Source organism: Psychrobacter immobilis (assembly GCF_904846235.1).
In the GTDB taxonomy this organism is placed as follows: Bacteria; Pseudomonadota; Gammaproteobacteria; order Pseudomonadales; family Moraxellaceae; genus Psychrobacter; species Psychrobacter immobilis_C.
Genome location: NZ_CAJGZN010000001.1, coordinates 173,015 through 230,685 on the forward strand (window position 1 = coordinate 173,015; position 57,671 = coordinate 230,685).

37 protein-coding genes (1 of these 37 cut by a window edge) are annotated in these 57,671 nt (G+C 43.2%); 25 read left to right on the plus strand and 12 right to left on the minus strand.

Going from position 1 to position 57,671, the window contains the following annotated elements:
• The 9 genes from uppS to JMX07_RS00865 form a co-directional block, all read left to right on the plus strand.
• Positions 1 to 322, plus strand: partial view of a polyprenyl diphosphate synthase gene (gene uppS / locus JMX07_RS00825; protein ID WP_201605451.1) — the 3' portion only. It extends 437 nt beyond the left edge of the window; the window shows 322 of its 759 coding nt (coding positions 438–759); its start codon lies beyond the left edge, outside the window; it ends in the stop codon at positions 320 to 322.
• A 189-nt stretch (positions 323 to 511) separates the two neighbouring features.
• Positions 512 to 1,321 (plus strand): phosphatidate cytidylyltransferase, encoded by an 810-nt coding sequence (locus JMX07_RS00830; RefSeq protein WP_201605454.1) that lies wholly within the window; start codon positions 512 to 514, stop codon positions 1,319 to 1,321.
• A gap of 179 nt (positions 1,322 to 1,500) precedes the next feature.
• Entirely contained in the window at positions 1,501 to 2,709 is a 1,209-nt protein-coding gene (gene ispC / locus JMX07_RS00835) for a 1-deoxy-D-xylulose-5-phosphate reductoisomerase (RefSeq protein ID WP_201605456.1), read from the plus strand.
• A 96-nt stretch (positions 2,710 to 2,805) separates the two neighbouring features.
• A complete protein-coding gene (gene rseP / locus JMX07_RS00840; protein ID WP_201579405.1) occupies positions 2,806 to 4,182 on the plus strand; it encodes an RIP metalloprotease RseP in 1,377 nt (458 codons plus the stop codon).
• A gap of 262 nt (positions 4,183 to 4,444) precedes the next feature.
• Positions 4,445 to 6,844: an outer membrane protein assembly factor BamA gene (gene bamA, locus JMX07_RS00845; RefSeq protein WP_201605459.1), complete on the plus strand. Its 2,400-nt coding sequence runs from the start codon at positions 4,445 to 4,447 to the stop codon at positions 6,842 to 6,844.
• Positions 6,845 to 6,990: 146 nt separating this feature from the next.
• Positions 6,991 to 8,007 (plus strand): UDP-3-O-(3-hydroxymyristoyl)glucosamine N-acyltransferase, encoded by a 1,017-nt coding sequence (lpxD, locus tag JMX07_RS00850; RefSeq protein ID WP_201605462.1) that lies wholly within the window; start codon positions 6,991 to 6,993, stop codon positions 8,005 to 8,007.
• A gap of 52 nt (positions 8,008 to 8,059) precedes the next feature.
• A complete protein-coding gene (fabZ, locus tag JMX07_RS00855; protein ID WP_057759133.1) occupies positions 8,060 to 8,596 on the plus strand; it encodes a 3-hydroxyacyl-ACP dehydratase FabZ in 537 nt (178 codons plus the stop codon).
• A 172-nt stretch (positions 8,597 to 8,768) separates the two neighbouring features.
• Positions 8,769 to 9,548, plus strand: a complete 780-nt coding sequence (gene lpxA / locus JMX07_RS00860; protein WP_201605465.1) for an acyl-ACP--UDP-N-acetylglucosamine O-acyltransferase — start codon at positions 8,769 to 8,771, stop codon at positions 9,546 to 9,548.
• Positions 9,549 to 9,849: 301 nt separating this feature from the next.
• Positions 9,850 to 11,202, plus strand: a complete 1,353-nt coding sequence (locus JMX07_RS00865) for a sodium-dependent transporter (RefSeq protein WP_191114912.1) — start codon at positions 9,850 to 9,852, stop codon at positions 11,200 to 11,202.
• Between the two features lie 141 nt (positions 11,203 to 11,343).
• On the opposite strand, the gene tgt is transcribed toward JMX07_RS00865, so the two are convergent.
• Entirely contained in the window at positions 11,344 to 12,495 is a 1,152-nt protein-coding gene (gene tgt / locus JMX07_RS00870; protein ID WP_102078127.1) for a tRNA guanosine(34) transglycosylase Tgt, read from the minus strand.
• 321 nt (positions 12,496 to 12,816) lie between these two features.
• Between tgt and JMX07_RS00875 the strand changes: the two genes are divergently transcribed.
• Complete coding sequence (locus tag JMX07_RS00875) at positions 12,817 to 13,410, plus strand: SOUL family heme-binding protein (RefSeq protein ID WP_227684572.1); 594 nt, start codon at positions 12,817 to 12,819, stop codon at positions 13,408 to 13,410.
• 64 nt (positions 13,411 to 13,474) lie between these two features.
• Here the strand turns inward: JMX07_RS00875 and asd are convergent, their stop codons facing one another.
• A complete protein-coding gene (asd, locus tag JMX07_RS00880) occupies positions 13,475 to 14,608 on the minus strand; it encodes an aspartate-semialdehyde dehydrogenase (RefSeq protein ID WP_102078125.1) in 1,134 nt (377 codons plus the stop codon).
• 439 nt (positions 14,609 to 15,047) lie between these two features.
• Here asd and JMX07_RS00885 point away from each other — a divergent pair, with 439 nt between their 5' ends.
• Positions 15,048 to 16,178 carry an endonuclease/exonuclease/phosphatase family protein gene (locus JMX07_RS00885; protein ID WP_102078124.1) on the plus strand — a complete coding sequence of 377 codons (1,131 nt, stop codon included), beginning with the start codon at positions 15,048 to 15,050 and terminating at the stop codon, positions 16,176 to 16,178.
• Between the two features lie 474 nt (positions 16,179 to 16,652).
• On the opposite strand, the gene JMX07_RS00890 is transcribed toward JMX07_RS00885, so the two are convergent.
• On the minus strand, positions 16,653 to 18,044 hold the full coding sequence (locus JMX07_RS00890) for a peptidylprolyl isomerase (protein WP_201605468.1): 1,392 nt from the start codon (positions 18,042 to 18,044) through the stop codon (positions 16,653 to 16,655).
• A 156-nt stretch (positions 18,045 to 18,200) separates the two neighbouring features.
• Positions 18,201 to 21,284, minus strand: coding sequence for an LPS-assembly protein LptD (locus JMX07_RS00895; RefSeq protein ID WP_102078122.1), 3,084 nt, complete (start codon positions 21,282 to 21,284; stop codon positions 18,201 to 18,203).
• Between the two features lie 381 nt (positions 21,285 to 21,665).
• On the opposite strand from JMX07_RS00895, the gene JMX07_RS00900 reads away from it, so the two are divergent.
• Together JMX07_RS00900 and murU are read left to right on the plus strand one after the other, a co-directional pair.
• On the plus strand, positions 21,666 to 22,769 hold the full coding sequence (locus tag JMX07_RS00900; RefSeq protein WP_102078121.1) for an aminoglycoside phosphotransferase family protein: 1,104 nt from the start codon (positions 21,666 to 21,668) through the stop codon (positions 22,767 to 22,769).
• 46 nt (positions 22,770 to 22,815) lie between these two features.
• The gene (gene murU / locus JMX07_RS00905) at positions 22,816 to 23,553 is read left to right on the plus strand and encodes an N-acetylmuramate alpha-1-phosphate uridylyltransferase MurU (protein WP_201605471.1); all 738 of its coding nucleotides are present in this window, start codon (positions 22,816 to 22,818) and stop codon (positions 23,551 to 23,553) included.
• Positions 23,554 to 23,735: 182 nt separating this feature from the next.
• On the opposite strand, the gene JMX07_RS00910 is transcribed toward murU, so the two are convergent.
• The 7 genes from JMX07_RS00910 to JMX07_RS00940 all read right to left on the minus strand — a co-directional run bounded on the left by JMX07_RS00910 (position 23,736) and on the right by JMX07_RS00940 (position 33,259).
• The gene (locus JMX07_RS00910) at positions 23,736 to 23,852 is read right to left on the minus strand and encodes a DUF2474 domain-containing protein (RefSeq protein WP_101206161.1); all 117 of its coding nucleotides are present in this window, start codon (positions 23,850 to 23,852) and stop codon (positions 23,736 to 23,738) included.
• Between the two features lie 95 nt (positions 23,853 to 23,947).
• Positions 23,948 to 24,964 carry a cytochrome d ubiquinol oxidase subunit II gene (gene cydB, locus JMX07_RS00915; protein ID WP_201605484.1) on the minus strand — a complete coding sequence of 339 codons (1,017 nt, stop codon included), beginning with the start codon at positions 24,962 to 24,964 and terminating at the stop codon, positions 23,948 to 23,950.
• Positions 24,964 to 26,460: a cytochrome ubiquinol oxidase subunit I gene (locus tag JMX07_RS00920; RefSeq protein ID WP_101206159.1), complete on the minus strand. Its 1,497-nt coding sequence runs from the start codon at positions 26,458 to 26,460 to the stop codon at positions 24,964 to 24,966. The genes cydB and JMX07_RS00920 overlap by 1 nt, the downstream gene beginning before the upstream one ends.
• 451 nt (positions 26,461 to 26,911) lie before the next feature.
• Positions 26,912 to 29,389, minus strand: coding sequence for an esterase/lipase family protein (locus JMX07_RS00925; RefSeq protein ID WP_227684573.1), 2,478 nt, complete (start codon positions 29,387 to 29,389; stop codon positions 26,912 to 26,914).
• 304 nt (positions 29,390 to 29,693) lie between these two features.
• Positions 29,694 to 30,818 (minus strand): tetratricopeptide repeat protein, encoded by a 1,125-nt coding sequence (locus JMX07_RS00930; protein WP_201605486.1) that lies wholly within the window; start codon positions 30,816 to 30,818, stop codon positions 29,694 to 29,696.
• A gap of 236 nt (positions 30,819 to 31,054) precedes the next feature.
• Positions 31,055 to 31,699, minus strand: coding sequence for a 2-polyprenyl-3-methyl-6-methoxy-1,4-benzoquinone monooxygenase (gene coq7, locus JMX07_RS00935; protein ID WP_102094419.1), 645 nt, complete (start codon positions 31,697 to 31,699; stop codon positions 31,055 to 31,057).
• A gap of 228 nt (positions 31,700 to 31,927) precedes the next feature.
• Complete coding sequence (locus tag JMX07_RS00940; RefSeq protein WP_201579418.1) at positions 31,928 to 33,259, minus strand: MFS transporter; 1,332 nt, start codon at positions 33,257 to 33,259, stop codon at positions 31,928 to 31,930.
• Positions 33,260 to 33,742: 483 nt separating this feature from the next.
• Between JMX07_RS00940 and JMX07_RS00945 the strand changes: the two genes are divergently transcribed.
• Together JMX07_RS00945 and JMX07_RS00950 are read left to right on the plus strand one after the other, a co-directional pair.
• Entirely contained in the window at positions 33,743 to 37,333 is a 3,591-nt protein-coding gene (locus JMX07_RS00945) for an autotransporter assembly complex protein TamA (protein ID WP_201605497.1), read from the plus strand.
• 102 nt (positions 37,334 to 37,435) lie between these two features.
• Positions 37,436 to 42,430 (plus strand): translocation/assembly module TamB domain-containing protein, encoded by a 4,995-nt coding sequence (locus JMX07_RS00950; RefSeq protein WP_201605512.1) that lies wholly within the window; start codon positions 37,436 to 37,438, stop codon positions 42,428 to 42,430.
• Positions 42,431 to 42,581: 151 nt separating this feature from the next.
• On the opposite strand, the gene hemP is transcribed toward JMX07_RS00950, so the two are convergent.
• Positions 42,582 to 42,740 (minus strand): hemin uptake protein HemP, encoded by a 159-nt coding sequence (gene hemP / locus JMX07_RS00955; RefSeq protein ID WP_227672156.1) that lies wholly within the window; start codon positions 42,738 to 42,740, stop codon positions 42,582 to 42,584.
• 299 nt (positions 42,741 to 43,039) lie between these two features.
• Here hemP and JMX07_RS00960 point away from each other — a divergent pair, with 299 nt between their 5' ends.
• The 10 genes from JMX07_RS00960 to JMX07_RS01005 all read left to right on the plus strand — a co-directional run bounded on the left by JMX07_RS00960 (position 43,040) and on the right by JMX07_RS01005 (position 57,528).
• Positions 43,040 to 44,176, plus strand: a complete 1,137-nt coding sequence (locus tag JMX07_RS00960; RefSeq protein WP_201605516.1) for an NUDIX domain-containing protein — start codon at positions 43,040 to 43,042, stop codon at positions 44,174 to 44,176.
• A 449-nt stretch (positions 44,177 to 44,625) separates the two neighbouring features.
• A complete protein-coding gene (locus JMX07_RS00965; protein ID WP_201605518.1) occupies positions 44,626 to 45,843 on the plus strand; it encodes a lipocalin family protein in 1,218 nt (405 codons plus the stop codon).
• Positions 45,844 to 46,199: 356 nt separating this feature from the next.
• Positions 46,200 to 47,642 carry a glyceraldehyde-3-phosphate dehydrogenase gene (locus JMX07_RS00970; RefSeq protein WP_201605520.1) on the plus strand — a complete coding sequence of 481 codons (1,443 nt, stop codon included), beginning with the start codon at positions 46,200 to 46,202 and terminating at the stop codon, positions 47,640 to 47,642.
• A 289-nt stretch (positions 47,643 to 47,931) separates the two neighbouring features.
• A complete protein-coding gene (gene cgtA / locus JMX07_RS00975; protein ID WP_160022994.1) occupies positions 47,932 to 49,137 on the plus strand; it encodes an Obg family GTPase CgtA in 1,206 nt (401 codons plus the stop codon).
• A 78-nt stretch (positions 49,138 to 49,215) separates the two neighbouring features.
• On the plus strand, positions 49,216 to 50,388 hold the full coding sequence (proB, locus tag JMX07_RS00980) for a glutamate 5-kinase (protein WP_057759177.1): 1,173 nt from the start codon (positions 49,216 to 49,218) through the stop codon (positions 50,386 to 50,388).
• Between the two features lie 92 nt (positions 50,389 to 50,480).
• A complete protein-coding gene (hemE, locus tag JMX07_RS00985) occupies positions 50,481 to 51,617 on the plus strand; it encodes a uroporphyrinogen decarboxylase (protein ID WP_201605523.1) in 1,137 nt (378 codons plus the stop codon).
• 136 nt (positions 51,618 to 51,753) lie between these two features.
• The gene (gene argC, locus JMX07_RS00990) at positions 51,754 to 52,821 is read left to right on the plus strand and encodes an N-acetyl-gamma-glutamyl-phosphate reductase (RefSeq protein WP_201605526.1); all 1,068 of its coding nucleotides are present in this window, start codon (positions 51,754 to 51,756) and stop codon (positions 52,819 to 52,821) included.
• Between the two features lie 103 nt (positions 52,822 to 52,924).
• Positions 52,925 to 53,791 (plus strand): hypothetical protein, encoded by an 867-nt coding sequence (locus tag JMX07_RS00995; protein ID WP_201605529.1) that lies wholly within the window; start codon positions 52,925 to 52,927, stop codon positions 53,789 to 53,791.
• Positions 53,792 to 53,954: 163 nt separating this feature from the next.
• Positions 53,955 to 54,350 carry an ATP-dependent Clp protease adaptor ClpS gene (locus tag JMX07_RS01000; RefSeq protein ID WP_101206289.1) on the plus strand — a complete coding sequence of 132 codons (396 nt, stop codon included), beginning with the start codon at positions 53,955 to 53,957 and terminating at the stop codon, positions 54,348 to 54,350.
• 637 nt (positions 54,351 to 54,987) lie between these two features.
• Positions 54,988 to 57,528 (plus strand): AAA family ATPase, encoded by a 2,541-nt coding sequence (locus JMX07_RS01005; protein ID WP_201605544.1) that lies wholly within the window; start codon positions 54,988 to 54,990, stop codon positions 57,526 to 57,528.
• Positions 57,529 to 57,671: the final 143 nt, after the last annotated feature.

The following is a 57,671-nucleotide window of genomic DNA, read 5'->3' on the forward strand; positions in this document are numbered from 1 at the left end:
TGCAAATGCAGCAAAACAGCTGGCTCAACAAGTTCAAGCTGGCGAATTAAAAGCTGAAGATGTCAGCGAAGAGTTGTTAGGTAATTACGTACAGTTAGCCGATACGCCAGCAGTAGATATGCTAGTGCGTACGGGCGGCGAGTATCGTATTTCTAATTTCTTATTGTGGCAATCTGCTTATGCTGAGCTATTTTTTACTCCCACATTATGGCCAAATTTTACAGCAGAAGAGCTGGCTTTGATGATCGCAGATTTTGCTAAACGCCAACGCCGCTTTGGCAAAACCAGCGAGCAAGTAGTGATAGAGCAGCAAGGTCACTGAGCAGTGAGTTGATAGATAAGTTTAGTCGGTTCAGTTCAGTTAGTATTGTATAACTGGTCAATAGGGTTGGTTTATGCAATGATAAACGGCTTGGATTAGTATTAAATGCTATCACTAGGCCATCGTTAGTTAGCTGCTATAATGCATTTTTTGACCATCTGTTCTTCATTATTATAAGGCTCGATAAGTATGTGGCAACGAATTAAGACGGCAATTGTTCTCGTTATTATCGTTGGTATTGCAATGTTTGCGAGCCAAACGCCTATTTTATTTGCACCACTGTTGGCCATAGGGGTCATTATCGCCGCTCATGAGTGGGCTAAATTGATGCCTAAATGGCGCCAACCTGCGGTATTCGTTCTATTGATTTTAGCGCTCACTATATTATCACTAATGTTCAAAGTGACTTGGTTGTTTTGGTGGGTGGCGTCACTCGTTATATGGCTGATGGCGCTGTCTTGGGTTCGAGTCTTCCCAACACAAACAAGATGGTACGGCAACCAATTGGCAATGATGGGCGCAGTTATTTTAACGGCATCTATTACGGCGATGTTCTATCTCTGGCAACTGTCGGCATGGTGGCTGCTGTATGTGTTCTTATTAGTATGGTGTGCAGATAGTGGCGCATATTTCGTTGGACGCAAGTTTGGTCGCCGAAAAATGGCACCCAATGTATCGCCCAATAAGAGCATGGAAGGATTGGCTGGTGGCCTCGTCACAGGGCTATTAGTTGTGGTAGCCATTAGCGTCTTTAAATTACAGCTGACGGGTGTACCGCTAATCGCATTTGTAGCGTTATCGGCCATCACTATTCTTGCCTCTGTACTTGGAGACTTGTTTGAGTCAATGCTCAAGCGCCGTGCTGATGTAAAAGATTCAGGCACTATCTTGCCAGGTCACGGTGGTATCCTTGACCGTATCGATTCTCTGTTGTCTGCTACACCGATATTTGCCCTTGGTTTTTGGGCGATACAGCAGCTTGGCTTGATAGTGGTATAAGATTATATAGCAGCACTTTTCTATTTGAACCTGTTCTGTAGTCAGTTCACCATAATATTGGTATAAGTCAGCCGAGAGCGAGCAATGCATTGGTATGGCAAGCGTGGCTATTAGCATGACAATTTTATAGTTAACAGACGATATTCTATTTTTATTATTTTTAAGTATCATGGGCATTGATGGTTATGACGCAACGCATCGCCGTACTAGGCGCGACAGGCTCGATTGGCGATAGCACTCTAGCAATATTAGCGGCGCAACCGCACACCTATGAAGTCTATGCTTTATCAGGCTATCATCGCTTAGATAAGCTATTTGCACTTTGTCAGCAGTTTTTGCCGAAACGCGTCAGTGTGCCGACGTCAGCCGTAGATGATTTTGCTAACAGGCTTAAAGCAGCGGGAATTGATAGTGATGTCGTAGGGGGCGAGGCAGGATTGGTAGATATTGCCACTGACTCACAAACTGATACGGTTGTAGCGGCGATTGTAGGGGCGGCAGGGTTGCCGTCTACATTGGCAGCAGCCCGTGCAGGTAAGCGTATCTTATTGGCCAACAAAGAAGCCTTAGTCATGGCAGGTAAGGTCATGATTGATGCGGTCAAGAAGCATAAAGCCACTTTGCTACCGCTCGACTCTGAACACAATGCCATTTTTCAATGCTTGCCACTTGCTATTCAACAAGACAATACGCAAATCCATCAGTCAAATCATGGTGTTCGTAAACTATGGTTGACAGCCTCTGGCGGGCCATTTTTGCAGCAGTCGTTTGAGCAAATGCAGCAGGCAAGCGTCGCACAAGCAGTCAAACACCCGAATTGGTCAATGGGTCAAAAGATATCTGTCGATTCGGCGACGATGATGAATAAGGGGCTTGAGCTGATAGAAGCCTGTCACTTATTTGATTTGCCTGAAGATAAGATAAATGTGGTCATTCATCCACAAAGTATCATTCACTCAATGGTAGAATATAGCGATGGGAGTTTTTTGGCGCAGCTGGGCAGTCCAGACATGAAAACGCCCATTGCGCACGCGCTTAGCTACCCTGATCGGATTGATAGTGGCTCACAGCCGTTAGACTTATTTGCACTTAGTGGTTTGGAGTTTATTGAGCCAGATCTACAAAAATTTGCCTGTTTGCGTTTGGCCCGCCAAGCCATGCAAGCCGGAACGCAAGCCACAATTGTGCTTAATGCGGCAAATGAAATTGCAGTGGCGGCGTTCCTCGATGGGAAGATTCGTTTGACGGATATTGCTAATATTAACGAGCAGGCCTTAAATGACATACAGCTGCCACCATTGAACGAAACTGCTGACATAGAAGATATATTGGCAATCGATAAGATTGCACGCCATCTGACTGATAAGTTGGTAGCAAATCTGACATAATCGTAGCAAGCGTCTCTGAGCGGATATATGACATTAATAAACGATATTAGCGAAAATGTTAGTAAAAATGCTAAGAGACAATACTGAGAAAAAATCATGACGTTTTTACTAACACTTCTTGCCGCCATATTTGTCTTGGGCCCGCTTATTGCCTTACACGAGTGGGGACATTATATTGTGGCGCGGCTTTGCGGCGTCAAAGTGCTAACGTACTCTATCGGTTTTGGCCCTAAAGTTTTTGGTTGGACCAGCAAAAAAAGCGGTATCGACTATCGTATCTCAGCATTGCCACTCGGCGGTTATGTAAAAATGCTGGATGAACGTGAAGGTAATGTCGCAAAAGATGAGCAGCACCTTGCGTTTAATCGGCAGCATCCGCTCAAGAAAATTGCTATCGTTGCAGCTGGCCCTATCATGAATTTTGTCATCGCTATCGCGCTATTTTGGGTACTATTTATGACCCCATCTGAGCAGTTGGCGACTAAGATTGGACAGGTACTACCAGATACGCCTGCTGCAATGGCACAGCTGCCAGTCGGCGATAAGATCGTGGCGATTGATGGACATGATGTGCAGACATGGGAAGGTATTAACTATCGCCTTGCAGGACGTATGGGTGAGACGGATAATGTCAGCATTACCTTGCAGTCAGATGCCCAAACCGATCAGTCGACTAAGACATATAAAGCACCAGTTACGCAGTTTATGCAAGGCGAGGCTCAAGGCAAAGACGCATTGACCAGCTTTGGTATGTTGCCGTGGCAGCCGCAGATTGCGCCGATTGTAGGCGGTTTGGCTCCCGATGGTGCCGCTAGCCGCCAAGGTCTAAAGGTTGGCGACCGCATTACTGCTATTAATAATGAGTCAATCGAAGATTGGATTACTGCCACGCGTATCATCCGTGATAATCCTGAAACGCTATTGAACTTTACGGTGTTGCGTGATGATAAGTCTGTACAGTTGCAGATTATGCCTCAAGGTAAAAAAGACAACTTGGGTAATGATTACGGACAGATTGGTGCGATGGTTGATCAGACTGAGATTGTGATTCCTGACGATTACAAGACTACCGTGGTCTACGGTCCTAGTGAGTCGTTAGTTAAGTCGTTTGAAAAGACTGAGCAGCTCGCGGTAATGACTGTAAGCTCGATGGGGAAAATGCTGTCAGGTATGATTGGTTTAGACAATTTATCAGGGCCAATTACCATTGCCAAAGTCGCCAAGCAAAGCTTTGATATCAGTTGGCAAATGGTATTATCGACAGCGGCGCTGATTAGCTTGAGTCTTGCTGTATTAAACCTTTTGCCAATTCCGGTATTGGATGGTGGACATATTGTTTATCATTTTATCGAGCTGATCCGTGGTAAGCCATTATCTGAAGGTGTGCAAATGGTCGGTCTAAATATCGGTTTACTCTTGCTGGCAGGTTTCATGGTGTTAGCAATTGGTAATGACATCAGTCGGCTATTTTGATCAACTGATGGGTAGTATGGCTTATAAAGCACGATATACTAATGGTTTTACGCCTATTATAGGCTGATTATTGTTATGATATACATGCTACTCTGTGTCGCAGCCTCTGTACTAATCGTAATTTTTAGTTTATTTTGTGATGCAATTTATATAAAGTGTTCTGAGTTACCCTTGCATAGGTTTATAACCTTATGCGCACGGGTTAGACAATACGTGCCTTTTAACTTAACTTAAGCAATTTTTTTATTGACGGATAGTGTTTATGCGTACGCCTTTAATTATGAGCGCGGCTGGGTTGCCGTTAGTTGTAGCGATGATGAGTATGCCAGTACAGGCTGCAGAATTTGTAGTAACTGACATCGGTTTTAATGGCTTACAACGTCTAACCCCTGATAGCCTCTATCCGGTCTTGCCTGTTACGGTAGGAGATACGGTGAATGATAGTAGCTTAGCTGCCAGTATTAAGGCGCTATATGCAACTGAGAACTTTGCTGATATTCAAAGCCGTGTTGAAGGTGGCAAGCTAAGGTTTGACGTCATTGAGCGTCCAACGATCGCTGAAGTTACCTTTGAGGGTAACAAGCTTATTCCAAAAGAAGGGCTTGAGCAGGGACTGAAGAATGCTGGCCTTTCTGCTGGTGACGTGCTCAAGCAGTCTACTTTGCAAGGTGTGGCCAATGAGCTACAACAGCAATATATTAGCCAAGGCTACTACAATAGTAATATCGAAGTAGATCAAACGGTACTTGATGGTAACCGCGTGAAACTTGACGTGCGCTTTGTAGAAGGCAAGCCTGCTAAAGTTGTCGATATCAATATCATTGGTAATAAGCACTTTAGTGATGAAGAGATTAAAGACGTTTTCGCGGTAAAAGAATCTTCATGGACGCGTCTATTATCTAAATCTGATCGTTACGCTCAAGAGAAACTGGCCGCAAGTCTAGAGAGTTTAAAGGCGCTGTACCAGAACGATGGTTATGTGCGTTTTTCAGTTGATAATGCCGTATTGAACATCAGCGAAGATAAAAGTAGTGTGTTTATCGAAGTCAGCCTAAGCGAAGGCGAACAATACCAGTTTGGCGAAGTGAACTTTTTAGGTAAACCTACTTTTGAGAACAGTGAGCTAAAAGAGCTGGTGAGCTTTGCATCTAATGAAAAATACTCGCAAGCAAAACTAGACGAAACCACTGCTTCTCTTAAGAGACGCTATGGTAACGAAGGCTACTACTTAGCCCAAATCAGACCAGTACCACGTATCAATGACGATACGAAAATGGTCGATGTCGATTACTATATCGACCCTGCACGTCCTATCTACGTTCGCCGTATCAACTTTACGGGTAATATCAAAACGCAAGACGAAGTATTACGTCGTGAAATGCGTCAGTTAGAAGGTACGCTGTCTTCTAATGACAAAATTCAGCTGTCACGCACGCGTTTGATGCGTACTGGCTTCTTTAAAAATGTCACTGTCGACGTTAAGCCCGTACCTAACCAGCCAGACCAAGTTGATGTGAACTATGTGGTTGAAGAGCAGCCTTCTGGTAGCTCAACGATTGCAGCCGGTTACTCACAAAGTGGTGGTGTGACTTTCCAGTTGGATTTGACTCAAAACAACTTTATGGGTACCGGTAACCGTGTCAAGGCTGCGCTTTCTCGTTCAGAGACACGTGACTCTTATAGCCTAGGTTATACTGATCCGTACTTTACAGAAAACGGTGTTTCTCAAGGTATCAGCGGTTATTATCGCAAAACCAAATATGATGACGATAATGTTAGTAACTATGTGACCGATTCATATGGTGCGACGCTGAACTATAGTTATCCTATTGATGAAACCAAACGTCTTAGTGCTGGTCTAAATGTAGACAACACAAAGGTTCGTGGTGGTCGTTATCTGGGTATATCTAATGTTCAAGAGATTCTAGACGAGGGCGGCACACAAACATTTGACGATGATACTGATGGCGTTTCAACATTTAAAAACGACTATCAAACCTATAACTTGTTACTTGGCTGGGACTACAGCACGTTAGATCGCCCAGTATTCCCTACCAAAGGGATGAGCCATGCAATTGATGCAACCATCGGTCTTGGCGATGCCAACTACCAAAAGCTAACTTATAGCGGCAATGTATATTACCCTATTTATAAAGACGTGATCGCGCGTGGTTATACTAAGCTTGGTTATGGTAATGATTTACCGTTCTATGAAAACTTCTATGCTGGTGGTTATGGCTCAGTACGTGGCTATGAATCATCTACTCTGGGACCTAAATCACAAGTCTATTATGATGCGGTCAATGATCCAGACAACCAAACCTTTACCGCAGAAGAGGTTGGTGGTAATGCACTAGCAACGTTTGGTGCTGAACTAATTTTACCAATGCCGTTTAAAGGCGATTGGGCAGATCAGGTACGTCCAGTATTGTTTGCTGAAGGTGGTCAGGTCTTTGACACGTCTGATAAAGAAGATCGCACTTTTAATGACTCAGATGTTCCATTGCTGACTCAAGATAATGACTTCCGTTACAGTGCGGGTGCCGGTATCACTTGGTATACGCCAATTGGTCCAATCTCACTTAGCTACGCGGTACCATTTGGTGACAAAGAAGGCGATGAGACCGAAAAAGTCCAGTTCCAAATCGGTAATACATTCTAAATTAATGACATCATTCTCATCTATTTGAGCAGTTTCGAAGATTGTCTCAAATGGACGGAAATATCATTAGAGCTTAGTAGGTCGTCAAAACGCATTGTTATTTTGGCGACCGTTTCATTTATAACCATATTTTATTAATAGTCATTATGATAACGATTGAGCAACTCATTACTCGAATTGAGCAGCGTCAGCCTATTATTAATAAGGCTGAGATTGATACTGAGCAATTGTGTCAACCATTCAGTAGCGTCGGTAGTTTGACGACGGCCGATCAGCAGCAGTTAAGCTTTTTGGCAGATCCTCACTATATTTCTAGCTTGGCGAGCAGTGACGCAGGGGCAGTGTTGGTGACGGAAGCATATCGTGACCAAGTGCCTAATTCAGCGATAGCGTTAGTCGTCTCAAATCCATATTTGGCTTATGCCAGTGCCAGTCAGCTGTTTGCACGTCATTCTTTATCTAACGGGATTCATCCTAGTGCTGTGATTGCAGACAGTGCTGTTATTGGCGAGCAAGTCAATATCGGTCCTTTTTGCGTGATTGGTGACAATGTGCAAATAGGGGCGCGTAGCGCACTCGATGCTCATGTCGTGGTTGAGGCCAATACCAGTATCGGTAACGATTGTGTGATTAAGTCGCAAGTCGTTGTCGGGCCTGAGTGTGTCATTGGCAATCACGTTAGATTGCATGCAGGGGTAAGTATCGGATCTGAAGGGTTCGGGTTTGCCCCGACTAAAGATCCTAGTAACACAGGTTGGGAGCGCATTGCCCAGTTAGGCCGTGTCATTATTGGTGATTATGTGAGAGTTGGTAGCCAGACGTGTATCGATCGTGGTGCTATCGATGATACCGTTATTGGCAATCACGTTATTATTGATAACTTGGTACAAGTTGCGCATAACGTCCGTATTGGTGACGGCACTGCTATTGCTGCTCAAACGGGCATTGCGGGTAGTACTACGATAGGTAAGCGCTGTATAATAGGCGGCGCTGTCGGTATCACAGGACATATCAAGATTACAGACGATGTTGTTCTATCTGGTATGACCATGGTAACCAAATCCATTAAAACCGCTGGCTCATATTCATCTGGTACGGCTGCAATGCCAACTGCTAATTGGCGACGTGCTGCTGTACGTTTTCGTCAGCTGGGCAATAACTAATGCAAACACAAACAAATAATAGATATTCAAAACACAGCAAGGAAGCGTCATTATGAGCAATAACAATATAGATATCCCAACTGATGAAGACGTTAAAAGCTTGGCTGAGCAAGGTCTTACGCTACCATTGACGTATCATACGATTAAGCATTATTTACCGCATCGTTATCCTTTTATGCTGGTAGATCGTATTGTAGCTTGTACCCCAGGCGAGTGTATTACTGGTATCAAAAACGTGACTATTAATGAAGAGTTTTTTAACGGTCACTTTCCTGATGAGCCGATTATGCCAGGTGTATTGATGGTAGAGTCAATGGCGCAGGTGTCAGGGGTGCTTGGTTTTATCAGTGCAGGACTGACGGCAGAAGACGGTTACCTCTATCTATTTGCAGGTGTGGATAAAGTCCGTTTTAAACGTCGTGTAATTCCTGGTGATCAGCTTATCATTCGTGCAAAAACCGTGATGCAAAGACATGGTATCTATAAATTTGATTGTACTGTTCATGTCGAAGATGAACTGGCTGCTAGTGCGCAAATTATGATTGCACGTCAAGAGCAACAAAAACCTGCTAATACGAAGGGTGCTTAAGTTTTTAATAAGCCATACTGTACAAAGAGCGATATTAATTCGCTCAATATAATTGCAATAAACAGCTATATGTAAATTCAACAACACAACTGGTATTAGCTTCGTTAGTAACACTGAAATAGCGATACTTTCTTATTATTTACTCGCATCAAATGATACAAGGGCCCATCTTATGAGTCAGATTCATCCTACAGCACTCATCTCACTGTCCGCGCAGATTGACGAAACTGCTATCATCGGGCCCTATTGTATCGTTGGTGATGAAGTATCAATTGGTGCGCATACGGTTTTGCATAGACATGTAGTTGTGACTAAGCTGACTCGTATTGGTCAACACAATGAGTTTTATCAATTTTCTAGTATTGGTGAAGATCCTCAAGATTTGAAATATGCAGGTGAGCGTACTTGGCTTGAAATCGGCGATCATAATACGATTCGTGAAGCCTGTAGCTTACATCGCGGTACAGCGCAAGATGGCGAGCTGACTAAAATCGGTAGTCATAATCTACTGATGGTAAACACCCATGTCGCACACGATTGTGTCATTGGCGATCATAACGTACTGGCTAACAATGTTGGTGTGGCAGGGCATGTGACTATCGGCGACCATACCATCATCGGTGGCAACTCAGGCATACATCAGTTTTGTACAGTAGATGACTATAGCTTGATTGGCGGAGCCAGCCTCATTCTAAAAGATGTGGCTGCATTTACGATGGTGTCTGGCAATCCAGCAAAGGCTCATGGACTCAATATAGAGGGTATGCGCCGTAAAGGTTGGTCAAAAGAAACCATTAATGTATTACGTCAAGCGTATCGTACGATTTTCAGGTCAGGTTTGACTACTGCACAAGCGTTGGAAGTCTTACATAGTGAGCTATTGGCTAAAGAGCCAAAAATTCAGCTACTTATTGATTCCTTACAAAATAGCAGCCGCGGTGTTGTCCGCTAAAAAAACGTAACTCGATTAAAGATGAGTTTGACACTTTTAATCAGCTAAATTCTTATGGAATGAAGGCGAATTAGATAAAAGCCATAACTATTTGTTATGGCTTTTTATATTTATGAGCACTTGACTTTTTTGGTCGCTTAGCAGAAACTGAGCGTTTACGATATTGTAATCAATTCTTTCTTAATGTTGCTGGGCGTTTCACATCGATGCGTTTACTAAATAGTTCAACGGTAAGGCCGACTATTTATGTTGATCAAGGAAGATTATCAGTAACGTTAATTGAAGCACGAGGACGGAAAAAATGGCTATCAATAAACAAGAACATGCCCAATGGAGCTCAAGCTTTGGCTTCGTATTGGCAGCAGTAGGCTCAGCAGTTGGTTTAGGAAACATATGGAAATTTCCATACATGGTTGGCGAAAGCGGTGGTTCAGCTTTCGTTATTGCTTATTTGTTCTGTATCGCGCTGGTCGGTTTTCCAATATTAGTTGCTGAATGGTTAATTGGTCGACGTGGTCAAAAAAACCCAGTCAATACTTTTTCAGACGTAGCAGCGAATGAAGGTAAGTCACGTAGTTGGGGTATTATTGGTGCTACTGGTGTTTTGGGTGGCTTCTTAATTCTATCGTTCTATAGTGTGATCGGTGGTTGGGCGCTTAACTATATTACTAAAGTTGCAACAGGTAGCTTTGCTGGTCAAGACAGTGATTCTGTTGCTGCAACCTTTGATGCTATGCTTGCATCAGCTGGTACATTGACGATCTGGCATACGGTATTTATGATTTTAACCGCTGTCATCGTTGGTATTGGTGTGACAAGTGGTATCGAAAAAACAGCTAAGATTTTAATGCCATTATTGGGTGTAATTCTGTTCGTTATCGTCGGTTATAACGTGATGAACGGTGGATTTGGTGAAGCAGTTGCTTACCTATTTACACCAGATCTTAGCAAACTAACGGCTGATGTTATGCTTGCAGCATTAGGTCATGCATTCTTCACACTATCAATTGGTATGGGTATAATGGTTGCTTATGGTTCGTATTTGGGCCGTGAAGTAAACTTGCTAAAAACAGCACGTACCGTTGTTATTTTAGATACGGTTATTGCGTTGGCTGCTGGTCTTGCCATCTTCCCAATCATCTTTAGCAATGGTCTAGATCCTGCATCAGGTCCTGGTCTTATCTTTGTAAGTTTACCAATTGCTTTCGGTAGCATGGGTGCGGGCACTATCATTGGCGCATTGTTCTTCTTGCTTATTACCTTTGCAGCTATCACCTCATCTATCTCGTTACTTGAGCCAACCGTTGAGTTATTAGAAGAGCGTACGTCGATGAGTCGTACTGTATCGACTATCGTGGCAAGTACAGTAATCTGGTTGTTAGGTATTGCAGCACTGCTATCGTTCAACCTATGGTCTGACTTTACTATCATGGGTAATGGTATCTTTGATGCATTAGATAAGCTTACTAGTAAGTTCCTATTGCCTCTAACAGGTCTGGCTGCAATTGTATTTGTTGGTTGGAAAATGGATCAACGTAACATTCAGCAAGAGCTTGGTTTATCTAATGGTACATGGCAGCTGTGGCAAATCGTTGCGAAATTCATCGCGCCAATCGCTGTTATTGTAGTATTTGTGACGTCATTGATGGGATAGTAGTCAAAATAGACTCTACTTAAATCATTAAGTGATAATCATTGAGTGATAAAAGCAGCACAGAAAAAGGGCTTAAGATTATTCTTAAGCCCTTTTTTATTTCAACAGATATCGTTATACGGTCGTGAATATTAAATAGGATTAACGCAAGTTTAACTCAGGAACCGTTTGACCGCGTTTGGCATAAAACTCACTGACAAACTCATCAAATTTATCTTGCTCGATAGCATCTCTGATACCTTGCATCAAACGTTGGTAATAGCGTAAGTTATGAATGGTCGCTAACTGAGCACCTAGCATCTCTTTGCACTTATTAAGATGGTACAGATAAGCACGGCTAAAGTTTTGGCAAGTATAGCAGTCACACTCAGGATCTAATGAGCCTTCATCATTGCGATATTGGCTATTACGAATACGTACCACACCAGCATTGTCTGCATCGCCCGTCACAAAGTAATGGCCATTACGCGCGTTACGAGTTGGCATCACGCAGTCGAACATATCCACACCGCGACGTACGCCCTCAACTAAATCCTCAGGCTTACCAACACCCATAAGATAGCGTGGCTTATCTGCTGGCATATCATCAGGCAGGTAGTCTAGGACATCTATCATCTCTTCTTTAGGTTCGCCAACTGAAAGACCACCAATAGCATAACCATCAAAGCCAATCTCTAACAGGCCTTCAAGTGATTGCTGACGCAAATCAGGATACATACTGCCTTGTACAATACCGAATAATGCGTTGGTGCTGCCCAGTCTGTTGTGCTCATCGATACAGCGCTGTCCCCAACGTAGCGATAGCTCTAACGACTTTTTCGCTTCATCATGAGTGGCTGGATACGGCGTACACTCATCGAACTGCATGACGATGTCTGAGTTCAAGCTGTACTGAATCTGCATAGATTTTTCTGGTGAGAGAAATACCTTTGCGCCATCGATAGGAGATTTAAAATTTACGCCTTCTTCGGTAATTTTACGCATTGCGCCGAGGCTGAATACTTGGAAACCGCCCGAATCGGTCAAGATAGGCTTGTCCCAATGCATAAACTTATGTAAGCCACCGAATTTATCAATGACTTCAGTACCCGGACGTAACCAGAGATGGAAGGTATTGCCCAAAATAATATCAGCACCGATGGCTTCGATATCACGTGGCAGCATGCCTTTGACCGTACCATAAGTACCAACAGGCATAAAAGCAGGCGTTTGCACGTCGCCATGATTGAGATGAACCGTACCACGGCGTGCACGCGTTGCACCGCTGGCCGTTTTATGTAAGACAAATTGCATATGATAACCGCTATTTAAGCTATGAAAATGGCGCTAATTATAGCATTGTTAGCGGTTTTTTTGGACATGGATATTTAGTGGTATCGATACATAGTTAATATGTTCTTTAGGGATTTTATTTGACATCCCTTTTTCATAACCAAAAAATACAGATAGCACGCCAAAAGACACAGACAGTGCTAGAGGTCTATTGATACAGTAGAAGTTATACAGGTGAGGTAATAATCATTGCCACACCATGCTTTTAGATGCTGGAGACATGACATGAAAAAGACAGCTTACTTATTATTGAGTGGTTTATTATTGATATCAGGAGGGGCTATGGCTACTGAGGAGCCGAAATATACGGTGTTGACCCAAGTAGATGACTTTGAGCTGCGTCGTTATGATGAGCAGCTAGTAGCGCAAACGTGGGTGAGTGGTGACCAAGACTCAGCAAGTCGTGAAGGGTTTAAGATTTTAGCGGACTATATTTTTGGTAATAACACCGCACCAAGTGGCGACAGTAGTAAAATTAGTATGACGGTACCTGTCACGATGCAAGCTGATAACAAAGAAAGTGATAATGAGTCACAAAAAATTGCCATGACAGCACCAGTCAGTATGCAACAAGACAATGGTAAGTGGCGCGTACAATTTACGATGCCTAGTAAATATACGATGCAAACACTGCCAAAGCCAAACAATCCAAACGTTGAAATTATAGAAGTGCCTGCACAGACGTACGGTGTGATTAAGTTCTCTTGGCTCGCAGGAGAGGACAAAGTAGCGGAAAAAACCGAAGCGCTGCAAACATGGATGCAAAACCAGAATTTGACGCCTATAGGCGAGCCTGAATTAGCACGTTATAACCCACCTTGGACGCTACCATTCTTACGTCGTAATGAGGTGATGATTGCGTATCAATCTAAATAGTAGTCGATCCATAAAAAAAGACAGCAATCGCTGTCTTTTTTGTGCTTAATATAAGGTATCTAAGTTAGACGTTTTGCTCACGGATGATATTAAGCATACGACGTAATGGTTCTGCTGCGCCCCATAACAATTGATCACCAACAGTAAATGCGCCTAGATACTCAGGGCCCATATTAAGCTTACGTAAGCGACCTAGCGCAACGGTTAGGGTGCCAGTCACTGCTACTGGAGTTAGGCGATTCATAGTAGCTTCTTTGTCATCTTCGACTAAGTCCAACCACTCGTTGCCACTGTTTTTGAGTGCAGCTTCGATTTCTTCTAGTGGAATGTCTTTTTTCAGCTTTATCGTTAAACCTTGCGCATGACAACGCATAGCGCCGACGCGTACACACATACCGTCGATAGGAATCGTACTGGTATCATCGTTACCCAAGATCTTATTGGTCTCGACGCCGCCTTTCCATTCCTCTTTTGACTGTTTGTTTTCTAGCTGAGCATCGATATAAGGAATCAAGCTACCTGCCAGTGGTACACCGAAGTATTGTGTAGGGAAGTCTGCTGAGCGCTGAGTCTGAGCGATTTTTTTATCAATCTCAAGAATCGCACTAGCAGGGTCAGCCAATTCGTCTTTAACGGCATCGTGTAATACGCCCATGCCATTGATGAGCTCGCGCATGTTGTTTGCGCCAGAGCCACTAGCGGCTTGGTAAGTCATGGCGCTGACCCATTCGACCCAGCCTTTGTTAAACAGCTCGCCGATAGCCATCAGCATCAATGATACGGTACAGTTACCACCGATAAAGTCTTTTTTGCCGTTGGCTAGGGCACTATCAATAACGTTACGGTTGACTGGATCAAGAATGATAATGCTGTCATCTTTCATTCGCAGCGTACTCGCCGCATCAACCCAGTAGCCGTTCCAACCGCTATCACGCAATGGTTGATGGACTTTTGACGTATAGTCACCACCTTGGCAAGTAATAACGACATCACAAGCAGCAAGTGCTTCAATATCATGAGCGTCTTTTAGTTGGTCGGTTTCAATACCATCGAATTTTGGTGCATCACCACCAGCATTACTGGTTGAAAAAAACACGGGTTTGATCCCGTTAAAGTCATTTTCTTCCTGCATACGTTGTATCAATACTGACCCTACCATACCGCGCCAGCCTACCAAACCTACTGTTAAATCACTCATGAAGTTCAATCCTATTTACAATTATTTGTTGCATCGTCAACCGATAACAATGCCGTGAATGGCGCGAAAAAGCAAGGCGTTTTGGCTATTATTTGGTCGTTTTCTATACACTATTAACTATGTCGGCTATAACTTTAAGTTATTACTGTTGAATAGATACTTGGCTATCTGACGACCTCAAAAATATAATGTTTAATAAAGCACTCATTACATTGAGTGAGCCAATATTGTAACGTTTTATGATAGTTGTCGCATAATTGAGACTCACCAGTAGGCGAGAATCTTCTGAAATGCTAAAGTAAGTCTCAAACACAATTACTCGACGTTAGTTATTTGATGTCAGGTGAGTTACAACCACGATATTTCTTATCAAATAAAAGCTTAACCAATATACATCATTGGCTCTATCAATATTTCAATCAACGGTTAGTACCTACTTATGGATCTCTCACTATTATATTACGCCTTACAAGGTCTAGCAGGATTCATCGCCTTTGTCACAATCTGGGGCTGGTTACCGCTGGATAACTGGTGGGTGCGCGGTGTTGAGTTTCCACGCATCCAAATAATGGTGCTTGGTATTATCGCTTGGGTTGGCATGATAGTGTTTTTCTCAGAGTGGGAGTTAGGGCAGTGGATATTGTTTGTTGTATTGAGCGGTACGTTAGCATTTCAGCTGAGAATGGTACTGCCATATACTAAGCTGTGGAAAAAAGAAGTTCAAAAGGCAAAAGATAAGCCAGAAGGGCAAGCGCATCAAATAAAAATCATGGTATCAAACGTATTGACGCCCAATGATGAAACGCAGAAGCTGGTCGATTTGGTTAAGCAAAAGCAGCCTGATATCTTAATTACGTTAGAGAGTGATAAGAAATGGGAGCAAGCCCTACACCAAGTTGAGTCTGACTATCCCTATACCGTGAAAGTGCCACTAGATAATTTATATGGTATGCACTTGTATTCTAAGCTTGAGCTAATTGATCCTGAAGTTAAGTATTTGATGATAGATGATATACCGTCTATCCATACACAGTTGCGTTTGCAAGGAGGCCGCGTCGTTTGGTTATATTGCTTACATCCTATGCCGCCTAGCCCAACTGAAGCTGATAAGTCCACCACGCGTGATGCTGAGCTGCTCATGGTGGGTAAACATATAAAAGAAAACGATCAAACGGCGATACTGGCAGGTGATCTCAATGATGTCGCATGGTCAAAAACCACGCGTCGTTTCCAACGTATCTCTGGCCTGTTAGATCCTCGTATTGGTCGACATTTCATTAATACCTTTCATGTTAAATACCCATTTCTACGTTGGGCTCTAGACCATATCTTTCATAGTGCCTGTTTTACAGTAGTTGATATTCAGCGTATGCCATCCGTAGGATCTGATCACTTTCCTGTGATGACTACCTTACAATATGAGCCAGAAGAGGCAAGCAAGCAAGAAGGCAATGCGCCTACTGCACAAGCAGAAGATATCCAAGAAACTGACAACAAAATCGAAGAAGGCAAGAAAGAAGGCGAAAAAGTGTCAGAAGAACACAGACAAGAACAGCGCAGTTTTGGTTGATAAAAGAGGCCGTTTATTAACGGTAATGCATAAAAGTGATGTAAGCATATGCTTACGCAAAATAGAGTCTTTAGCTTCTATCGGCACCAAATTCATTGGCCTATAATACATCCATCAACACAAGGATACGCATGGATGTAGTGTTGAGACAGTACCAATAAAAGTACAGGTCAGCCCGCTGTCTTATATAATACTGTTAAATGACTTAGGATGAGTCAGCACGGAAGAGAGATAATAACAATAACACGAAGTATTGAAACCCTGAACCAATCGCCCTAGGTTCGGGGTTTTTCTTTGTGTGGATTTTGGTTTAATAAAGTTTAAAATGCTTAACTCCGATATTTTTTTAAAGCTTCCAGTTAAATATCTAACTGCGCAAAATAAAGAAGGGTATATGCAATAGCATATACCCTTCTTTGTTTAAATCGATTCAGTGCTTTCGCTAACTTAATACTACTAGCTTATTGCAACATATCAGCCAAGTATCTGAATATAAGCGCCAGCACGTAGCTCTTGTAACCAGTCTTCTTGAGCTTGTGGCGCTAAACGTTGATACAATGCTTGACGTGCCATATTGCGACGATATTGCTCGCTAATATCTTGATCGCGCTTACCGTCGACTTTTAGGATATGCCAACCAAATTTTGTCTTAAATGGTGCAGAGTAGTCACCAACCGCTGTATTTTTCATGGTGGCTTCAAATGAACCAACCATATCTTCTTCGCTAACCCAATCAAGATCACCGCCACGTCCCGCAGAACCTGGATCATCTGAATACGTTGAAGCTAAACTAGCAAAGTCAGCGCCGCCACGAAGTTGCTCGTATAGATCATTGATTTTTTGTTCAGCAAGCGCGTCAGTCTGTAGGTCATCGACTTTGACTAGAATATGGCGAGTATGCCATTGTGGTATCAGCATCGTATTGCTGGCTTTTTTATCAGCAAGCTTGATGATATCAATCCCTTCAGGAGTCAATAGTGGCTCGCTTACAGTACCAACGTCTAGCTTGGTAATTTTGCTAGACAGTTCTGTCGGTAAAGAAGCAGCCTTGTGAAAGCCCATATCTCCACCTTGCAATGGAATCGGATAGCTACCTTGGCTAGCAGCAACGGCTTCAGCGACGTTGACATTTGGCTCAAGCAAACGCGTACGTAATGCTTGCGCGACTTTTAATGCTTCTTCACGTTGAGCGGCTGATAGGCGACTATAGTCATCTATATAAGGCACACGTACGTGAATGGTTTGATATTCGCTTTGATTCAGACGTTTGGCTTCAGGTGAGGCCAAAAATGCATCAATATCTTGCTCGCTAATACGTACTCGGCGAGTAATTTGACGCTGCTGTAGCGCTTGGATAGAAGCCTCTTCGATCAGTTTGGCACGTAGATTGGCATAACTACCAGGTTGTGCGGCATCTAGACGTTGCTGCAATGCTGCAATGCTATTAAAGCCTTCAGCTTGAGCGATTTGACCAAGACGTTGATTGATTTCTGCTTCATCGGCAGACAGTCCCGCACGTTTGACCATAGACAGTTGTAGTTCACGCAAAATAAGCGCGTTTAATACTTCAGACTGTAGTTGTGCTGAGTTTGCGATAGGCTCACCAGCAGCTTTGGCACGTGCTTGGGTTTGCTCGATAGCATCAACCAGTTCGCTTTTTAAAATAGCATTTTCATTAACTAGGGCAATAATACCGTCTGTGCTATTGGCTGGCGTCAAGCGATCAACTGAGCTTTGCGTAGCAGAAGTAGAAGCTTGAGCCGCTGCAGGTTTGACAGTAGCAGCGTTGGCACTTAACGTAAGCGTAAGGCCTGCCATAGATAGCAATACTGCTCTGCTAGTCTGACGTAAAGAAAAAAATCTCATGATGCTCCTCATCAATGTCATTGCATCGGATGGTAGTTGGTCAACTCTATCCAATACTCTTAATAATAAAATATTCGACAGCGTTTCCCATAATAGGGGTTCAAATAGTGTCTTATAAATATTTACGTAAATAATTCTAATCTAGCAAAAAACTGGTTAGTCTTTCCATGCCGTCTGTACAGGTTCAAAGCCCAAGATTTTATCAGCAAGCAATCGTGTCAAGCGGCTACTACCGCTGCCAAGACCATTTAATCTAACTTCTGCCATAATAGCTTGTGTTGGCTCGTCTTTTACGTTTAGGTCATTGTAATAGCGGCGACCATAAACAGCAAAGCCAAAACAGCAATCTTCGTAATCAACGCCGATAAGTGAATCAAGCATCTTGTTACGATTATAATCGTACTGACCTTGAGCCAATATACGCCAGCTGTTATTAATAGGGAAAACAGCGGAAGCGGTAAACGCCGATAATGGCAACTGATCGGTATTGTCATCACGCTGACGCTTAACATAACCCACATTAAATAAGCTATTGTCTGATGGCTGATAACGAAGTTCAGTCGTAATGTAGTTCAAATCATAATTACTGGTTAAGGCACCGCTAACATCAACCCAAAAATTATTATAAGGCTGAGTGCTGGTATCCCATACCATACCTGAAGAAGACGAGGTAAATACTGGCTGATCGTCATCAAGTGTTACACGTCCATCATCTAGATAGAACTGTTCTGCAATGCTACCATCAAAACGTGTCACACCCGTTGCATCGATGTAACGATAATTGACGCCAGGCGTAATAGAGTGCAAATCCTGCAAGCGATCATGACCTAAGAACCAACTGTCTGAAAACAGCTGCTCATAGTTAATAGAGGCAATACGCGTATTAAAGTTAGGAATGTCGTTTTGGTTCTTATACGGTGAATACGTATATTTTACGCGTGGGCTAAGTAAACGATAGCCGCCCATCGTATCGTCAAACGCACCAAATGGTGAGCCCGCTTGATAGAAGTGTAGTCCTGCATCGATACTGGCTTGCGGAACAAAAACCGACTGACTGCCATCTTCTTCACTAAGCTGATTATCTTCTAAGCTATCTTCATCATATGACGTATATAGATGCTGCAAGCTAAGCTTAGGTTTGATATAACCCCAAGAGGTTTCCATCGGGTAGGCGGCGCTCAGTTTATTATAAATACGTGCGCCACTTTTTTCGTTTTCAGAACCATCATCAATGGATTTTTTGAAGTATGCAGAATCATGAATACCAGTGATATCGAAGCGCTCAGCCCAAGGCAGGCGATAATTTAATTTGAGCTGTGGCAAACGTGAGTACGGCTTGTCTTTGTCTTCTAACGCTTCACCACTATCAGTGAATGCATCTAGAGTCTGGAAAGTTTCTACTTTCAGTTCACCATCGACATAATCATTGTAATAATTGACACGAGCACGACGTGGCAAGTTTATCGTGCTGTCTGACAAGCCCAACGTATCAAAATCATTAAGGTAATCGGCATCTGATACATAGTTGTATTCAGCGTCGGCGCTTAAACGTGGAATGCTTTTCGACGACCAAGTATGGTCATAAAACAAGCTGGTACGATCTTCGTCGTCATATTCTTTATCGTTAGGTAAGTATGAACCGTTTAAAATACCTTCCCCATAGCTCTCAGTCAGATAACGGAACTCACCTGATAGCATCGGGTTACGGTCAGTATAAATATGCGTGTTAAGGGTGGCATCGTAGTTAGGTGCTAAGTTGAAATAATAAGGAATATCAACTTCAAGACCGCTTTCACTGCTGACACTGGCACTTGGCAATAAAAACCCACTACTACGGCGACTGTCTATCGGGAAGTTAAAGTAGGGGAGATAAAATACGGGTATGTCAGCAACACGGAAAGTGGTGTTATACGCTTCGCCGCGCCCTGTATCGGTATTTAGATCGATACTTTTGGCTTCAAACTGCCATTTGCGGTTGGTAGGTGGACAGGTACTAAACATCACCTGATCCAGCTCGTATTCACTCTCATTCGGTTTGTTTAAGCGTTTGGCATAGCCGTGCGCTTGTAGACCGACACTGGCAAACGCCACATCATTGGCCGTTGATTGACCAGTCTCAGTATTGTAATTCAAGCTATCTGCAACGCCAATTAGGCCGCCTTGTGCCGCTCTATCATTAAAGCTGGCTTGGCCGTTATTCGTAGCGGCATTGTTTGTAGAGACGTTGCTTGTACGCTGTCCAGTCGCATTATCTGTAAACATGACTTTGCCTTGAGCAGCTGCAACGCCATTGCTCAAGTCAATCATGACTTTTTCTGCTTCGATATGCTGAGTGCCTTGGTCAATTTTTACATTGCCTGAGAGCTCAGCGTAATTCACGTTATTGTAATAACCGTAATCAGACTCGGTAAATAAAGGGGCTTGATTGTTCGGAACGCTAGCCACATTTGGTGCTGGTTGTCCGTTTGCCGTACCAGCTTCGTTTACAGCGCGTTGATAATTGGGGTTACTCTGCGGATATACCCATTGACCTTCACAGCGCTGGGCACTGTCCACGGCATTTGGCAACAGACGCAAATCTCTACCGACCTTTGGAATCGTCTGTGCAGCAGGCATCGCATTATTATGAGTATTGTTCGCTTCAGTGCTGATAGCCTCATTGTTTAATGTTGACGCATCGGTATCTGGCGTTAGCTCATAAAACTCTGCTAAGCGCATTAGACTGGCTTGAATACTCTCATCATTAAGATCTAGCTTGCCATTGTCAGTTGTTATCGCTTTAGGAACAAAGGCACTGCTATCTGGTGTATCAATGCTTGCTTGGTTGTTAGTTTCTGTATTTAAATTAGCAGTATTAGAAACTTCGTTGCTAAAAGCTTCAGAGTCAGCAGCCTCATTAATATCTGTGATATCTAGGTCATTGTTCTCAGAGAATCTGCTATCTAACGCAGTATCATTTAATAAAGTAGCGTTGTTCGTATTAGCAGAATTAGCATCGTCTGGATAGCTATCATTTAGAATATCTGCTTCTTGATAGCCCTCATTACTTTGAGTACGACTAATACTATTGGCGTCAGTCGCCACACTATTAGACGCATAGCTGCCTGTACTGTCCGTAGTGAGTGGTTCAGTTTTTTGCGTATTGGCATCACCAATGGCAGCACTGACAGTTAGGCTAGATAAACCTAAGGCACCAAATAAGATCAAGCGGATGCTTTGGTAAAGCGGAGAATATAACAAGGGCACACCTATGATTGCAGAGCTTATTGGATTGCATGACTGAGTTTAGTAGCGGTATCACCGAACGACATAAAGCAGTGAACGAGCGACTAAAATATGACTAATGTATTCTCAAAAATTTGGATGTTTTACATATAATGACGACTAATCATAGTCAAAAAAAACCAAATCAGCTACACTATTTACCAAAATTTATAATATAGCCATGCTGATTTTTAAGTAGCGATAGCGATTCTATCCGACATCAAGTATTGAATGATATAGCAATACGTTTGTGGCAGCTTGTATAGCACCGCCGCATATCGCTATTTTAGCAAGTATTTGTCAGACTTATCACTACTTTAATTATTTATGACTTATATTTAACCAGCGATGCCTAATATGACTGACAAAATGACTTTAGAGACTGATATGATCGATGAAAATAACAACCGCCAACAGCAATTAGAACAATGGTTACAGCAAGTATTTTTAGATCAAACATTTAGTCTAGATAGCTTACCTGGTGACGCTAGTGCCCGCCGATATCATCGTATCGAACTATCAGAGACAGACAAAAGCGCCAACAAGCATTATATCGTCATGGACTCTGCTGACGAGCAAGATGCGATGCTGCAGTTTATCAATGTCGCTAAGCTGATGGCACCTGCTGTCAACGTGCCGACTCTGACTGCACAAAATGTAGAAAAAGGATTTTTGGTATTACAAGATTTTGGCACAGTAGAGTTTGCCCATTTGCTTGTCGATGCCACCGCAGACCAAATCAATGACTACTATCAGCTAGCAATGCAGACATTAGTTGCGCTACAAACGGTACCAGTAGAAACGGCAAAGTCGCAACACCAGCTACCAGATTATGACACAGCACTATTAGACCGCGAGATGGATTTATTTAGCGAATGGTTTATGCCTTATATTGGTATAGTGCTAAATGAGCAAGTCTGGGGAAAACTAAAAACAGCATTAATGAATGAGATTTTGCGACAGCCACAAGTAGTGGTCCATCGTGATTATCACAGCCGCAACCTTATGCAAGATCAAGCAGATAAATCAAAGCTGGGCGTGATTGATTTTCAAGATGCCGTCATTGGCTCGTATGCTTATGATTTAGTGTCGTTAGTACGCGATGCTTATGTTGAATGGCCAGAGAGCCAAATATCTGCATGGATTGAGGACTTTTGGCAGCTACAAAAACAAAAGTCACTAACCACTGCTGATAGCGCGGTGCAGTTTGAAAAAGATATGAATGTCATAGGCGTACAACGTCATCTAAAGGTATTAGGGATTTTTATTCGTTTATCTGAGCGTGATGGCAAAGACCGCTATTTGGCGGATATTCCTAAAGTCATGCGCGATTTGATTATTGAATTAAACTGGCTTGCCGAACATGGCAACGATGAACTAAAGCAATCAGTTATACCGTTTAATCAATGGCTACAAGAGGCAGTGCTACCTGCTTATAAAGAGAAGTTTGTTTCAGCGTAGATTACGCTCAGCTAAATTAATTTAAATAATAAAGATAGGAGCGCAGATGTCTACCTCTACGATTACACAAGCCATGATTTTAGCAGCGGGCAAGGGCACACGCCTACGTCCATTAACGCTTGAGACGCCCAAGCCTTTGGTTGAAGTCGCAGGTCAACCGCTTATTGTATGGCATATTAAAGCACTACAAGCAGCAGGCATCACCGATATCACGGTCAATGCCTCATGGTTAGCGGACAAGCTAATGAATACCTTAGGTGACGGTTCACAGTATGGCGTAAATCTGCATTGGTCAGTAGAAAACGATGAACCACTTGAGACCGCAGGTGGCATTTTTCAGGCATTACAATCAGGTAAACTAAAGGATGAACCGTTTATTCTGGTCAATTCTGACGTCTGGACTACCTATGATTTTTCTCAATTAACAGACTATACATTGGGAGCGGATCAGCGCGCACACTTATTATTGATTGATAATCCAGAGCACAATAATGGCGGCGATTTCGCGATTAATAATGGCCTAGCGAGTGAACAACCAGTGGGCGATGCAGATAAGTATACCTTTGCGGGTATTAGCGTAATGTCACCAAAGTTGGTAGAAGGTCTGGTATCAGGACAACCTGCTGCATTGGCACCACTACTGAAGCAAGCAATGATAAAGTTTCAGATTACCGCTGAAGTGACGACAGATAATTGGATAGATGTGGGGACACCAGAGCGTCTGACACAGGTTAATGAGTTTATCGAACAGAATGATATCGAGCATGCAGGTAAACCAAACTGATAAATTTCAGTTAAATAAAAAGCAGCGTCGATTATTCAACGCTACTTTTTTTATGCATATAGAATTATTTTTTACGACATGTCTAAAAGGTATATTGGTAAGACAAAAATGCAAGTTTAGCATCTAGCAAGCTATTTATTAGCTAACTAACTGGCACTCAATCGTATGATTAGGCAGTTATGCTAAACACCCATGGCCAGTTTAATTAGCTGAGCAATGGTAAACACCACTAAAAACCCTGCCAAATATAGACCCACAAACCATGCCCATTGCGATTGTTTTTTACTGAACTTTTTCATAGAGATCTCCTGATTAGCGTATGAAGTGTGACTACCATCTATAAACAATGATAGCCATCCTTTTTAGCTGATCCGTTGCCCGCCGCGATTAGCGACTAGTACATCGGATTGTGATCAGATTTACCTTTGAAGGTGTAGTAAGCAAATGCTGTATAGCTCAAGATAATCGGTAACATGATACAGGCGCCAATCAGCATGAATGATAATGAAGTATCGGCAGCAGCAGCCTCATAAATCGTCATTTGATACGGTACGATATAAGGGAATAGGGCGAAACAAACCCCGATATAACCCATTAAAAATAAGGCAACCGTTAGTAAAAATGGACGATACTCACGCTCTGTTTTTAAGTCTTTACGCATGATAAAGAATAAGAGCATGACAATGATAGGCATAGGAGCAAGATACAATAAATCTGGGAAATTAAACCATCCTTCTAATGCGTCAATGTCTGAGAAGTACATAAACGCTGTGACCACAACCATCGCTACTAGTAACGCAGTAAGCATCCATCTAGAAACTTGGCGCGCCCATACTTGTAACGTGTGTTCTGTTTTTATAATAAGCCACGTTGAACCAAGTAAGGCATAGCCGATAATCATAGCAAATCCGCACACAATCGAGAAGGGCGTGAGCCAATCAAATGGGCCACCAGTATATAGACGGTTACTGGCTTCCAGTCCTTGCACTAACGCCCCAAGCATAATGCCTTGAGAGAAAGTGGCAACGACTGAACCGACAAAGAAGAAGGTATCCCATACATGCCGACGTGAAGAGGATTTAAAGCGAAACTCAAACGCCACACCGCGCATGATAAGACCGAACAACATGGCAGTCACGGGTAAATAAAGACCTGTCATGATAATGCCATAAGCAACAGGGAATGCTGCGAATAGACCACCACCGCCTAGCACTAGCCACGTCTCGTTACCGTCCCAAAATGGCGCGATAGAGTTCATCATGCGGCTACGGTTTTTATCTGAGCCTGCAAATGGGAACAAGATACCGCAGCCTAAATCAAAGCCATCAAGCAGTACATAGACAAAGACAGACAAAGCAATCAAACCGCCCCAAATAAGAGGTAAATCTAATACATCACCGAAGTTAAACATTAGCGTAATCCTCCATCATCGACATCATTTGCAGGCTCATCTAAGCCTTCTTCAGTACCTTTGGCAGGATTACTATCACCACTTAACGCGCGGCCTTGGCTCTCGGTTACTGAGTGCTCGTAGAAATTATCTTCTGCAGGATCTGTATAAGGTTTCGGCCCTTGAGCAATCAAGCGCAAGATATAAAAACTGCCTGCACCAAAGACAAATATGTACAGCACGATAAAGCCAATCAATGTGGTCGCTACTTGCTGTGCTGCAAGCGGAGACATACTTTCAGCAGTGCGAATCACCCCATAAACTGTCCAAGGCTGACGTCCTGTCTCAGTTACGAACCAACCTGATAATAAGGCGATAAAACCAAGCGGAGTCATCATCATCCAAGCACGGTGGAACCACACACTGTCAGTATTGAACTGCTGTTTTTTGAAGTATTTGTAGAGACTGAATAGGCCGACCAGTACCATAAGCATGCCAATACCAACCATGATACGAAATGCCCAAAACACGATAATGACGGGTGGTTGATCTTCAGGTGCCCAGTTTTTGAGCCCTTTGACTTCACCATCTAACGAGTGGGTTAAGATTAAACCAGTCACATAAGGAATTTTTACTTCGTACTTATTGGTCTGATTTTCTTGGTCAGGAATCGCAAAGAGACGTAGTGCGGCACCGCGCTCATCTTCCCAAAGTCCTTCCATCGCAGCAACTTTAGCAGGTTGATGCTCAAGGGTATTCAGACCATGTTCATCACCAATCAATACTTGCGCCGGCGCAACAAAGATGGCCATAATCATTGCCATACCTAGCATTACACGACCATGCGCGCGATGCTCGACGTGCTTTTTGGATTGAATATAGTAAGCACCGATACCACCGATGACAAAGGCAGTGGTCAGAAATGCTGCGGTCATCATATGAGCATAACGGTAAGGGAATGAAGGGTTGAAGATGATTTCAAGCCAGTCAGTAGGGTAGAGCAGGCCATCTGCGCCCATCATAAAACCTTGAGGGGTCTGCATAAAGCTGTTGGCGGCCAATATCCAAAAACCTGAAATCAAGGTACCAATAGCAACGATAGCAGTTGAAGCGAAATGCATGCGTTTGCTCACGCGGCCCCACCCAAATAGCATAATACCTAAGAAGGACGCTTCTAAGAAGAACGCTGTCAGTACCTCATAGGCGAGTAATGGGCCTAAAACGTTACCGGCTTTATCAGAGAATACGGCCCAGTTGGTACCGAACTGGTAGGACATCACCACGCCGGATACCACGCCTAGACCAAAGACGACAGCAAATATTTTGACCCAATGCTTGTAGACTTCAGCATAGATAGGTTCACCAGTTCTTAACCAGCGGAACTCAAGCACCGCAAGCCAGCTGGCAAGACCGATAGAAAAGGCGGGAAAGACGATATGGAACGAGATAACAAAAGCGAATTGGATACGCGCAAGCATCAGCGCATCGAGCTGGTCAATCATAAATGTAGCGAACATAAACGGTTACTCTCATCTGTTAGCTGAATAGCGCTGACTTCCATACAACGCTCAAGTAACTGTCCGTAACTATCCATCGATCAAAGTGGCAAGCATTACGGGCAATAGCTCAGTGACGTGGGCTTAGCACCATTAGACATAAATTGTGGCTAAGTTTGCGACTCACTGTTTAGCTGAATTGAATAATTTATGTCCTTATAAATTTACATATTACTGTCATGTGCTATAGATATATTATGCGCTCACCTAGATATACACGCAAGCAACCCAATCTGTCAGTTGCAGACCTAAGAGTCATCAAAATAACATAATTCAAACATTGAAAAATAAAATTAATATTATTAAAAACAAAGCAGTATGCGCGAACATACTGCTTATCTGAAAGCTATGACTGATGTTTAAAGGTTACGATTTGCACATCAAAAACCTTGTGAAATAACAAAAATCTACATCATTCTTGTAGCTGCTTATGCAAAATTCTTCGCAACGTCAAAATGGTCTGCGGATTGGTCTGAATACTATGACCGCCATTAATAATGGTTTCAGACGCAGCGCCATCGAGATGGGCACTTTTATAAGGAACGATACCATCTGACAAACGCTCGGTCAGTGCTTGACTGATATCATCATTGACTGTCACAGCAGCAACAAGCGGCTCGGGGGGTAACTGTGATGTCTCAGTATTGTCGCTGACATCAACGCTTGCCGTTTCATTTCCAGCATTGTCTTCTACCGCTTGAGACAAATCAATCTTGGCACCGTTTGGTTGCGTTTGTGCCAGTCCTTTAGTGATATCGGCATCGTTATTGGCAATGATTGAATGGTAAGTGATACGCTCATTCATAGTGATGTCTTTGGTTAACTCTATAAAAGAAGACTTATCACTTAACTGGCTGGCACCGTTCTGCAAATATAATGCGCCCAGTGGGTTTTGTGCCAAGTCGCCTTGTGTGGCAATGGTCGCTAAGTTATCAGTGAATGTTTTGACCAGACCTACAGGTAAGTAAACGATGCGGCGTAGTGCACGGGTGAACCAACGATCTGCATAATCGGTACCACGGAAAGGTGCAGATAGAAAAACAGCAGTGTCTACTTGCGGCAACGCCTGTAGCTCAAAACGCTCCTTTAACTCATCTTCGCCAAAAGAAGTCTTAAGCGCGTTACGGATTTGCTGTTTCTCATTACTAGAGAGTATGTCTTTATCATTGAGCTTATCTAAATCATCGACTAAATTTTCATCAGACAGCATCATGCGAGCGATAATGGCACCCATACTGTGACTGATAATCACACTGTTTTGACTGGCACGATTTTGTCCATTGGGATCAGTCTGCTGGTAGGTGCTGTTAATTAACTGCTGAATCTGATAACGATTTTCTAAAATAGGCAGATTGGTTGGATAGAATATTTGCCAAACTTGGTAATTATCACGCAGCTTGTCATCATTAAGAATATCGTTGGTCAGATTGACCCATGTGGCCGGACTAGAAGCTAGCCCGTGCAACATAATCAACACGCGTTTATCAGGATCATAAGGTTCAAGCATAAAGAGTTTGGGCAGCTGAGCATCTGGTTGGCGCGTAATCAAGTTTAAATAACCCACGCCATCTAACTGGTTCTCTGATAACCATAAGCCATATCCTGCCGAAAAGTTGGCTGCCAGTGGGTAGTCATCATTGAGAATATTAACGGATTCGGTTTGGTACGGGTTATATAAATGAATATCAAGCCTACGACTGCTCAGCGCATCTAATACGCTATCGCCGTCTGGCTTAATCAAGCCAGTTAGTAAAAGATGTCCAGTCGGATAAATACGTGAGCTTGGCTCGCTGTCGTCGGTGTTTTTATCTTCATTTGTTAGACGACCAGATAAGGAGGCGACCAACAACTGACGGATTGTGGTGGTGTAGCGATCATCCAACGATGCTACCAAACTGATGCCCAAACCAGGACGCTTACTCACGGAATTGAGACCGGAGAGTCGTAGCTCATAAGTAGATGATAAGTCTGCCAAAGCGGAAGTTTGTTTATGGGCATTTTGCAGATAGTTGTTTTCGTTGGGCAAATAAATATCAAGATTGTAGTCATTTACGGTCACTTTCATGACTTTGACTTGGTCTGTTGCTTTGCCCTTTAGCGGTGGTCGATTGGCAATAGCTGCTTCATCAGTGTTATCACGCTTGGTAGAGGTTATTGGCAAATACTCTACTGTTGTATCACCCATCAACTTATTGGCATTTTCAGTTGATTGATAGATTTGAGTAATAACGTCATTGCTAGCAGCGTTATAAATATCTTGGGTTTGGATGTCATTGTCATTCGGAATACGGTTTTGCGCACGATGGCTATTACTATTTTGCTCTGCACCTTCAAAGTCATGGGTCAAACTGTCATAAAATAGATAGGTGTAGCTGTATTTGACGGCATCAAACAATCTTGCTTGATAATCGGTTAAACACAGGTCAGTCTCTTTTTGCTGCGTTTTGGCGTCATCATCACTTAAAGGCGCATTGGCGTAATACGGATCAAGTGGCGGGCGTGCCAGTGCATTACGACAGTTTTTCGAATCAGATAGTTGACGCGCTTTTGCATAGTGCAGTTCTGCAAAAATAGCCAAAGCAGGGCGATAGTGCCTGTTAAGCATACTGTCAGAGAGCTGAGTCAAGCATAAGTCAAATTGCTGCATACAGGCTTGCTCATTCAGTCCTGCTGATAATAAAGCAGATGCTGTGTCGCTGCTTAGCGCATTGTCAGTGACGATATTGCCGCGCTGCGCTGAGATAGTCTTGGCCGAGGCTTGTTTATCGACCGTCACTGTACTACACGCTGGTAGCAATACTGTTGCCGCCAAAAGCATAAGTGAAGTAATGGGCAGGTTTTTTTTATTAGTATGCATTACTGTCTGTTTGCTAAAGCCAGCGAAAGTCATAAGTCAGTCCAATAAACGGTAGTTATGAGAATATCAATAATGAAAGTAGCAGTTGATAATGAGTGTAGCGCAACTTTTGGCGTTAGACTATTCATTTGCAGTTCTACAAAGGTGTGTTTTAAAACGAAAGGGTTTCTGCTAGTCGAAAAAAACGCTTTTGTCTTATATATAAAACAAAAGCGCTTGGTATGTGCAGCTTAGATTATTTATTAAAGATTTATCTATTGAGGGTCTTATTAAACAAATATCCTTTGAACCAAACCCTCAGATGTTCATCTGCTATGCATTAAGTAATGCAGCGTATCTAAGCACCTGGTTTTACGCTAATATCAGGGGCAGGGATATCCCAAATATAGAATTTGCCTTCTTCAACGAGTTTGATTTGTTGAGGAATAACAGTGTTGTTAGGGTATTGCCCTTCAAGACGACGTAGGCGTTCTAACGCATTAGCACGGCGGTCACTAAGTAGATCTGACTGTGCCAAGCTTTGTTCTGCTTCGGTGTACCCTAAAGCGACAGCGCGATCTAGATACTTTTGACCTTCTTTGAAACCGCCACCTTCTGATAGCATCATGCCGTATAGGAAGTTAGCCTCACCACTATCAGGTTGCAGCTTGATAGCGCGATCGACGTACTGGCCACCACGTACCGTGTAGTCTGAACCTAAATCTAGGTTACGACCCATGCCGTTTAGCTTAGCGGCACGAAGCAACACATCAAAAGACGCGTCTGGCGACTTGGCATACGGTTCGATCCAATCCGCTAACACTTTGATTTTTTCACGTGTGTAATGGCGCTGTGAGCGGTTAGGGAAGTTTGGTGGATAGTGGCGCGCGTTAGGGGATACGTCAGCGATGAAGTCATCTAATAAACTGACATCAAGTTTATCAGTACCTAGCCCTTTTTGTTGCGGAATCAGTACAGTTTTGACAAAGCTCATGTCTGATAGTTGTACTTGCGGTGTAGGAATATTCGGAAGTTGTCCGCTACGCAGGTCGATACCAGTAGCTGTCATTGGACCAGGCTCATAGACACGAGTAGTGCCATTCATGACAGGTGCAGCAGCAGGCGACATCATTTGCGGTGTTTGAGGTTGAGCAGTGCTAACAGATGCATTGTTTTGCAGAGTGCCGCTTAGTTGCATGTTAGTTGTTTGCGCATTAGTCGGCTGGCTGTTGCTCGCAGGTGTTGCTGGCGAGCTTGTTTGAGCAGTGTTGGCTTGAGCAGGACTGATAGCTGCATTAGGACGAGCAAGACGAATCACACGTTTGCTTGAGTCCATCGCACTAGGTACAGCCGTTGAGGTAGCATCAGTTTCTGCAGCGTTCACGGGTGCAGATAACAGCATGGCACAGGTTGCAGCCATAACGGTCAATGTTGCAAACTTTGGTGACTTAATAGAGTGGCTACTAGAGAGAATCGCTTTCATAAAAATCGTTACCTTGTTTAATTTATTTGGTTGTTATTCATTGATTGGACGGTAATATAAATAGCGCATTGCTGGAAAATCGTACAAATTTTTAATACCGTAGCAAATTAAGCTTTACGCTATCTGTGGTAGGATTGTTAATCGCTAGAATTAAGCAAACCTACGTAAATCTGTGTAGACGTTGATGAGTAAGAAAGTCGACAACAGCAGCTAACAACAGTACCTGTAACCATAAGCTATAAATGATAAGCGGTATCTTTCATACGATTTGCCATCCATCGCATGGTCCGACGTACTGCCGGAGAAAGGGCAGCGCCGCCACTTGCAAGTGCTAGCTCGCGATGATGCAGCTCCTCTTTATCCATTTGTGCCAGTATTTCTTTTGAGCGCTGATCATGTTCAGGTAGCTGCTTGATATGATCCTGTAGATGCTCGCTGACCTGCGCTTCTGTCTCCGCTACAAACCCTAGACTAAACTCATTTGAGATCGCACCTGCTACCGCACCGAGTCCAAAAGACATACCGTACCAAAGCGGTGTAAATACGCTGGCATGGCTACCAAGTTCGCTTAGACGAGTCTCGCACCAGACCAAATGATCGACTTCTTCTTCGGCCGATTGTTGCATGGCTTGTTTGACACCATTATCTTTCGCGGCAAACGCTTGGCCATGGTATAGACCTTGCGCACATACTTCACCTGTATGATTAATACGCATAAGACCTGAGACGTGCCGCGCCTCTGTGATGGTCAGCTCAGGAATCTCATCGCTACTGACGGGCAACGGACGCGTGCTTGGATTGGAATGTGGCACGACAGCTCGTAATGCCTTATCGACCCCAAGTAACAACTGGTCAATTTTAGATAAAGGACGCAGGGTCATAACTCACTCCTGATGGTGTTAAAAACTGTCAATAAAATAAAGTGTGTTACCGTCTAAATGCAACGGCATAATACGTATTACTATAACAAACAATCCAAATTATCGGCTCGAATATTACTGTCTAGATAGCTCATAAATAATCTATAGATAGTGGGCAAACTACTATAGCTATCATAACTACGAAACCATCAGCGCAACATTAGACTATATCTATGGAGCCAAACTTATTTACGGCGCCATACCATCGTTGGTTTGGATAATGGCATGCTTAATATGTTTATTCAGTTTGATGTATAAAAATGCACCAAACACTATATTCAATAGCCCTGTCACCAAAAATAGCTGCGGTAGCGTAAACCCTAAGACGTTTAAGATAACAATCGCAAAAATGGCTGATGTGACCATAAATATCGCGTTAAAGATGTTATTCGCACCTACGATGCGTGCTCGATGACTCTTAGGTGCGTAGGCTTGCATAGAAGCATATAGCGGTACGATATACAAACCACCGCTGAACCCTAATAAGAACAAATCTGCAAACACCCGCCAGCTACCACTTATATTAAACAAATCACCGATGCCAAGTAATGTGTCATTATTCACATTTATATCTAAACCTGAAAGTGAAAAATACAAATCAATAGCAAAGATACTTAATCCAGCAATACCAAAAGGTAATAAACGCAAGCTAACTTTGTTTTTGGTCAATGTTTTGCACAGCACCGAACCGATCGACACACCAACAGAAAACAATGTGAGTAAGAAAATAACGACTGACTCATCACCAAGCAAAATCACCTTGCTGAACTCTGGCACTTGGGTCAAAAACGTCGCCCCATAAAACCAAAACCAGCTGTTGCCAAGAATGATAAAGAACAAAAAAGGCAAGGAGTATAAGTAACGGACAGTGGCCAAGCTGGTGGTAATAATATTCCAGTTAATCTTCAGGTCAGGCTGCATCGCTGGCATATTAGGAATATAGCGTGCAGCTAAATATCCCAAAACAGCGACAACCAATACCGTGGCACTAATCCAATACAGTGACTGCGATAGCTGAGTCAAAATACCAGCGACAATCATACCGACCAAAATAGCCAGTGAAGTACCCATCTGAAAAAGGCCGTTGGCGCCGACCAGCTCATCTTCTTTCATCGCTTGTGGCAGATAAGCGTATTTAATCGGTCCAAAGAAGGTCGAATGTGTGCCCATCAAAAACAACGCGACAAATAGCAGTGCATACCATTCAAAGACAAAGCCGACTGCGGCAACTGCCATAATGACCAGCTCAAGCAGTTTGATAAACTGCGTGAGCTTTGACTTTTCATACTTATCAGCAATCTGTCCTGCCAAAGCAGAAAACAAAAAGTAGGGCAGGATAAATAACATGGCGGCCAAGTTATTAAGGATGCTGACCTCTACGCCCAATTTACTGGCGGCAGTATAAGTGAGCACCAGTATGAGCGCCTGCTTAAAAATATTGTCATTGAATGCGCCCAAAAACTGGGTGAAAAACATAGCGCTAAAACGACGGCGCTTGAATAACTGGAACTGGTTGGACATGGACATTCCTACAGATAAATCGCGACTGATAGAGAAAAGAGCGGCGCTGAACGACAATTTTTTTATGATAATAATCGTAAATTTTATTAAAAACTATATCAAGATATAGCATAGGTTTTATCAATATTAAGCCGTATAATAGCAAGGCTTCGGTGAAAATACATGCAGTCAATGCTATGATTCGATATTTAACTAAGTTATGATTTATAAATTTTATGTGATTGCGTTTTAGGGTATAAATAGTATTGAAAACAAAGGCTATTACTCATCAATGCTATCTATAAGTTAGTAGCCTTTTCTAAGCTAGTAGACCTACAAGGCAGTAGACACACAGTACTAAAGCCGACACTATAGATAACCAGTCATAAAATTAAAGTAGTAAACCATTAATTGCAGATAACTGCTATAAGTTTATTCACCGGTCAGACTTGACGATCGTTATCGTTGATAAGATTGTGCCGCGTGAGCTGATAGGACGTAAAGATGATAAAGCAGCCTTCAACTCGAGCATGCAAGGGTCTAATGATGCAGCGTGACACAGCCATAATCCAAAACGATAGTAATAATTTAAGTACGTACCCAGTAGCACCGCGTAAAAACTTTAGACGCTCTGCACTGTGCACTGCGCTTGCGACCAGTTTGTTCGGTATGGCACCTGCGGCAATGGCAGATACCATTAATAGTGTAAACAATACCGCTATCACCAACTCATCTGCTGCTGAGCAAACTGATAGCAATCAAACGCTTAGTAACCAGACTAACAATAGTCAAGCTGCGAATGATCAGGCATCTATCAAGCAATCAGCTACATTGTCCGATGACGATACTCAGCTAGATATGGCTCTAGATGCGCTACGTCTAAAAAAAGCAGTAGAACAAGGCATCATTGATCAGTCAGTATTGGACGACTATAGCGAACAGAGCTTGGGCATTAAGAAACCTAACTCGACAAAGTCCGGCTCTAAAAACTCGTCGATGCAAAATGCTAATGCTCAAAACCTATCTTCTCAGAGCAGTAATTCACAAAATACAACTTCTCAAAACAACAACTCTCAGAATTTAGAGAGTTTCCCTGATAGTCCAAGTACTTCATATAATCCAAACAATGCTCAATCAGTCGCTTCTAATGATGACCTGTTGCAACAAGCAACCGAGATTCAGCAGCAAGGCTATCAAATGATGACCCCTGAGCAGATCGATCTTGAGCTAGCTGCAATGGATGCGCAGAATGCTCAAGACATTGACAGTATCAATATTAGCAATAACGACAGTGACTTTGATGCGCCAATCGCTACGTTAGATGACACAACATCGCCAATTGGTCTCGATGTAGAGCTAGATGCGACAAACTTGCCAGCGCCTAGCAATCTTGATACGTTGGGTAGAAATGAAACAACGCAAGAGCAGGCGAGTACAGCTGAAGGGATGTCACGTCCGATTGAGGTGAGTGGCGCTGTTAGCAATGAAGATGTCGTTAGTAATGAAGCTATTGTTAAGAATGAAAATGGTCTGACGATTGATGATAGTAGTGATGAGGTGATAGCTGGTACGAATGTGCCTGCCAATGTAGAAGGTACGACGACAGATATTATCAATCCGAATGACTATCTACCAGATTATCAGAATGATACTCAGGCCGTCGATCAAAGTATCGAACAAGCCAATAGACCACGGCCACGCGCGCGCAATAGAGGTAATATCGTGACGCGTCTGTACAATCGCTTTTTTAATGACGGTGGCGTGGTAGCTTTGCCAAATGTAGAAACCGCTATTTATCTAGAGCAAGTATCTGCTGAAGACTCTCCTAATGGTAAGGCTCAGCTGATTGAGGCTGATAATGATATTCAGCCAATGAAAAACATCAAAGCAGCACTAGATGATACTTCCGTTCAGTCGGTTATTGACTTTACTGCAGCATTGCCACGTTTGCGCGAAACAGCACAGAATGCTGCTAAAGCCGTTGGTTACTACGAGGTTGAGCTGCGTCTGACCCAACCTGATCGTGACACAGTTAATGTTGTGATTGAAGAGCTGGGCGAGCCGGTACTGGTAGATAGCCGTATTATTGAGATTCGCGGTGAGGGCAGTGAGCAAGAAGAGTTTGCAGCGCTTGAGGCAGACTTGCCGCCGCAAGAAGGTGATATTTTTAATCACCGTGTCTATAAGAGCAGTAAAGCGGCTTTAGAATCTTTGAGTAATACCTATGGCTATTTTGACCAGTATTGGCTGAACAAATCCGTTGATATCATCTTGCCTGATAACAAAGCGGATGTCTCGTTGGTTTACAACACAGGTGATCGTTACGAGTTTGATGATGTGGTGTTTTTTACCTACGACAAAGAAACCAATACGCTGACCCAAGACCCTGACAAGCTACCAGTAGAGCTTTCATTATTGCAACAGCTCTATGGCTTTACGCCGGGTGAGCCGTTTTATCGTCCAGCAGTTACGAAGTTTAGTAACGACTTATCGGCAACTCGATACTTTAATACGGTCAACGTCGAGTCGATACTACCACCAACTGATAGTAGTGAAGCTGGTACCTTGGCGTTTGACAATGCTGCTACCGAGGGTAACGACACATTAGATGACGATATTAACAATGTAGACAATGATGGCGTTGCAGATCTGAGTAGCAATGATGGCGCAGCTGCCTTAAATGTGACGGCTAGTAAAGAAGATACGGTTAACGATAATAGTGATATAGGTGCAGAGAGCGATAGTGCTCTGAGTGCTAATAGTGGCGAGACGGTCAATGAAGCGGATATCGCTGCTATTGATTTTGAGGCTGATGAAGCCACCCTTGATAAGCTGCAAGCCATCAGACAAAAAGCAGAACGATTAAGCCGCTTGCCGAATGATCGCGTGCTTGATGAAAAAGATCAGGAAGCCGATAATTTATTGGGCAAAATCAGTGATTCAATCAGCAATGTCGCACAAAAGATATTCCCTGATGAGAAGATTTTGATTAATGATGAGAACTTTGTACCTCCAACATTAGCAGGACGTAAAACGCCTCAAGACGTTGCAGAAAGCAAAAAAGTACCTTTATATGTGTTTGTATACGCGGATAAACCACGTGATGCTCAAGTTGGTCTGGGTTATGGTACAGATACTGGCGTTCGCGCCACCGCAAAAATAGACTACAACTTGCTCAATCGCCAAGGCTATCAAGCAGGTGCAGAAACGGAAGTTTCGAGAATCAGCAAAAACGTGGCTGTGTATGCCAGTCGACCATGGAAGCACCCGCTCAATGATAAGCTAGATGCACGTCTTACTTATGAAGAGGAAGTGATTGACCAAGGTGAAGGCAACTTTGATCTATCAACCACAACGCTAAAAGCGGCTTTGGCACGTAACATTCGTAGTGACACTGGCTGGAATCGCAGCTACTCTGTGCGTTACCGCTTGGATGAGCTTGAGACGGGGGTTGATGGGGCAGCATTAGATGATTTGCCTATCCGCTTTACCTCTTCAAGTCCGAAACAGCGCGCGCTGCTATTTGGCTATGGTATGAATAAAACAGATACTGACAACGCTACCAACCCAACGCAGGGCATGCGCCAGTACTACTCAATCGAGGCTGGCACTGATAGCGCATTCAGTGATACCGATATGGCGATTATTCGCGCAGGCGTTAGTGGTATCTATAGCTTTGGCGAAGACAAAAAGCATCAAGTATTAGGTAGTGCCAATGCAGGTTATATCTGGGCGGATGATTTTTACGATGTGCCTTATAAGTTGCGTTTCTTTGCAGGTGGCGATCAGAGTATCCGTGGTTATGACTATGAGAGCTTGTCACCACTAGATAAAGGCTATCTAACTGGCGGGCAGGTGCTAGCGGTCGGTAGCGCTGAGTATAACTATGAATTTAAACCAGGTTTCCGTGGCGCATTCTTCACTGATGTCGGTAATGCCTATGACAAAGATTTTGATACTGAGACAAAAGTCGGTGTCGGTGTCGGTATCCGCTGGGCATCGCCTGTAGGAATGGTGCGTGTCGATGTGGCTGCTGGCGTGACAGAGGAAAGCATTCCTGTACGACTGCACTTCTTTATTGGTTCACCGTTATAATCGCTTAATGTAGTAGTTCCAACTGTTTAGTAGCTCCAAATGTTCTAATCATTACTTATCGTACCGATTGCTGGTCTTCATTTTTTAACGTAGTTGAGTGTCATGCTGACAGAAAATACCCCGCCTAATAATGCTCCAGATGAAGATCCAGCACAGCGTGATGCCCGTGCCGTTAGGCGTTGGTATCCGTTGTCATTTCTGCTCAAACTACTGGTATTGGTGCTTATCGTACTGGCGATTATGTTTGCCATATTCTTTTATGCGGCTGGTACGGACGCTGGTACGAAGTTTATATTAGAAAAAATTAGTGTTGAAACAGGTATTGATTTCAAATATGGACGCGGTAACTTGCGCGATGGTATTTGGGTCACTGATATCGATATTGAAGCGACTGAAGATCTTGAGATATTAGTAGATAAGGCCTACGTCAAAATAGGCTGGCGTGCAGTATTTGCAAAAGAAGTGCATTTAAGCGATGCAGACATCCAGACCATAGAGATTATCAATAAGAAACCGCCTACTGGTGAACCGTTCGATTATAAAACCTTAAAGTTGCCAGTAAACTTGCGCTTTGATCAAGCAAAAATTAAGAAAATTACTTATAAGCAAGTAACCAAAGATCCTATCATTATTCAAGATATTACGGCACGTGATCTAACGTGGGTAGGTAGTACGGTGACCGTTGGCCGTGGTGATTTGCAGTATGCTGATATCGTGAAAGTCAGTGCCTTACAAGGAGAGATCGACCTACAGGGCGACTATCCACTAGATTTGAGTGCGATTGCGGAAGTCAGCGCCCTTGAAAAAGCCTATATCGACCCATTAAATATCTCTGCAACGGGAACGCTCAAACGGACTGTCGGTAAAGTACGCAGTCGTTATAACGATAGCGATGTGAAAGGCGACTTTGTAGTACAAGGGTTAGATGCGGGTGCGCCGTTTGATGCAAAACTACAGTGGGATGATATTCTTATCCCTTACGCCGATAGCCAAAACATTCGCCTACAAAGCGGTACAGCCACAGCTTCTGGTGTCATCTCTGAGATACGATTGCGTATCAATACTGAATTGACCGCCAAAGACATTCCATCAGGTCATTACCAAGGCCGCGCCGTTATTGCCAACAGTCAGCTACGTATAGATCGCTTGGACGCTGACGTGCCAGCGGGACGTTTGGCGTTACAAGGTATTTTAGATTGGAAAGACAGCTTTGAGGCCACAGTGCGTGCGACGGGCAGCAACTTTAATATTCGCCAAGCTATTCCGGCTGAGTATGCTGACTTCAAAGCTTATGCGCCGCAAACCCTCAACGGTAGGCTGTCACTGCGTTATCAGCAGCAGAATGGTACTGGTAATACACAGATCGATGCAGATTTGCGTCAGCGCGATGGTGAGCACATCAATGCCAATATGGTCCGTGGTAAAACCTCTGCCAAATCTAAGCAGGTTGCGCCTTGGTATATTGATGCTAACTGGAAAAACTTAACCCGCCGTAACGTACCCAATATTGGCAATATCGACAGTCCTAGTGGACAGGCAGACGTCATCGTTCGTGGTTCAACCCTATCAGTCGATGCCAATGCCGTTATCAATGAGCTAAATGCTGCCCCCAAGGGCAACTATGATTTACGTATACGTAAGGCTGGTGATGTCATAGATATCAATCGTCTTAATTATAACGGCATCGTAGGAGACTTATCCGGCACAGGACAGATTCAGTTGGCGAGCAACCAGCGTCCACTGACATGGCAGATTGACGCCAGTACCAAAGGTTTACTTCCTAAGAAATATCGTAGCGATTTACCGCTTGAGCGCCTAACAGGTAGTATAAGTGCGCGTGGTCGACTGCTAAATATCACTAAAAACGGCGTCAGCGGACAGCGTCACGTGATTACTTTAAACAATACCGATATGCAAGCGCAGCTCGATGCGACGCAAGCAGATCGTGCTATCGGTATTACCGGTGCTGGTGATGCCAGTGTTGATATCGTAGGTGGTGAGCTGTCAGTATTTGATGCGCGTTTTGATGGTCGGATTGATACAGCAGATGTACCACAAGGTCGTCTGTCTATCGATGCTGCGGGTACGCCAAAGCTGATTAGTATTCGTAAGCTGAACTATAAAGGTGAAGCGGGCGCAGTTGATGCGAAAGGTGTTATCGACTTACGTAAAAATATCGGCTGGAATATAGATGGTCGTTTTGACCAGTTCAACTTGGGTTATTTTTTACCCAATAATCCAGCGATAATCACAGGCGATCTAAAGACCAGTGGCGAATGGCAAAATGCGCCAAAAAACAGCAAAAACACCGCAGGCACATTGCAGCGCTTTGCCGTAAATTTCAACGGCATATTAGATGCCGAGCAATTGCCAGCAGGTAAGCTGAATATAGAAGCCAGTGGTGACAGTCAGTTGATCCGTATCAACCGTTTCCGTCATGTGGGTGCGGCAGGTAGTATCGATGCCAGCGGTACCGTTGATGTGCGTCAAGGCGTTGCATGGGATATCAACGCGGTGATGGATCGTTTTAACATTGGCTACTTCCTAAAAGATACTCCAAGCCTTATCACTGGTACGATTGATACAGATGGCCGCTGGAGTGACACGCAGCAGATTGTCAATATTAAACAAGTTAATCTGAATGGCATGCTAAAAGGGCAGCAACTGAGTGCCAAAGGCAGCCTATCAGCGAAAATGCGTTTGCCTAAAGATTTAGCAAGTTACTTCAAACAACTTCAGACCCAAGATGCCCAAGCACAATACAAGCAAGTAAATGCTTTGATTGATAGCTTAAACGCTAATAATCTGGTGCTGCGTTGGGGTGATAACTATGTCACGGCTAACGGCAATGCCAAACAGCTACAAACCAAAATTAACATCACCAGTCTAGATCAGCTGTCTAGCCAATTAGCTGGTAAAGTCACGGGCGGCGCCACGCTGTCTCAACCAACTGGTCAAGCACTGCCTACTATTTATATTGATTTGGTCGGTGAGCGACTCGCGCTACCTGGTTTTATATTGCGTCAAGGCCGTGTACGCGGCAAGCTGGTCAACCTAGCCAATAGCCCAAGCCAGTTAATCGTGACGGCTGAAGGCCTAGATGCTGCTGGTCAAAGTTTCGATAGTGTTAAAGCGTCCTTTAATGGTACCGAAAAATCTCATGTGGTCGATTTAAATGTGGCCAATAAGCAACTCGATGTCGGCGCTAGGTTAAAAGGTGGTTTTGATCGAGATAGGCTAAGCTGGTCAGGTGTCATTGGAAAAGGCCGCATCAAATCTAAATATGCGACTTTGAATCAATTACAACCTGCACAGCTGATTGTGAATTTGCCTTACAAACAGGGTGGTGAGAATCGTGATCTAAAAGTACAGCTTGCCGCTCACTGCTGGCAGGCCACGGATCAAACTGGCAAGCTCTGTCTACGTGAAAAACTAGTGGCATCGCCAGACCAAGGTGAAGTCAATGTAGCGTTGCAGAATTTAGATACGTCGTTATTCTCAGTGTTCTTGCCAGAAGATATTGACTGGAATGGTAAGATTAATGGTAAAGCAATCGTCGGATGGCAACGTGGTCGTCCGCCAACTATCAATACCACGCTATACTCAGACAATGGCAAGATAGGCCTTGTTCAAGATGGCGAGAGCACATCAATGACCTTGCCATACAAGCGCGTGTCTCTCATTGCTCTGTCTGTGCCTAAGGGTATCAAGCTGCGTACCGACATCAATACTGGACGCGGTGCGCGTGGCTATGCTGAAGTGATCGTCGATCCTTATAAAGACCCTAAACCAATATCCGGTGCCTTGGTGCTGAACGAGCTTGATCTTGCGATATTTAAGCCTTTCTTCCCCGGTATGCGCGTCCTAAGAGGTAACGTCACAATGGCGGGTGGTCTAGGTGGTACCTTAACCAAACCGCAGTTCTATGGCGACGTAAAACTCTCTGACGGCCGTATAGCCATGCTTGATTTGCCAGTAAATCTGTCCAAAGTAAATGCGGCAGCCAAAATCCGAGGTACACAAGCGACCATTGATGGCACATTCAATAGTGGTACAGGTGAAGGCGAATTGTCAGGGACAGTCAACTGGCAGCAAAAACTGCAGGCCAAGTTGAGTATCGTCGGTGAAGGCCTAGTCATTACTCAGCCGCCATTACTGGTCGCTGAAATTGACCCTGATATCGATATTATCGTGCGCCCAGGCGACCGTTATGTCGATATAAAAGGGGCAATCAGTGTGCCGTCTGCGACCATTCGTCCGCCTGAAGCCAGCGAAGATATCATCACTCAAACCGAAGATGCAGTCGTACTAGATCGTCGTTTGATTGGTAATATCGATGAAGTACTGGCTATCTCAAAACCTTGGTCAATCAATGCTGATATCGGTGTTGATTTGGGCGATGATATCAACTTCCGTGGTTTTGGCGCAGTCATTCCGTTGGCAGGTGCGATTAATGTGACTCAGAATGGCACAGGTATCATGCGTGCCAGAGGTGTTGTACAGGTCTCACGCCGTACCAATATCAATGCCTTTGGCCAAAGCCTAGAGCTGAATTATGGTCAAGTGCGTTTCAATGGCGATGTGATGAAACCGAGCTTGAGTATTGAAGCGGCCAAAACCATTAATGGCAAGACAGTAGGTCTGCGTGTCAAAGGAACCACCGAAAGCCCCAATATTGTCGTCTTTAACAATGCAGGGCTGACCCAGCAGCAAGCAATGAACGCCTTGGTGACAGGTCGCATCGATAATAAGAGCGCGACACAAATCAGTGAGCAAGGGTTTAAGTCGCAAGTGACCAATAATCTGGCCGCCGCTGGATTGAGCTTTGGTCTGAGTGGCACTCGTAGCCTGACCAATCAAATTGGGCAAGCGTTTGGTTTGCAGAGTCTGACAGTTGATGCCTCAGGTAGTAGCGAGGATACCAATGTCAATGTCACAGGTTACGTAACGCCTGATTTGTACATTCGCTATGGTGTGGGTGTTTTCAATGCGCAAAACAGTCTCTCTGTTCGTTATCAATTGACACGCCGTATCTATGTGGAAGCCAGTTCAGCCGCCGAGAATGCAGTGGATGTGGTCTACAGTTGGCAGTTCTAAATCGTGTATTCAGAGGACAACTGCTTTTTGATTAAAGTTGATCGAGTTAGTTTCTAAAGTGATTTTTAAACTATATGACCTATAAAAAAACGCCTCATAATGAAGGCGTTTTTTTATAGAAGTATTGAAAAAGGTGTCACTGAAATAGACTTTACTTGGTTAGAATCAAGCGATTGTTGCGAGTTAGGCGTAGTCGATATTCTTCGCCTTCATGCTCGATACGTACCTCTTTAGTCAGTGCAAATAGATGTTGTGATTGCAAAGTAGGTAGACGGTTTTCACGACAGTTTAAATAACGAGAGATGACCATGCTCATAGTAAATTCCTTTTGAGAAGAAGTGGCTTAAAAAATTGGCTAACCATAGCGTAATTGTTTTTAACGATAATAATTATCATTTAGATTTGATAAATTTGCAAGGCAATTGATAAAATAAAATGCAGTTATTATGTAAACTTATCCAAGTTTACTGTCATAAACCATCTCGAATGAATTTTTTATCTATATAAATTAGTAGGTTAGGTGATAAATTTAAATAAATCATCTAGTCTATAAAAACTATTAAATTATCAGAAATAATCAGAGTAAACACTGAAATAAAGGATATAAGTATGTCGAACGGGTCAAATCAACAATCAGAAACCAAGCCGGACAGTAAAACAAATAGTAATACGAAAACTAAAAAACCTAGCATCGTAAATGTTGCAGTGGCTGTCATTCATTATAAAGATCAGTATTTGCTTGGGTTTCGAGATGCTACTCAGCATCAAGGAAATCGTTACGAGTTCGTCGGCGGAAAGATAGAGGCAAATGAGTCAGCAGCGCAGGCGTTGATAAGAGAAGTGGCTGAAGAGACAGGTATCTTACTTGATGATAATACTATCGTTAAGCTTGGGCGTTTGCATCATGATTATGGCGACAAGCAGGTCAGCTTACAGGTTTATAAGATTGAGCTGACAGCAGAGCAGTACGAGCAGCATAGACACTGTGAACAAGGTTTAGAAGGGCAGGCATTAACTTGGGTAAGCAAATCACAGCTTTTGGCAGGAGAGTATTATCTGCCTGCTGCTAATAAGACAATCCTTGAATGGTTGAAACTCCCATCGAAGATAGCGATTACTTATCCTCTGGCACATTTCAACACACACACTGATGCAGCGGCAGCATGGCTACAGCATCATCAAGAAAAGTTAGCATCAGAGTCAGGGGTATATATCCGATTGAAGGATGCAAATTCTAAGCATCTTGCTGAGCAACTGATGACGGTACGCCCAGATATTTTAGCGATTTTACCTAATGATAATAAGCAGCCTTTGAATGTTGAGGAATCACCAACCGCTAATGAGACAGAAACTGGCCAGCGGATAATTGCTAAGCATTTAACACACTCGACACTGATGCAGTGTTTCAATGAGGTAGGCAGTTCTACAGCTCTTACACAGTCGTTATCTAAAGACTATCCGCTTATCGTCAGCTGTCATGACATTGCAAGCATAACGGCAGCCAACAAACTTGCCAGCATGCGCATACAGAATGCATTACCACCAGTGATTGGTACTTTCGTATCGCCTGTGCTCGCTACCCAAACGCATCCTGATGACACACCGCTTGGCTGGGAAGTATGGTCAGAGTTAGCAGAATTAGCTGATATGCCTGTCATTGGGTTAGGCGGGCTGGAGCCTGCTACGCTCAATCAAGCATTGCAATATGGCGGTATCAGTGTGGCAGGTATCCGTCAGTTTATATAATCCGCATACTTCAAGAAAGCTATAGGGAATCCATCGTGCCATTTGCCTGAATGTGACCCGCATTAGACTTCTGTATTAAGCTTAGTAAGTTCAAATAACTGATTTTTAACTTAGTTATCCAGCAAGTAACTATGTGGTTATGATGTGTTCAAACAACACTCAAACCCCATAGTTACTTACAAACCGTTGCGTTTTCCTACATTGCACTACTGTTTTAATAGTCCAGTTGTCCTTAATATATATTGCATATCTACGATACGTTGATCTTATTTCTATAGACGAGTGACTGATCAAAAGTGATGTTCAAAATACAATAATAAAAAAGCTTTTGTAGAGTCAAGTTTTGCACGAATAATTTATACCAAAGCAAATGGCTTTTAGAAAACGAGACCAAATAGATGCCGTACATAAAGCGTTTTTAACAATCACTATTTAAGAATGGTACTCCTATGAAAACCAATAAGTTACCTGAGTCAGCATGGACTGATTCACAGGCAGCTGGTTCTCAACTTCAGCAGCCTAAGCAATCGCTCAATGACAATGAATATGGCGATGATACCCAACAGACAAACCAAGCTAGTAACGATGCTAGCTATAATCGTGACAGCTCGAATGGCGAATATTCGCACCATCTGGCAAAAGACACGTCTTCGCAAGACAGCTATTTTGGATACAAAAGCGCCGACAAAAGCCTTAGGGCAAAAGAGTCAGCTATGAGTAACAATGAAATAAGCAAAGATCTAAAAAATAGCAATGAGGACAATCATGACGTGGCTAGTGGCTACAAATCATCTGGCTATAAGTCATCACCAAAGAAACAACCACAAAAACTAAATGAAGATGAGCCACTAATGTCAGGACTGTTAGAGGATCAAATAGATAATCTAAACAGTAGTTCTGAACAGGCCATCGACGCTGAGCAAATGAGTGATGCATCAACAAATAATTCATCTTACAAAGAAATACCGGAGCGCATATTTATGAATGGACTGATCAAACATACAGGCATTGCCTTAGCGATTATTATACCGTTAGCAGCGTTCTCAGCCTATGCAGCCACGCCGCCAATGAACATGGCAACTAATGGAATGTCTGATGATGTGATGAATGAGAAGACCACGACCGATATGCTATCGGTTAAGCCAAGTGATATTATTTATAAATCTGCAAGTACGCCAACTACTGTAGATAGCGTAGATCTAAATACCTATGCAGGTACTTGGTATGAGATTGGTCGTTTGCCAGTGTATTTCCAGCGCAAGTGTGCTGGTGATGTGACCGCTAACTATGCACAAAAAGATGACGGCTCAGGAATCACGGTTACTAACAAATGTGTGAGCGAGGACGGTTCAGGTATTGTCGCAGAAGGTTTAGCTAAGCCAGTCGATGAAAGCGGTAGCAAACTAAAAGTGACGTTCTTACCGAAGTGGATTCGTTGGATTCCAGTCGGCCGTGCTGATTATTGGGTGCTAGCACGTGATTCAGAGTACAAAACTGCGCTAGTAGGGACGCCTGATAAAAAATACTTATGGCTACTAGCACGCTCGCCAAATATTAGTCGGGAAACGTATACCAAATATCGTCAAATTGCTCAGCAGCAAGGTTATGACTTAAAAGAGTTTACATTGACGTCGCAGAGCAACCAAACGGTGAGTCTAGCACCATAAGTGTTATAACTAAATTTACTGCTTTGGTTAATTAAGCCCTATAGCAATTATTATTTCATTACGTCTCGATAAGGCAGCATATAAAGCTGCCTTTATTTTTATTACTAGCTGTATATGAGAATTATATATAAGAGCTATATACGAGAGTAAAACCTATTATGCACGCTAGCTAATCGGTTACTACTGGCAAAATGAGGCGTTTTAGGCTAAAATCTAGGCGATTCAAATACTCTAGCGTCAATAACCCATATTGATAGTGGTTGATTATCATATTAGAGTCGCCATTTAGAGCATACACAACCTATCTATTTTACACTTCTTCATATTTTATTGATCATACATTACTGACCATAAGGATGTTTCTCGTGAGCAACGCTGATACCTTACGCCAATTACATCAAGACCACTTGAACAACTACAACAATCAAGAGCAACAAGCGATTGAGCTTATGGGGCTACTAAACAAGCTCTATAACAAGCAAGACGTACAAGTGACTTTGTTTGGTGAAACGCTAGACTCTACCTCAGTTGGTCAAATACTTGCTTTACATCAAAAAGTAGCACTACGGGACCATGGTGCCAAGGCTATCGATATCGCTGATACTCTAGCGATGGTAAAAGTTATCTCAGAAAACACTGATATCCAAGCCACTCGTATCGATGTTGGTCAACTGATTGCTAATGATGCTGACTTACAAACGGCTCTACAGTCTATCAATAACGCTGGTGCTGTAAATGGCGCGACGGATGTTGTGCTTTACGGTTTTGGCCGTATCGGTCGTATTTTGACTCGTCTGCTATTGTCACAAGCGTCAAGTGCGAAAGGTCTACAACTAAAAGCGATTGTTGTACGTCCAGCCGCTGCTGGTGACTTGGCTAAGCGTATCTCATTGCTTGAGCGTGACTCAATCCATGGTAGATTCTTAGGCGGCATTAGCATTGATGATGATAATAACGGCATGATCGTTAATGGTCGTTTTGTACAAGTTATCTATGCCAAAGACCCAAGCGAAATCGACTATACTGCTTATGGAATCGACAATGCTCTTGTTATCGATAACACAGGTATCTGGAAAGATGAAGCGGGCCTTGGCAAGCACTTACAGTCTACTGGCGTGAAAAAAGTGCTACTAACAGCCCCTGCTGGCGGCGATATCAAAAACGTCGTTTATGGCGTGAACAATGACACCGTTGGTGATGATACGATCGTTAGTGCTGCTAGCTGTACGACCAATGCGATTACGCCAACGCTGAATGTATTGAATGATGAGTACGGTATTGTAAATGGTCATGTAGAGACTATTCACTCATTTACCAATGATCAGAACTTGGTTGATAATTATCATAAAGCAGACCGCCGTGGTCGTAGTGCTGTGATGAACATGGTTATCACCAGTACTGGTGCTGCAAAAGCTGTTGGTAAAGCATTGCCAGAACTAAACGGTAAGCTAACAGGTAACGCTATTCGTGTACCAACACCAAACGTCAGCCTAGCAATCTTGAACGTGAATCTAAAAACTGCACCAGCAAGCGCTGATGCGTTAAATGAGTTCTTGCGCAAAACGGCTAACAGCAGCACTTGGCAGTCGCAGATTGCTTATACAGATTCTACAGAAGCGGTATCAACGGATTTCGTTGGTACGACTCATGTTGGTATTATCGATGCTCAAGCCACTATTTTGACTGACAACCAAGCTATCGTATATGTTTGGTATGACAACGAAGTAGGTTATAGTACTCAGGTATTGCGTTTGGCGACACAAATGGCCGGAATCAGCTACGCTCAGATTCCAGCATAGATTACTAAATACAGTAGAGCAATAACGTCATACCAAGTATAGTAGGGCTATCGTGTCATAAGATTGCGCTGTAGCAGATATTACTTTGAATAGCTTGGTAGGACTTTAACTGTCATACTTAAACACCCGATAGTCCGATTGATTATCGGGTGTTATTGTCATAATGGGCACTAAGTAAAAGTAGACTTTATACAGTGTTTATTTTGACGCAACAACATAGCAAAACCCCAAAATACAACCGTTGGTTGTAACCAGTTTCTAGACTGGATTGTGAATTAAGGAACGTAAGATGCGATTTATTGATGAAGCCGTCGTAACGGTAAAAGCAGGTGACGGTGGTAACGGAATCGCCAGTTTTCGCCGAGAGAAATATGTCCCGCGTGGTGGACCTGATGGTGGTGATGGCGGCAAGGGCGGAGATGTGTATGTCATTGCAGAAGACAACACCAACACCCTAGTTGACTATCGTTATACGCGTCGTCATGACGCCATGCGTGCTGAGAACGGCCATAGTAGAAACTGTTCAGGTAAAGGGTCTGATGATCTTTATTTACCAGTACCAGTTGGTACCACGGTAGTTGATACCGAGACAGACGAAGTATTGGGCGATTTGATTGAGATTGGCCAGACACTACTGATTGCCAAAGGTGGTGATGGTGGTCTGGGTAATACCCATTTCAAAAGCTCGACCAATCAGGCACCGCGTAAAGCGACGTCAGGTTTTGAAGGCGAGCTAAAAGTTCTTAAGTTTGAGCTAAAAGTAGTGGCTGATGTTGGTTTGATTGGTTTGCCGAATGCTGGTAAATCGACCTTTATCCGTCAAGTCTCTGCTGCTAGACCAAAAGTGGCTGACTATCCGTTTACTACCCTAGTACCAAACTTGGGTGTGGTCGATATTGGTCGTCATCGCTCATTTGTGATGGCAGATATTCCTGGTCTTATTGAAGGTGCGTCAGAAGGCGCAGGACTTGGTATTCGCTTTTTAAAACATGTTGCGCGTACGCGTCGTCTGCTACACTTAGTTGATGTTAAACCTGTTGATGGCAGCGACCCAGTCGAGAATGCTCGCGTTATCTTAAACGAGCTTGAGCGTTTTTCTCCTGAATTGGCCAACTTGCCGCAGATTTTGGTATTAAACAAAATTGATCAGGTCAATGATGAAGATTTGAATGCGCTTTGTACTCATATCGTCGCAGAGCTTGGTTGGACTGGTATGGTCTTCCGTACCGCAACGCTAACTGGTGAAGGCGTTGATGCGGTCAAATATCATTTGATGAATGATATCGAACTTGAGCGTGAGCGTGAACTAGAAGATCCTATCTTCGCTGAAGCACAAAAAGAACGTTTTGAGCGTCTAGAAGCTGAAGTACGTCTTAACACTGAAGCACAGCGTGAAGCATATCGTGCAGCTCGTAAAGCGGCGCGTGAAGGCTTGGATGCGTCTGATTTTGACGACGATGATGACGATGGCGTTGAGGTAATGTACGTTCCTTAAGCTAGTATGCTTGAGCAGTTATACTTGAATTGTGAATTTAATCCCTACAATCAATTTATATGAAAAAAAGGAGTTTATATGGCAGATGACATAGCAAACACGATGGAAGAAGCAAGATTTGTTAAGCAAACTCGCAACTTTGATATTCAGCGCGTTATTGTCAAAATTGGTTCATCATTATTAACCAATAACGGTCGAGGGCTGGATCGTACTGCCATATATGAGTGGGCAAAGCAAATTGCTAAGCTGCACAAAAAAGGCGTTGAGGTACTGCTGGTATCATCAGGTGCTGTTGCTGAAGGTGTGGTACGTATGAACCTTGAGGAACGTCCTAAGAAACTAGCAGCACTACAAGCCTGTGCTTCTATTGGTCAAATGGGCTTGATTGAAACATGGTGGTCAGCTTTGATTCAGCATGGCATTCAAAGCTCGCAGCTACTGCTAACTCACGATGATTTGTCTAATCGTAGCCGTTATCTTAATACCACTGGTGCGCTGACACAGTTATTAGAGTGGCGCGTACTACCTGTTATCAACGAAAACGATACCATCACGATCGATGAAATTAAATTTGGCGATAACGATACCTTGGGTGCGATGGCAGCCGCAATGGTTAATGCTGATTTGTACATTATCTTAACTGATCAAGAAGGTGTCTTCACTGATAACCCACGTGATAATCCTGATGCCAAGATGATTCGCCAAGAGCGTGCAATGGCTGATTATTTATTTGATATTGCAGGAGACGGCGGTAAGCTTGGACGCGGTGGTATGTTGACCAAAATCCGTGCTGGACGCCTTGCTGCAATGGGTGGCTGTCCTACCGTTATCGTCAGCGGTGCTATCGATGACGTTATTACCCGTGTGGTTTCAGGCGAAGCTGTAGGTACCTTGCTGACGACTAATGACGAAGATAAAATCATCGCGCGTAAACAGTGGCTAGCCGCGCATCTGCGCATGTCAGGTAGCTTGGTCGTTGATGCAGGCGCTGCAAGAGCATTGACTGAGCACAATAGAAGTTTATTGCCAGTGGGTGTTGTAGAAGTGCAGGGCGGATTTGATGAAGGTGATGTGGTAGAAATCATTCATCAAGATACAGGTGAGCGTATTGCCGTTGGGCAGGTAAACTTCTCATCGAATGATGCGCGCCGCGTCGCTCGTGAGCGTACCGAACAGTTCGATAAGATCTTTGGCAGTAGCGAAGAACGTGTCGTCATGGTACACCGCGACAATCTTGCATTAACTGTATAAAGCTTTCGTATAACCTTTTTTATTCAACTTATTTTATCCAGCACAATATCCATTTATAAATATGGATATTGTGCTGTTTTGGAGATTTGTACATGAGTGCTTCAGACGGTAGTAACTCGGCTCAGCAACAGTTTGCACCTTTAAAAAATGATAGATTGCTACGTGCATTACGTTTTGAGCCCATTGATACCACACCGGTATGGATGATGCGCCAAGCTGGTCGTTATTTGCCAGAATATAAGGCCACTCGTGCTGAAGCGGGTGACTTTATGAGTCTGTGCAAAGATACAGACCGCGCTACTGAAGTGACTCTACAGCCCTTACGCCGTTATGATTTAGATGCTGCTATTTTGTTTAGTGATATTCTAACTATTCCTGATGCGATGGGACTGGGCTTGTATTTCGAAACTGGTGAAGGTCCTAAGTTCAAACATCCTATTCGTAAGCAAGCTGATCTTGATAGATTGCCAGTGCTTGAGCCAAACGACTCTCTAGACTATGTAATGCGTGCCGTAACCAGCATTCGTAAAGCATTGAATGGTCAAGTTCCATTATTTGGTTTCTCTGGTAGTCCGTGGACGTTGGCTACGTATATGATAGAAGGCGGTAGCTCGAAAGATTATCGTTATACCAAAGGCTTTTTGTATAGTAACCCTGATTTTTTACATCAATTATTAGACAAGCTTACGACGTCAGTTATTGACTATTTAGATGCCCAAATCGTCGCTGGTGCTCAAATTGTACAGATATTTGATAGTTGGGGCGGGGCGTTAGGCCATCGTCAATTTATCGAATTCTCACACATTTATAATAAACGTATTGTCGCCGAACTAAAGGAACGTCATCCACAAGTACCTGTAGTGCTATTCACTAAAGGTGGTGGATTATGGCTTGATATTCAGGCTGACAGCGAAGCAGATGTGCTAGGTCTAGACTGGACGATGCCGATTGATCGTGCGCGTCAAGTACTGACTGAGAGTCAGCGTCAGTTGACCAAAAAGCATAAAAAACTGCAAAGCAGCAAGGCTATCCAAGGTAACTTAGATCCAGCGACGTTATACGGTTCGCCTGCGACAATTCGTTCTGAAGTGAACGCCATGCTTGACCGTGCTTACGCTGACGGTGAAAAGACTGGTTACATAGCAAACTTAGGTCACGGTATCACCCAGTGGGTTAACCCTGACAACGCCAAAGTGTTTGTGGATGCAGTACACGACTATAAAATTTAAGAGTCAGAATATTTAGAGAGTGATTCTATCTTTGTTCGCATTTGTAGAACTGTATAATTTATGGAACTGAATGAGTTATAAGCAAATATAGAATCTATCAGTGTATATTTAGTATTTACCAAGAAAAGGGTGTTTTATGATTTCAGCAGCGATCGTCGGCGGTACAGGCTATACGGGTATTGAGCTCATTCGCTTATTATCTGCTCATCCTGAGGTTTCTATTGATTTATTAACTTCTCGTAGCGAAGCTGGCACTCGTGCTGATGAAATCTTCCCAAGCTTACGCGGTGTGTCTGACATCGTTTTTAGCGACTTGGGTGATAATACGCTTGCTGCATTGCAAAAATGTGATGTTGTATTTTTTGCGACTCCGCATGGTGTTGCAATGAAGCAAGCTGAAGCGCTTACCCAAGCTGGCGTCAAGGTCATCGATTTGGCTGCTGATTTTCGTTTGCAGTCACTGACTGACTTTGAGCACTGGTACAAACAGTCACATGCTTGTCCTGAGCTGTTGAAAACAGCAGTCTACGGCTTACCAGAAATCAATCGCGACAAGCTTGCGAATGCGTTACTAGTAGGCAACCCAGGCTGTTATCCAACCACTGCGATTTTGGGTCTAAAACCAATTATCGAAGCTCAGAATAAGCAAGCAGAGCGTTTGATTGAGTCTCGTATCGTTATCGATGCAAAATCTGGCGTGTCTGGTGCAGGTCGTCAAGCATCACTTGCACTCAATTATGCTGAGACAACAGATAGCTTTAAGGCTTATAGCGTCGAAGGCCATCGTCATTTACCAGAGATTGAGCAGGGTGTTGCACAGTTATTAGACAGTCAGTTCGCGCACCGTATTCGCTTTTTGCCGCATTTAGTACCGATGATTCGTGGCATGCTAAGCTCTATTCATATGGAACTGACCGATGCTGGTGCGGCTATCGATTGGCAGCAAGCGTTTGACAATAGCTATGCGTCAGAGTTGTTTGTTGATGTCATGCCAAAGGGGCTTTATCCCGATACGCGCAGTGTTCGCGCTAGTAACCGTTTACGTATTGCCGTACATCAGGACAATGAGCGTGCTGAGCTAACAGTTATCGTTGTTCAAGATAATTTAGTCAAAGGTGCTGCTGGGCAGGCTGTGCAAAACATGAATGTGATGTTTGGTTTTGACGAGTCAATGGGGCTGAACTTTGCACCGATTGTTCCTTAATATCAACGACTTCATATTCCAATCATTCACATTTGCGGTGCTAGGTATTGATTATAAATTCGGCTATAATGACTTGCCCTTACCCTTAAGAGATACTGTCTAAATGCGTTCTCAGCTCGTACTACGCTTTTGCTCACAGCCAGCACGTCTATCGTGCAAAGACTCGGTTATACCTAGCTTGGAGCGCAAACAGCATTCCTTTAGAAATAATAATGTCCCTATAAGTGGTATTGCTAGCTCACAACGCGGCGCTTCTACATTGGTATTGGCACTGTTTGTAGTGGCAGTATTAGTGACAGCGGTGGTTGGACTGGTATTCGGTCATAAGCTTGGCTACCAACGTGGCCTCCATTCGATGGAAACAGAAGCCAAGCAAGCAATCATCGATAGCACTGAAGCGACACAAGCACTAGAAGATTTGCGTCTTAGCAATAAGATAGCCATTAACCAAGCGGCAACTGCCAAACAAGAACTGGCCATCAGTTTGGCTAATTTAAAAGAACTGCGTGAAAGCCAGCAAGAATTGACGGTAGAAAATAAACAAGTATCACAGCTCAATGAGCTATATTCAGATGTCATCCGTGAGAAAGGTGGTATGCCTTTACAGGTATTAGGTGCCAAAATTTCGCCATTACCTGAAAATGCTTTTGAGTATGGTTTTGATATTGGGATGCTCAGTAGCGATGGTCAAGCCAAACGATTGAGGCCTGTATTGACGCTACTTAACAATGATGACCTTGTAGAGGTGCCACTTGACCCTGCATACCATATGATCGAAGGTATCGTTCGGATACGTGGTCGCTTTGTAATGCCATCAGGCTTTAGACCATTGCAAGCTAAACTGACTTTGCAAGCTGGTGGTCAGAAAGTAGAGCAATTGTATGACTGGAAGCTCGGTGATAGGGTGGATAACATGCTACCATCGCTCCTAGATTTACCAGAAGTTGATGAAAGTCCTATCGTACCTTAATTACCTCATGTCTTAATAAAATACTCAGTGACGATGCTGTGGTTGAAATCAAAGCACAATGACCTTAATTAGTGGTTGTGCTTTATACCATGCCTTATCGCCTGCCTTAACATTCTCTATCTTAAACTTACCTTATAATTATATTTTGATTATGATGAAAAAAATGATATCACAAGCCACGCCAACGGTTGCTGATTGGCACTTTCCCAATATGCCTGCTCATCGTGCACAAGACGGTGATACCGATGGCGAAACGTCACCGCAAGCAGATGTATTGGTCGCAGAGCCTGAAGTAGCCAAACCGCCCATGTATGCGGTCGTTATGTACAATGACAACTACACGCCGATGGAGTTTGTTGTATACATATTGCAGTCAGAATTTCGTCATAGTATGGATTCTGCAGTTGAGATTATGCTGACCATTCATAATAGCAGCAAAGGCATTGCTGGCATTTATCCCAAAGATATCGCCGAGACTAAGGCCAAAAAAGTAAATAGTCTGGCACATCGTGAAGGCTATCCATTATTGACCCAAATCGAACCGCATCAAGGCGAGTAGAGCAATTTATTAGTTTCTTGTACTGATATATGGCTCTATTAAAGTTTTACCTACTGTTCCTTATTTCTAAGTAATCCTTCTCAAAGCTCACCTTTATAGTGAGCTTTTTTAACTTTTCAGTCACCTCTCTTATATATGAAATTTGCCTCTTAAAATAGTTTTATTATTCATATAGTATTGATTTATATGGCAAATAACCCTATCTATTAAAATAGCCTGTTCAATAGTTTTAGACTAGGTATCTCCGTTGAACTTGCTAAAACCATGTCATTTCTAGCTTCTAAAATATCAATCTCTCTTTCTATCTAATCAATTTTTCAACATTTAATATTCGTTATTAAGGTTGTCGCTACTAGCTTGTAGCACGCTTTGATACATTTTAGTCTGTGTTAATAGATTGACTCCATCGAAGTATCGTGTTGATATAAAGAAAAGCGGCCATGGATAGTTATGATTACGGTTGGCTGATAGCGAGATTATAGTATTTAATCAATAGTCTACCGCTCACCTCATTGATTCATGACTTCTAATAATACGAATATAGCCCTTGAACAATTCATCTACCGCCCTGATTTACTTACTAACTCATTCATAAAACTATCAATTATAAAGATAGATATAACCGTAGGAAGTTGTTATGTTAAGTCGTCATCTTGAAGTTTCTCTACGTTTAGCAATGACGCTTGCGCGCCAAAAATCGCATGAGTATCTCACTGTTGAACACCTGCTTTTGGCCTTATTAGAAAACACTCATGCTGCCAATACGTTGACTGCTTGTAATGCTAATGTCTCGGCGTTGCGTACTGAGCTTGAGATTTATATTAATAAACACACGCCAACTATTGATGCTGATACAGAACAGTCACCGCAGCCGACTCAAAGCTTTGATCGTATCTTGCAACGTGCTATTTTTCACGTGCAGTCGATCGGCGGTGGTCGTTTGGTAGAAGGCTCTGATATTTTGGTCTCTATGTTTTCAGAACATGATACCTATGCTGTCTACTTGCTTAAAAAACAAGGTATCAGTCGCCTTGAGCTAACCCAGTATTTATCACACGGTCAAGACAAAGAAGAGCCATCTGAATCACGCGGTTCAGCAGGTACTGAGCGTCGTAGTGCTTCTGAAAAGACCAGTAAAGATCCCTTAGTTGAATTTGCGACCAATCTAAATCAACGAGCTGCCGAAGGTAAAACGGATCCTTTGATTGGTCGTGCCTCTGAGATTGAACGTGCCGCCCAAGTACTGTGCCGTCGTCGTAAAAATAACCCATTGCTAGTAGGTGAGCCTGGTGTAGGTAAAACCTCTATCGCTGAAGGTTTAGCATGGTTAATCATTAACGATAAAGCACCAAAGCCACTTAACGGTTGCGTGATTTATAGCCTTGATATTGGCTCACTAATTGCGGGAACTAAGTATCGCGGTGACTTTGAAAAACGCATGAAGTCGTTGCTTGATGCACTAAAGAAAAAACCAAATGCTATTCTTTTTATTGATGAAATTCATATGATTATTGGTGCTGGTTCATCTATGAGCAGCAATATGGATGTATCAAACCTTATCAAGCCAGCGCTTGCTAACGGTGAGCTGCGTTGTATAGGTTCAACAACCTTTACTGAATATCGCCAAGTATTTGAAAAAGATCATGCATTGTCGCGTCGTTTCCAAAAAATCGATGTCAAAGAACCAAGTGTGGATGACACTATCGATATCCTGCGTGGTCTAAAACCTCGTTATGAAGAATTCCATAATGTTGAGTATACGGATGAAGCGTTGGTCACAGCGGTACAGTTATCAGCCAAACATATTCATGAGCGTTTTTTACCTGACAAAGCTATTGACGTGATTGACGAAGCAGGTGCGTATAAGCGCTTAGGTGTGGTGCCTGATGTCGATGATATCGAAGCGGAAGAAAGTTTCATTGCTGATTTAGAGCAAGATTTTGATGCGCAGATTGATGCTGATATCGAAGGTATCGATGGTGATACAGACAATGAAATGCAGGATGAAGCAGCGACTGCGAAAGCAAGCGATAGTGCTAAACCAGCAGATGGTGTGAAATTATCAAAAGGTCAAAAGCCACCGATGAAAATCGATGTGGCTGATATCGAGGCTATTATTGCTAAACTGGCACGTATTCCACCTAAATCTGTATCGAGTGATGACAAGAGTATCCTTGAGCATTTAGATCGAGATCTGAAGCACTTGGTATTTGGTCAAGATGAGGCGATTGCCACGTTAGCCGATGCTATCAAGCTATCACGTGCAGGATTAAAAGCACCTGATAAGCCAATTGGTTCGTTTATGTTTGCAGGTCCAACTGGTGTGGGTAAAACAGAAGTGTCGCGTCAGCTAGCCAACTTGCTAGGTGTAGAATTAGTACGCTTTGATATGTCAGAGTATATGGAAGCACATACGGCATCACGCTTGATCGGTGCGCCTCCAGGTTATGTTGGCTATGATCAAGGCGGTTTACTCACCGAAAAAATCAATCAGCATCCACATTGCGTGTTGTTGCTTGATGAGATTGAAAAGGCGCATCCAGATGTGTTCAACTTGTTACTACAAGTGATGGATCATGGTACGTTGACCGATAACAATGGTCGTGTTGCTATCTTTAAGCAAGTCATCGTTATTATGACAACGAACGTTGGTGCTGATAGTATCAGTCGCTCGTCAATGGGCTTCACGCAACAAGACCATAGTCGTGACAACACAGAGTCGCTGAAACGTGTCTTTACGCCAGAGTTCCGTAATCGCTTAGACGCTATCATTCAGTTCAACCCTCTAGATACGTCAGTTGTTGTATCGGTTGTCGATAAGTTCTTGGTGGAATTGCAAGTACAGCTTGATGATAAACAAGTGACATTAGAGATTGATGATGATGTACGTGACTACTTGGCGGATAAAGGCTATGACCGTCTAATGGGTGCACGTCCGATGCAACGTCTGATTCAAGATGAAATCAAAAAACCATTGGCAAGTATGATTTTGTTTGGAGATTTGGTCAATGGCGGTGTCGTACATCTGACTTTAGAGCCTAAAGTCGATGATTCTCAAGAGAATGATACGATGAAGCTTGATAAGGTGTCAGACAAAGGCTCAGCTGATAGTCGTATTATTCTAACAGTTGTTGAAACTCATGAGCCACATCCTGATTCTGAGTCTCTAGCTAGCTAAGTTGTTTAATGTTGATGTCACAAAAACGGCTACTGTATTACTGCGGTAGCCGTTTTTTTATTGCTATAATTCATCAACAAAGCTCATATCATTTTTTGTTAGTATGATTATTTACAGTAAGCTGGCTTTAACAAAACTATTGA

Excerpts from the sequence above, each read along its gene's own strand:
- JMX07_RS00830 (WP_201605454.1), top strand. The coding sequence starts at position 512 with ATGTGGCAACGAATTAAGACGGCAATTGTTCTCGTTATTATCGTTGGT.
- ispC (WP_201605456.1), top strand. The coding sequence starts at position 1,501 with ATGGTTATGACGCAACGCATCGCCGTACTAGGCGCGACAGGCTCGATT.
- rseP (WP_201579405.1), top strand. The coding sequence starts at position 2,806 with ATGACGTTTTTACTAACACTTCTTGCCGCCATATTTGTCTTGGGCCCG.
- bamA (WP_201605459.1), top strand. The coding sequence starts at position 4,445 with ATGCGTACGCCTTTAATTATGAGCGCGGCTGGGTTGCCGTTAGTTGTA.
- lpxD (WP_201605462.1), top strand. The coding sequence starts at position 6,991 with ATGATAACGATTGAGCAACTCATTACTCGAATTGAGCAGCGTCAGCCT.
- fabZ (WP_057759133.1), top strand. The coding sequence starts at position 8,060 with ATGAGCAATAACAATATAGATATCCCAACTGATGAAGACGTTAAAAGC.
- lpxA (WP_201605465.1), top strand. The coding sequence starts at position 8,769 with ATGAGTCAGATTCATCCTACAGCACTCATCTCACTGTCCGCGCAGATT.
- JMX07_RS00865 (WP_191114912.1), top strand. The coding sequence starts at position 9,850 with ATGGCTATCAATAAACAAGAACATGCCCAATGGAGCTCAAGCTTTGGC.
- tgt (WP_102078127.1), bottom strand. The coding sequence starts at position 12,495 with ATGCAATTTGTCTTACATAAAACGGCCAGCGGTGCAACGCGTGCACGC.
- JMX07_RS00875 (WP_227684572.1), top strand. The coding sequence starts at position 12,817 with ATGGCTACTGAGGAGCCGAAATATACGGTGTTGACCCAAGTAGATGAC.
- asd (WP_102078125.1), bottom strand. The coding sequence starts at position 14,608 with ATGAGTGATTTAACAGTAGGTTTGGTAGGCTGGCGCGGTATGGTAGGG.
- JMX07_RS00885 (WP_102078124.1), top strand. The coding sequence starts at position 15,048 with ATGGATCTCTCACTATTATATTACGCCTTACAAGGTCTAGCAGGATTC.
- JMX07_RS00890 (WP_201605468.1), bottom strand. The coding sequence starts at position 18,044 with ATGAGATTTTTTTCTTTACGTCAGACTAGCAGAGCAGTATTGCTATCT.
- JMX07_RS00900 (WP_102078121.1), top strand. The coding sequence starts at position 21,666 with ATGACTGACAAAATGACTTTAGAGACTGATATGATCGATGAAAATAAC.
- murU (WP_201605471.1), top strand. The coding sequence starts at position 22,816 with ATGTCTACCTCTACGATTACACAAGCCATGATTTTAGCAGCGGGCAAG.
- JMX07_RS00910 (WP_101206161.1), bottom strand. The coding sequence starts at position 23,852 with ATGAAAAAGTTCAGTAAAAAACAATCGCAATGGGCATGGTTTGTGGGT.
- cydB (WP_201605484.1), bottom strand. The coding sequence starts at position 24,964 with ATGTTTAACTTCGGTGATGTATTAGATTTACCTCTTATTTGGGGCGGT.
- JMX07_RS00920 (WP_101206159.1), bottom strand. The coding sequence starts at position 26,460 with ATGTTCGCTACATTTATGATTGACCAGCTCGATGCGCTGATGCTTGCG.
- JMX07_RS00925 (WP_227684573.1), bottom strand. The coding sequence starts at position 29,389 with ATGACTTTCGCTGGCTTTAGCAAACAGACAGTAATGCATACTAATAAA.
- JMX07_RS00930 (WP_201605486.1), bottom strand. The coding sequence starts at position 30,818 with ATGAAAGCGATTCTCTCTAGTAGCCACTCTATTAAGTCACCAAAGTTT.
- coq7 (WP_102094419.1), bottom strand. The coding sequence starts at position 31,699 with ATGACCCTGCGTCCTTTATCTAAAATTGACCAGTTGTTACTTGGGGTC.
- JMX07_RS00940 (WP_201579418.1), bottom strand. The coding sequence starts at position 33,259 with ATGTCCAACCAGTTCCAGTTATTCAAGCGCCGTCGTTTTAGCGCTATG.
- JMX07_RS00945 (WP_201605497.1), top strand. The coding sequence starts at position 33,743 with ATGATAAAGCAGCCTTCAACTCGAGCATGCAAGGGTCTAATGATGCAG.
- JMX07_RS00950 (WP_201605512.1), top strand. The coding sequence starts at position 37,436 with ATGCTGACAGAAAATACCCCGCCTAATAATGCTCCAGATGAAGATCCA.
- hemP (WP_227672156.1), bottom strand. The coding sequence starts at position 42,740 with ATGGTCATCTCTCGTTATTTAAACTGTCGTGAAAACCGTCTACCTACT.
- JMX07_RS00960 (WP_201605516.1), top strand. The coding sequence starts at position 43,040 with ATGTCGAACGGGTCAAATCAACAATCAGAAACCAAGCCGGACAGTAAA.
- JMX07_RS00965 (WP_201605518.1), top strand. The coding sequence starts at position 44,626 with ATGAAAACCAATAAGTTACCTGAGTCAGCATGGACTGATTCACAGGCA.
- JMX07_RS00970 (WP_201605520.1), top strand. The coding sequence starts at position 46,200 with ATGTTTCTCGTGAGCAACGCTGATACCTTACGCCAATTACATCAAGAC.
- cgtA (WP_160022994.1), top strand. The coding sequence starts at position 47,932 with ATGCGATTTATTGATGAAGCCGTCGTAACGGTAAAAGCAGGTGACGGT.
- proB (WP_057759177.1), top strand. The coding sequence starts at position 49,216 with ATGGCAGATGACATAGCAAACACGATGGAAGAAGCAAGATTTGTTAAG.
- hemE (WP_201605523.1), top strand. The coding sequence starts at position 50,481 with ATGAGTGCTTCAGACGGTAGTAACTCGGCTCAGCAACAGTTTGCACCT.
- argC (WP_201605526.1), top strand. The coding sequence starts at position 51,754 with ATGATTTCAGCAGCGATCGTCGGCGGTACAGGCTATACGGGTATTGAG.
- JMX07_RS00995 (WP_201605529.1), top strand. The coding sequence starts at position 52,925 with ATGCGTTCTCAGCTCGTACTACGCTTTTGCTCACAGCCAGCACGTCTA.
- JMX07_RS01000 (WP_101206289.1), top strand. The coding sequence starts at position 53,955 with ATGATATCACAAGCCACGCCAACGGTTGCTGATTGGCACTTTCCCAAT.
- JMX07_RS01005 (WP_201605544.1), top strand. The coding sequence starts at position 54,988 with ATGTTAAGTCGTCATCTTGAAGTTTCTCTACGTTTAGCAATGACGCTT.